This is a genomic window from Kineosphaera limosa NBRC 100340, assembly GCF_000298215.1.
Classification (GTDB): domain Bacteria; phylum Actinomycetota; class Actinomycetes; order Actinomycetales; family Dermatophilaceae; genus Kineosphaera; species Kineosphaera limosa.
The window spans coordinates 1-55,932 of sequence record NZ_BAHD01000021.1 but is presented as its reverse complement, the minus strand read 5'-3'; the positions used below and the strand labels follow the sequence as shown (position 1 = coordinate 55,932).

Here is a 55,932-nt window from a genome sequence, read left to right as displayed (position 1 = left end):
GCCCAGTCGGTGTCGTCGTGGCGGGCGGTGACGGCGCGCATGGCACTCATCGACTCGGCGGTCGCGACGGGGGAGCGCGCCGCGATCTCGTGGGCCAGCCGCAGGCCGACCGGGAGCGCCTCGCCGTCGGGGGCCAGCCGATTGACCAGCCCGAGCGCGTAGGCACGTTCCGCGCTCAGCGAAGCGCCGGTCAGCAGCAACTCGGTACCGACGTTGCGCGGCAGCGCGGTCAGCGCCCGGAACAGCCCGCCGCATTCGGCGACCAGCCCGAGTCCCGTTTCTGGCAAGGAGAATGTCGCCGACTGCCCGGCGACGACGAGCGTGCATGCCAACACGATCTCCATCCCGCCGCCGGCCGCCACACCCTCGACCGCCGCGATGACCGGCTTGGTCAGCGTGCGCCCCGCGATGCCGTACGGGCCGCCCCGCGGCGTCGGGTCGCCGGCCCACTGAGCCAGGTCCGTGCCCGCGCAGAACCCCTGGCCAGCGCCAGTCAGCACCGCGCAGCGCAGCGAGGCCTCGTCCTCCAACAGGTTCAGCGCTGCGTCGAGGCCCGCGGTCATCTGGGCGTTCATCGCGTTGCGCTTATCCGGCCGGTCCAGCGTCACCACCAGGATCGGGCCGTCTCGCCGTGTCGTCACCGGCATCGTGTCCTCCTGACTCGCTGGCCGCGCAACCGCGGTCTCGCAGCGCCAGGTTGGCGCTGCCGGGGCCACGACGGCCGCCTCGCGAACTGCAAGCCTGACCACCGGGAGCCGAGCGCGACGCCATCTGGGCCAAAGATAGTGTTCGCTTTTGCTCACCGGACCGCGCAAAAGCGAACACTATCTTTTCCAGGTAGCCCGCTCTCCACGCTGACCCCCGGGTCCGGCACCGGCAGCAACCCACGGGGCCCCGAGAGCCGCAGCGGAAACCAGCCGGGACCCACGGCAGAGCGCGTTACCGATGCGGGGCCAGGAGCACTCCGGTCAGGGCGTCGACGAGTGCCTCACCCACCGGCTCCCAATCCACGGGCCGGCCCAAGGCGTCCGCGTCGGCCTCCTGCTCGGCGCACGTGTGCACGACGAGCAGCCGCATCATCTGCAGCCGGAGCGTGACGACCGGTCCGGGTAGCGGCGGAGCGAACGACCACATGGCCGTGCCGCCCTCCGCGTGGGCCGCAACGATTCCTTCATGCCAGCCGACGGTCGGGCCGTGCACCGGGTCTGCCAGTACTTGCGCGATGAACCGGGCCGCCCAACACGGGCTGCCCAGTGCGGCCAGGTGGCGCGTGTAGGGCAGCACGAGCGCCGCCACGTGGTCGCGCGCGTGCCGCGAGTCGCGTGCGGCCGCGACGAGCTCGACCGTGCCGGCGGACACCGCCTCGGCGTGCCCACGGCAGATCGTGCGCACAAGGTCGTCCTTGCTGCCGACGTGATAGGCCACCGCCGAGTTGTTCGCCTGCCCCGCCTCCTGGGCGACCAGCCGGTTCGACACGTGCGCCAAACCGCGCTGGGCGTAGAGCCGTTCGGCCGTCGTCAACAGCAACTCGCGCGTCGACTCCGCGCGCGCGGCCCCCGACCGCGCCGGCCTCACCACGGCACCGGCCTCAGCATCGCACCGGCCTCACCATCGCACCGGCACCGACTCCAGTCCGCCGACCAGCAGCCCCTCGCGCCGACGCAACTCGTCGGCGGGCACCGCGAGCGCCAGCGTCGGCAGCCGCTCCAGCAGCACCGACAGGACGGTCTGCAACTCCACGCGCGCCAGCGTTTGCCCCAGGCACGAGTGCGCGCCGACCCCGAACGAGATGTGCGGATTGGGAGAGCGGTCGAGCACCATCTCGTCGGCCCGCTCGAAGACCTGCTCGTCGCGGTTGGCCGACGCCATGACGGACCACACGATCGTGTCGGCCGGGACGGGCGTGCCCGCCACGTCGATCGGCTCGTCGACCTGCCGCGACAAGGCGAACCCCAGGTTGGCGTCGAACCGCAGCGACTCCTCTACCGCGGTGCGCACCAGGCTCGGGTCGGCCACCAGGGCCTCCCACCGGGAGCGGTCCGCCAGCAGCATCGAGACCATCTTGCCGATCATGTTGGCCGTCGTCTCGTGCCCCGCGATGAGCAACGCCATGCCGGTCATGACCAGCTCGAACTCGGTCATCTCCCCCTCCGGGCTGTCGGCGCCCTGCACCAATGCGGTCAGCAGGTCGTCGCCGGGGTTCTCTCGCCGGTCCCGCACGTGCCCCTCGATGTAGGCGTACAGCTCCATGCCCGCGCCGAGCATCTCGTCGCGGCTGTACAGCGAGACGTTCAGGATGCGGTCGCTCCAGCCCGAGAACCGGTCCCGATCCGCCGCCGGCACCCCGAGCAGGTCGCAGATGACGAACACCGGCAGCGGAAACCCCAGCGCCGGGGTCAGATTCGCGGTTTCACCGGCGGGTGTCGTGGCCACCATGGCGTCGATGAGTTCGTGGGTCGTGCGCTCGATGCCCGGCTGCAATGCCCGCACTCGCTTGACCGTGAACGTGCGCCCCAGAATGCGTCGCCAGTGCAGGTGCCGCTCGCCACCGGCGAACATGTCGCTCCCGGCCGCGAGCAGGGTGTCGTCCCCGCCCGCGCCGGCCGGGTCGCCGGTCATCGAGCCTCGTTCGAACCGCGGATCCGCGAGCATCGCCTTGACGTCCGCATAGCGGGTCAGCGCCACGCCCTCCGCTCCGTTGGCGGCCCGCACATGCGCCACCGGGCAGCCGGACCGCAACTGCGCCCACTGCTGCGGGGCCCCCAGCGCGCTCGGCGGCTCGAACGGAAAGTCCAGGGGTGTGTCGGAGCGAGTGTCTGGGCTGGTCGTCGGTGCGTCGGTCATGCGGATCGTTCCTCCCGTTGCCGATGGCTGGCTTGGGAGTAACGTTAAGTCACGTGACTGAAGATGCAACCGGAGGCAGTGTCGTGCGTATCGAAGCGAACCCAGCTGTGTGCATCGGGGCCGGTCAGTGCGTGATGACCGCCCCTGACGTCTTCGATCAGCGCGACGAGGACGCGGTCGTCGTCGTCCGGCAGCCCCGGCCCGGGCCCGCGGACGAAGCAGCGGCCAGGGAGGCCGTCGGCCTCTGCCCATCGGGTGCGCTCAGCCTGCGGGAGGAGTGAGCCGGTGAGATGAGGTCGCCGTCGCGCCGGCGTGGTGACGGACGCTCCGACCTGGGCTGCCGCGCCTCCCCTCGATTCGCCCGGCCCGATCAGGCAGGATTGCCGACATGTCACTAGCGCCAGACCGTGTGATGCGCTCCCGGCAGATCTTCGTGACGATCGCCGCGGTCTTCTGCGCCGTCGGCACTCTCGTCGGCTTCGGCGTCATCGGCACGCGGGTCGAGGAGTCGGCCGGCGGCAACCTCGCCGCCGACGCCACGCTCATCGCCCCCGCTGGCACCGCCTTCTCCATCTGGAGCGTCATCTACCTCGGGCTGCTCGCCTACACGCTGCGGCAATGGTGGACGCCCGCGGCCGACACCCCCCGGCATCGCGTGACCGCCGGGCTCGCGGCCATCTCGATGGTGCTCAACGCGCTCTGGCTGCTGGTCACCCAGGCCGGCTGGCTCGAAGTCAGCGTCGTCGTCATCGTCGCGCTGCTGCTCGTGCTCGGGCTCCTGCTCGGGCGGCTGCACGACCGTCCCGGAGACGGGTGGGTCGAGTGGGTCGTCGTCGACGGCACCTTCGGTCTGTACCTGGGTTGGGTGTGCGTCGCCGTGTGCGCCAATATCGCCGCTGCTCTCGTGGCGCGTGGCGTGCCCGCGACCGGCTGGCCGTCGGTGGCCGCGACCCTCATCGTGCTGCTCGTGGTCATCGGCGTCGGGGCGCTGGTCACGGACGCCTACCCCGGCAACTACTTCGTCGGAGTCGGCATCACCTGGGGTCTGGTCTGGGTGGGCGTCGGCCGAATGACCGACGAGCCGCGCTCCCTCATCGTCGGCGTCGTTGCCCTCTTCGCGGCCGCCACCGTGCTCGCCATGACCTGGCGCTCGGCCCGGCCGGCCAAGCGACCCATCCCGGTACCCGAGTGAGTGTCCGCGAGTAATACGAGCGCGACGCCCGCGAACCGTGGGGCGCCCGGGACTGAGGCCAGCGCGCGCGCGATGGCGGCGGTCGAGTCGTCAGTTTGGGGTGCCAGTGGTCAGTTCCTGCCAGCCGAGTCGTCACTTTGGGGCCCGAGTCGTCAGTTCACCGTGACGTTTCGCCCGCGCAAGTGACGACTGGTCCGCGCGGGCGGTGCGCGTGGGCAGGAAACCAGCAAGTGGCGCACCGACGGGAGACACGCACCGCGGGCGCGGGGAGGCTAGGCGCCGAACAGGGTGCGCAGGGCCAGCACGATCATGGCACCCAGGGCGGAGTAGATGGTGGCCCAGATCAGGGACCCGACGATGACGCCCGGAACATAGCGCCGCAGCGGCATGCGCATGGCCCCGGCGGTCGCGTTGATCGCGGTCTGCAACCCGATCGTGGCGAACGACAGCGCGACCGCACCGGCTCCCCAGCGGGCGACGAGTCGCTCCGCGCGGGCCATCAGCTGCCCGTCCAGCCGCAACCGCGCGCTGCCCGACCGGGCGGCTCCGGCGCGCAACCCGCGACCGATCCAGAACGTGGCGTTGCCGCGGATCATCGCGATGACGAACAGGGTCGCGAAGGCGGCAGCCAGCGGCAGCTGGTTGATCCGCTCCATCACCGCTGCTGCGGCGCGGACGTCGACACCCTCCCGCTCACCGATTCACCTCCCCACGTCTGGTTAGGCAAGCCTAAAGCGCCGATCTGAGTGTCACCTGGCGCGCGCGGTGCGGCAGACTCGGGGCCATGCGAGCCGTAGAGATCGACCGCTTCGGCGGCGTCGAAGAACTGCACATCGTCGAGGATCGGCAGCAGCCGAGCCCAGCAGAGGGCGAGGTTCTGGTCGAGGTGACCGGCGCGGGGGTCAATCCCATCGACTACAAGATCCGCGACGGCTCCTCGGGGGTCGCCCAGAAGCTCACCGAGGCCGACTTCCCGCTGGTGCTCGGCCGCGAGGGAGCTGGTGTGGTGGCCGAACTGGGTCCCGGCGTCACCGACCTGGAGGTCGGCCAGCGGGTGTTCGGGATGGCGCCGATGGGGCACCCGGGCGGCTGGTACGCGCAGTACGTGGTGCAGCCCGCGAGCGCGCTGGCCCCCTCGCCCGAGGGTGTCGCCGACGAGATCCTCGCCGGCAGCGCTCTCGCCGGCATCACCGCCTGGACCGCCGTGCACGATCTGGGCCAGGTGCGCGCCGACGACATCGTGCTCGTCCACGGCGCCGGAGGCGGAGTCGGCCAGTTCGTCGTGCAGCTGTGCCTGGCCGCCGGCGCAGGCGTGTACGCCGTCGCCTCCCCGCGCCACCGCGAGCGTCTCGAGAGCTACGGCGCCCACTACGTCGACTACACCAGTGAGGACTTCACGCAGGTCACGCCCTCGCCGACGCTGATCGTCGACGGCGTCTACTTCGGCACCTACGAGCCGTCGATGGACCATCTGGCGCCGGGTGGGCGCATCGTCATGCTGCCGACCCTGGCCGACCTGACCCCGGCCAAGGAGCGCGGCATCGAGATCAGCGTCCCCGCCATCGCGCCGGACCGCGAGCGGCTCTGCGCCCTGGCCCAGCAGATCGCCGACGGTGCCCTGCATGTGCTCATCTCCGAGGTCGTTCCGCTGGCGCAGGTGGCCCGCGCCCACGAGATCGTCGAGACCGGGCACACCCAGGGCAAGGTCGTGCTCGACGTGGATCTGGAGTCCTGAGGCGCCCCGACCCGTACGCCTCGCCCGCCGGCCGGGCGCGGCGTGCGTTCGAGCAACCTTGTCGTGCAGGTCGACTCGCGAATCAGCGGCACTCGATCGAGACTGGAGGCGCAGCCCGGATGGCACCCCCTGATGACACCCCGACTGAAAGCAGGAACCTCGTGAAGCGCGTTCTGACGACCCTGGCCGCATGCACGTTCGCCGTGGCGACGCTCGCCGGCTGCGGCAGCGACGACGGGCAGGAGGCGGCGGCCAGCCCCACGACACCGGCCGCCACGGCCACGACACCCGCGCAGACCGACGGCGCGCACACCGACGACGCGCAGACCGAAGGGTCCCAGAGCTTCACGATGGCCCAGGTCGCCGAGCACAACACCGCCTCATCGTGCTGGACGGCGATCGAGGGCGAGGTCTACGACGTCACCAACTGGATCTCGCAGCATCCGGGCGGACCCGACAAGATCCAGGGCCTGTGTGGCACCGACGGCACAGCCACCTTCCAGGGCCAGCACAGCGACGCGCCCAACCCCAACGAGCGGCTGGCCACCTTCAAGATCGGCACGCTGGAAGGCTGACGCCCCGCGCCGACCCCCACCGTTGCGCCTGCTGCCGACGGGCGCGGTTGCAACCTCACCCGTCGGCAGCAAGCGCGACCGTCGTCGGCCCGGGAGGGGGCGGCAGCCAGGGCTGTCGGCCGGGAGGGGGCGGCAGCCAGGGGCGCCGCGCTCAGCCCAGGCGCCCCTTGAGCCGCGCCCGCCACTCGTGCAGCAGCGGCTCGGTGTACCCCGACGGCTGGTTGGTGCCGTCGAAGGCCAGCGCCCGGGCGGCGGTGAAGGCCTCCCCGTCGAAGCCGGGCGCCATCGGCAAATATGAGGGGTCGCCGGCGTTCTGCTCGTCGACCTTGAGCGCCATTGCGCGGAAGGCGTCCTCGACCAGGTAGGGGCTGACGACCCCGTGGTGCAGCCAGTTGGCGATGTGCTGGCTGGAGATGCGGCAGGTCGCGCGGTCTTCCATGAGCGCAGTGCCGTGGATGTCGGGCACCTTGGAGCAGCCGACGCCGGCGTTGACCCAGCGCACGACGTAGCCGAGGATGCCCTGCGCGTTGTTCTCGACCTCGTCGCGGCGGTCCGCCTCGCTGCAGCCGGCGGGGTCGCCGACGGGGATCGTCAGTAGTTGCCGCAGCGTCGAGCGCCGCACCCCGCCGCCGGCCTGCAACGCCCGCTGCACCTCGAAGACGTCGACCTGGTGGTAGTGCAGCGCGTGCAGGGTCGCGGCGGTCGGAGAGGGCACCCACGCCGTGTTGGCCCCGGACTTCGGATGGCCGATCTTCGTCTTGAGCATCGCCGCCATCTCGTCCGGAGCCGCCCACATGCCCTTGCCGATCTGCGCCTTGCCGGGCAGGCCGCACTCCAGGCCGATGTCGACGTTCTGGTCCTCGTAGGCGGTGATCCAGTCCGAGCTCTTCATGTCGCCCTTGCGGACCATCGGGCCGGCGAGCATCGAGGTGTGCATCTCGTCGCCGGTGCGGTCCAGAAAGCCGGTGTTGATGAAGACCAGTCGCCGCGCCGCCTCCGCGATGCACGCCTTGAGGTTGGCCGACGTGCGCCGCTCCTCGTCCATGATGCCGACCTTGATGGTGTCCGGCTCCAGGCCCAGCACCTGCTCGACCCGGCCGAACAGCTGGACCGTCAGCGCGACCTCCTGCGGGCCGTGCTGTTTGGGCTTGACGACGTAGATGGAGCCGGTGCGCGAGTTGCCGCCGGCGCGCTCGCCGCGCACGTCGTGCACGCTGCCCAGGCCCGCGACCAGCGCGTCGAGGAAGCCCTCGGAGACGGGGTTGCCGTCGGCGTCGAGCACCGCGTCGGTGTCCATGAGGTGGCCCACCTGGCGGATGAAGAGCATCGCCCGACCCGGCAGCGTCAGGGTCGAGCCGTCGGGCGCGGTGTACGTGCGGTCCTGGTTGAGCGCCCGCGTGAACGTCGTGCCGCCCTTGCTGACCTGCGTCGACAGGGTGCCTTGCATGAGTTGCAGCCAGTTGCGGTAACCGGCGGTCTTGTCGGCGGCGTCGACCGCGGCCACCGAATCCTCCATGTCCATGATCGTCGTCGTGGCCGACTCCAGCACGATGTCTTGCACCCCGGCGTTGTCGCCGCGCCCGGTCGCGCCCTCGCGGTCGATGACCAGCTCGACGTGCAGGCCGTGGTGCACGAGCAGGATCGCGGTGGGCGCGTCGGGCGCACCGGTGTACCCGGCGAACAGTGACGGGTCGGCCAGGCGCGCGACATCCGATCCGTGCGCGATCACCAGCCCGTCGCCGTCGACCGCGTACCCGGTGGCCTCGGCATGCGTCCCGGAGGTGAGAGGGAAGTGCGCGTCGAGCAGCTCGCGGCCGCGCCGGATCACCTCGGCCCCGCGAGCCTTGTTGTAGCCCTCACCGAGAGTCAACTCGCCCTCCATGCTGATGGCGTCGGTGCCGTAGAGCGCGTCGTAGAGCGAGCCCCAGCGGGCGTTAGCGGCGTTGGTGGCGAAGCGCGCGTTGCTGATCGGCACGACGAGCTGCGGCCCCGGCTGGGCGGCGATCTCGGTGTCGACGTTCTGCGTGGTGACGGTCACCGACTCCGGCTCGGGCACCAGGTAGCCGATCTCGCGCAGGAAGCCCTCGTAGGCGGCCTGGTCCCAGCCCTGATCGGCCGGGCCGCCGTTGGTGCGGTGGTAGTCGTCGATGCGCTCCTGCAGCTCGTCGCGGTGGGCCAGCAGGTCGCGGCGGCGCGGGCCGAGGTCGGCGAAGATCGACTGGGCGCCGGCCCAGAAGGCCTCCTCCTCGACGCCGCTGCCGGGCAGCGCCTCGTCGCGGACAAAGTCGTATAGCTCCTGGGCGACACTGAGGTCGCCGACCTGCACCCGTGACGTCATGGACTCGCATCTCCCATCCGGCGCCGACACAGCACCTCAACTTCCACATTACGGAAGTAAAAGTCTACCCTACGGAAGCGGTTGCTGTCGCGGGGGCGACGGTCGATCGCGAGAAGCCCCGGCGTGGCGGAGACGGTGGTCTCGGTTGGGTAACAGGCACGTCCCTTTCGTCGGGTCCGGGTAGTTGTCGGTGGCAGTCTCCGGGCACACGCACCGGAGCGAGCCGATCCGTTCGGCGGTTCCGGGGTGGTCGACGTCCGGGCCCTGACCGGAGGACTCGTCGGCTGCCGCGCAACACCTAAGGGGATCCGGTGGTGAGTCGATGGCGAACGAACCCACGCGCTCCTGACCCGCTCGCGTCGAGTGGCTGGGGCGGCGGGCGCAGGGCGCAGGGCCCGGACCTGAGCTGGGCCAACCCCGACCTGACCCGACGGCAGGCGCTGCGCCTCGGCGCGGTGGGCGTGGCGGGCCTGGCTGGGCTCACAGCCATGAGCGGCTGCGCGGCGGTGCCCGCTCCGGCTCCGGTCGACGCTCCGAAGGTGCGGGGCGGCGTCTACAGCCACGGCGCCACGGGCGGCGGTCTGCGCGACACCCTCGACCCGCACTTTCCGGTGACCAACCCCGACATCGCCCGCGTCTTCCAGCTTTACGAGCCGCTGCTGCGCTGGAACAACGAGTACGTCGTCGAGCCGTCGCTGGCCGAGAGCGTCGAGCACAGCGACGACGCGCTGACCTGGACCGTGCGGCTGCGCCAGGGCGTGGAGTTCCACAACGGCAAGACGGTGACCGCGCAGGACGTGCTGCACACCCTCGCGGTCGTCACCGATCCGGAGAAGACCTCCCCGGGTGGCACGCAGCTGGCCGAGGTGCTCGACCTGGGCAACTCCGCGATCGTGGATCCGCGCACCATCCGGCTCCAGCTCAAGACGCCCTACGCGATCCTCGATCAGCTGCTCGCCGAGTACACCGTCGGAGTGATCCCCACCGACTTCGACCTGGCCCATCCGGTCGGCACCGGCCCCTTCCGCGTACAGCGGTTCGTGCCGGGGCAGCTCTCGCACTTCGAGCGCTTCGACAACTACTGGGAGCAGCCCGCCTACGTCGACGAGCTGTTCATCTACAACTTCGCCGACGACGCCGCGAAGGTCAACGCGCTGCTCGCGGGGCAGGTGCAGAGCATCGACAACCTGCCGACCTACCTGGCCGAAGGCATCGGGCAGCAGGGCGCGACCGCGTTGATCGCCGAGTCGGGAGCCTGGACGCCGTTCACGATGCGGGTCGACGTCGCTCCGTTCAACGACGTGCGGGTGCGTCAGGCCATGCGCCTCATCGTCGACCGCCAGCAGATGATCGACCAGGCCCTCAACGGCTACGGCACCCTCGGCAACGACCTCTACGCGCCGTTCGACCCCGGCTACGCCCACGACCTGCCGCAGCGAACCCGCGACGTCGACCAGGCCCGCTCCCTGCTGCGCGCCGCCGGCCACGAGAACCTGCAGGTCGAGCTCACGACTTCCAGCGGCATCGGTGGCGGCGCCGTCGAATCGGCCAACCTGTTCGTCGAGCAGGCCCGCGGTGCCGGGGTGCAGGTGCGGCTGAGCCGGGTCGACCCCAACACCTTCTACGGCGACCAGTACCTGTCGTGGGTCTTCGCTCAGGACTTCTGGAACACCCGCAACTACCTGCCGCAGACCGCCAACTCCTCCTTGCCCACGGCGCCGTACAACGAGACCCACTTCGACGATCCGGAGTTCAACGACCTCATCCGGCGCGCGGGCGCGGAGACCGACGAGACCCGCCGCAACGAGCTGCAACGCCAGGCGCAGCAGATCGAGTTCGACCGCGGCGGCTTCATCATCTGGGGCTTCCGCAACCAGGTCGACGCCTACTCCAACCTGACCACCGGCCTGAAGCCGCACCGCTACATGGCGTGCGACGCGTTCGGCTTCAAACACGTCTCCTTCGTCTCGTGAGGCAGCGATGAGCGACACCTCGACCGCCGCGATGGCGACCCTGCCCGACCCGAACGAGCGGCGCCGGCCCACTGCCGCCAACTGGGCCCTGTGGCTCGCGCGGCGCCTGGTGCTGGCGCTGGGCACCCTGTGGCTGTGCTCCCTCGTCGTCTACCTGGCCACCGCGGCCCTCGGCGACCCGGTGCGCGCCATCCTCGGCCGCGACTACGAGACGAGCCCGGAGCGGGTGGCGGCGATCGAGGCCCAGCTGCGCCTCGATGAGCCGGTCCTGACGCGCTACTTCGCCTGGCTCGGTGACCTGCTCACCGGCAACCTCGGGCTTTCCGTCGTCAACCAGACCCCCGTCGGCGAGCTCATCGGCGACCGGGTGCTCAACTCCGCCGTGCTGGTGCTGCTGGCCGCCGCCGTCATGATTCCGCTGGCCATCATCATCGCGATGATCTCCGCCAACTACCGCGGCCGCCGCGCGGACAGCGTCATCCAGATCATCCTGCTCACCCTGGCCGGGCTGCCCGAGTTCGTCGTCGGCATCCTGCTCGTCGCGTTGTTCTCCACGACCGTGCTGCACGTGCTGCCCGCGGTGACGATCGCCGGAGGCGGTGCGCCCCCCTGGAGCAATCCGGCCTCGATGATCCTGCCGGTGCTCACCCTGGTCATCGCCGTCGCGCCGTACGTCTCGCGGATCGTGCGCGCCTCCCTGCTCGAGGTGCTCGACTCCGACTACGTCGAGTTGGCCAGGCTCAAGGGCGTGCCGGAGGCGATCGTCATGCGCCGGCATGCGCTGCGCAACGCGATCGTGCCCGGCATCCAGGTCATCGCGTTGCAGTTCGCGTGGCTGGCCGGCGGCATCGTCATCGTGGAGTACCTGTTTGCCTATCCGGGCATCGGCGCCAGCCTCGTCGACGCGGTGCGCAACAGCGACTTCCCGGTCGTCCAGGCGCTGGCGATGGTCATCGCCGCCGTCTACGTCGGGGTGAACCTCATCGCCGACGTGCTCTCGATCCTGTTCAACCCGCGCGCGAGGACGGCGATCTCCGGATGAGTGCATACCTTCGCTCCGGCCGGCTCGTCGTCGGGCTGGCGATCACGCTGGCGGTCACGCTGCTGGCGATCGTCGGGCCGTGGCTCGCGCCGCACGGCGAATACGACATCGTCGGGCGGCCGTTCACCGACCCGACCCTCTTCGGCACCGACTACCTCGGGCAGGACGTGCTCTCCCGGGTGCTCGCCGGGGGCCGATCGATTCTGCTCATCTCGCTGCTGGCGACCGTGCTCGGGATGGGGATCGGCATCCTCATCGGCGTCGTCTGCGCCTACGCCGGCGGCTGGCTCGACGAGGTGCTCATGCGCCTCAACGACGTGGCGCTGGCGTTCCCGCAGATCCTGCTGGCGCTGCTCGTGCTCTCGGCCGTCGACCAACCGGCGGCCTGGATGATCGTGTTGATCGTCGGCCTGAGCCACGCCCCGCGCGTGGCCCGGGTGGCCCGCGGGGTCGCCTTGAGCATCGTGCCGCGCGACTTCGTGACCTCGGCCGAGGCGCTGGGGGAGTCGCGGCTGCGGGTCGTCCTTTTCGAGGTGCTGCCGAACATGGGCGCGCCGTTGCTCGCGGAGGCCGGCCTGCGCCTGACGTACTCCATCGGGATGGTCGCCGGCATCGGCTTCCTCGGTTTCTCCACCAACCCCGGTGCTGCCGACTGGGGGCAGATGATCAACGAGAACCGGCTGGCGCTGCTCGTGCAGCCGTGGGCCGTGCTGCTGCCGGTCATCATCATCGGCATCTTCACGATCGGCACCAACCTGCTCGCCGACGGCGTCACGCAGGTCGCCGCGAAGGGAGGCCAGTGATGGCCGCAGAGGCAGTCCCGCAGACTCCGGACGGCTCGGACAGCCCGGACGGCGGTGTCGTCGTCACCGGCCTGCGGGTCGCGCTGACCGGCCGCGAGACGCGCGGCATCGACGTGGTCGACAACATCGATCTGGTGTTACGCCCCGGCGAGATCGTCGGGCTGGTCGGCGAATCCGGCTCCGGTAAGACGACCATCGGCACGGCGCTGCTGGCCTACGCGCGGGCCGGGGCCGTCATCGACGGCGGCACGGTCGTGCTCGGGGGCCGCGACATCCTGGCCTTGGATGTGCGCGGGGTGCGGGCGATGCGCGGGCACGAGGTCGCCTACATGCCGCAGGATCCGGCGTCGGCGCTGAATCCGGCGATCCGCATCGGCCGTCAGCTCGTGGAGTACCTGGAGTTGCGCGGCGAGGGGACGGCTGCGGAGCGGCTCGACCGCGCGCGGGCCGGGCTGCGGGAGGTCGGGCTGCCCGACGACGACGAGTTTCTCGCCCGCTATCCCCACCAACTCTCCGGCGGTCAGGTGCAGCGGGTGGCGCTGGCCATGGCGTTCCTGCCCCGCCCCAAGGTGCTCGTGCTGGACGAGCCGACGACCGGCCTCGACGTCACGACTCAGGGCTTGGTGCTGCGCACCGTCAAAGACTTGTGTGCGACCTACGGGGTGGCGGCGCTGTACGTGACGCACGACCTCGCAGTGGTCGCCAACCTCGCCGACCGCGTGGCCGTCATGTACGCCGGGCAGATCGCCGAGATCGGCACGGGCGACGAGATCTTCCGGGACCCCCGGCATCCGTACACGCGGGCGCTGCTCGACGCGATCCCGCACCTCAGCTCGGCGCGGGCGCTGCGGGGCATTCCCGGCAGCACCCCGGGGCCGGGCCGCCGCCCCGCGGGCTGCCGCTTTCACACGCGCTGCGCGTTCGCCGACGCCACATGTGAAGAGCGGGACTGGGGTTCGGTCGAGGTGGCGCCGGGGCACTGGGTGCGCTGCATCCACCTGGACCGCATGCCGAGCTGGAGCATCGATTCCGGCGACATCGCCGACACCGACCCGGAGCACGCCCGCGAGATCATCCTGTCCGTCGAACACCTCGACGTGTTCTACGGGCGCAAGCAGGTGGTTTTCGACGTCAACTTCGACCTCGCCCGCAGTGAGGTGCTGGCGTTCGTCGGTGAGTCCGGCTCCGGCAAGACGACCTCGTCGCGGGCAATCGCCGGGCTGACCAAGGAGTGGAAGGGCACCGTGCTGCTCGACGGTGAGCGGTTGAAGCGGGGGGCCCGGCAGCGCAGCGCGACAGACCGCAAGCGGATCCAGTACATCTTCCAGAACCCGTACCTGTCGCTGAACCCGCGGTTGACGATCGAGCAGATCGTCAAACGCCCGATGGAGCTGTTCGGCCTGGCCAAGGGCCGCGCGGCGACGGACCGGGTCGTAGAACTCCTGGAGGCGGTCGCGCTCGGCCCGACCGTGCTGCAGTACCGCACGAGCCGCCTTTCCGGAGGCGAGCGCCAACGTGTCGCCATCGCCCGCGCCCTGGCCGCTGAGCCCGAGGTGCTGGTGTGCGACGAGATCACCTCGGCGCTGGACGTCTCGGTGCAGGGCTCGATCGTCGACATGCTGGGCCGCCTCAAGAACGAACGCGGCATCTCCATGCTGTTCGTCACCCACAACCTGGCGCTCGTGCGCTCCATCGCCGACCGCGTTCAGGTGCTGCAACGCGGCCGAGTCGTCGAACAGGGCTTCGTCGTCGATGTCATGGAGAACCCCCAGCAGGAGTACACCCGCACCCTCCTGACCAACACCCCGACTCTGCGCTGACCGACACGCCGCCCCACCCCACCTCCACCCGCCGATAGTCATTCTTTGCGGCCAGCTGCAGAGATATGGCTCTGCCTGTCGCCCCGTTCCGTGCATGTCGGGAGCGTAAGTCGCGGGATCAGCGGCCCGCAGGACGCTCCGGTCGAATCTCCGGAAGCAGCGTGAATGCATCGATGTGGCGTGGCCGCACGACCGTGAAGTGACGCCGGTCGAGAGTAGCGACTTCGCGCAGTCCGAGACGCTCCGCTAAGGCGATGATCGAGGCGTCGGTGGTTCCCAGAGGAAGGTCCGCGTACTGGTCCACCAGCTCGGCGATTCGCTCATAGTCCTCGTCGTCAAATTGACCTCCGACGAAGTCGCGACGTGCCAGGGCACGGATGAACGCGGATTCGGCGCGAACTCCGCCGTTCTTCTCCAGCAGGAAGCCAGTCTCCGCGACCACGGTGGGTGGCACGATCATGGTGCGACCGGCCAGGCGAAGGCTGGTGAAGAGGTCGACACACTCTCGGTGTTCCGGCTGGTTCGTTATTGCGGCCGCGACGAGCGCGCCCGTGTCGACCAAGATCACCGCGAGTCGCGGCCGAACCCGTAGGCGGCGAGGTGCTGATCTGGATCCTGAGCTAGATCTTCGGGGAGGTCGTCATTCTGGATGACGCCGAAGAACTCCGGAGGCCAGCGGTCGGAGGCGGCGGGAGTGACCAGCCGTCGTCGCACGTCAGCGATGACCAGTGCCACCTGTTCATCGGGCAACTCGTCAACCAGATCGTGCAACGTGTGCCGGTCGGCGCTCATGAAGTCGATGTTAACGTCCCCGCCTCACCCCGCCGATAGTCATAGGTTGCGGCGAGCTGCAGAGAAATTGCTCTGCATGTCGCCTCGGTTCTGTGCCTGTCGGCGGGGCAAGAGGGGCCGGCGTCAGTGGCTGTGGCCGGCGTGGTCGTCGGCGCCTTCAGCGGCACCGGTAACGACAGCCATCTCGACGGCGGGTGAGTCGAGGGTGTGCCGGGCGACGACCTCGCGCTTCTCCAGGTCGACGACGACAAGTTGCTTGTGCTGCGCGTCTGTGACATAGGCGCGGTCGCCGGCGACCTTGAGGATCGGGCCGGGCTCCTGCCACTTGTCCTTCTCCTGCCATTCGCCGATCGCCGGGATGCGGGCCGCCACGGTGGCCTTGTCCTGGTCGAGGACCGTGAGGTTGCCGTCGTAGGTCAGCACCAGCCCCTCGCCGTGCGGGCCGCGGCCCAGCGACCGGAACCAGTACGACGATCCGAGCTCCACGGTCCGCAAAGAATCCTTGTGGGTGTCGACGAGCGCGACTCGGGTCGGCCGCTCGGGCTTGGCCTCCTTGTCGGTTTTGTAGTCGGTGAGGACGACCGGGGAGGTTGGTGAGCCGGCGGCGTTACCGGTGCGCGCGTACGCCTCCTTGACCGCGATCTTGTGGAATGCCATGTCGCGGAAGACGACCGGCCCGTCCTCGCAGCCGAAGAAGACGACCGGAGCGCCGTTCGCAGGCTTGGCGGTCGCCTCCCCGTGCACTCCGGCGCAGTCGTCGGTCTTGGCGGCGACCCGGTCGCCGGCCTTGAGCTCGATGGTCTTGCGTGCATCGGCTGCGCCCTGGGTCGTCAGCAGCCCCTGGCCGCCGAGCCACACCGCAACTCCGTGGTGCGGGGCATCGGCCGTCCGTCGCTCCACGTTGGCGCCGGGCTTGGCGATCTCGTCGGTGGCGACCAGCTGGATCGACCCGTCACCGTCGCCGAACAGCGCGGTCTGGCCGGAGTGAGGCACGACGTGGCCGGCCTTCTTCGCCGCATACGTCACCTCCGTCAGACCCGGGTTGTAGGTGTACGCCTGGTCGTGATCCCCGTGCGCCTTGAGTTCGATTCCGGCGTCGTACACCCGGAACACGTCCCCGTCCGCGACCACGACGTGGCGCCCGTCGCCGGCGTCGGACAGTCGCAGGAAATCGGTCGAGGCGTGGGTGTGCACGGTGTCGCCGCTCTCCGCGTCGAGCAGGCGCAGGCCGGAGGCGTCCGCGAGCAGCACCCGCGGGGTGACGCTGGGCACCTCCTTCTCCCCGGAGCCCGCCGGCGGCGTGCTCGTGGCCGGCGCCTCCGGACTGGAGGCCGAGGAGTCGGGCGCCTGGCCGCAGGCGGCGATCAGGGACAGGGAGGCGAGCGAGATCGCGGGAAGCAGGAGTGGGGATCGCAGGCGTGAGGTGTTCATGGCCGTCATCTAATCATAATGATTCTGATTCTCACTCGCAGGTTGATCGACGCGAAGCCGCCACCAGCGCGCCGGCCCTCGGCTGACATCCCCTCGCCGACCTGCAGAGAACGCGGCGACCTGCCGAGCGGCAACTCTGAAGGTCCCCAGAGAGTGCGACTTTCGGCGGGAGGGAGAGGGGCTAGCCTTCGCGAATGAGCGCAGAGCCAGGTCACCACCACGGGCACGCACACGGGTGCTCGGCCGACCATCACACTGGCGAGTACACGGCCCAGCAGCGAGCGGACCTCGACCTGGTGCTTGCGTTCAACCACCGCCTGGCCGACGCGATCAACGCGTGCATCGACACCGCGCCGACGGTGGCCAGCCTCGACCCGGATCCCTTGCGGTACATGTGGGTCGACGAGGGTGCCGGGCTCATCCCGGCCCAGATCGCGCTCGCCGAGCGGGTTCTGGAGCAGGCGCAACCGCTGCCCGGCCACACCCGCACGGCCGCGGCCCCCGTGCCGAGCGGCCACGCAGCCCGACCGAGCATCGCCACCGGCCGCAGCCGGACGGTCTTGGCCTGGATCGAATGGGTGGAGGGCGAGGGAGACCGGCTCGTCGCCCGACTCGACGACCAGGCCCCGGAGCCGGTGATCCCGGACATCGCGGACGTCTTCCGCCCCACGGCTGCCGTCGCCGGTGACGGCACCGCATGGGTCTTCTTCGGCCGCCGCGACGGCCTGGAGGTCGCCGTCTGGGCGTCCGCGCACGACGGCGCGGCGTGGGGCCGGCCGCAACAGATCAGCACCAGCGACGGGCCGTCGTTCAACCAGGAGGTCGTCACCCACCCCGACGGCTCCCTGGAGGTCGTGTGGCAGGGGCGGCAGCCCGGCGCGGCCGACGGCCGGTTCGGCATCTTTTCCCGGCGGCTCGGCGAGTCCGGCTGGAGTGAAACCGTGCTGGTCAGCGAGGGCGCCGAGGGCAACGTGTGGGATCCGGCCGTCACGCCGACCGCCGACGGGTCGGCCTACGCCTGGGCCCAATACGTGCAGGGTCGCTACGCCGTTTCGCTGCGCCGCCGCAGTGGTTCAGGTGCCGGCCGGCTCGGCCCCGTGCACGTTTTGACCGGCGGCACCGACTACGCGCTGCACCCCAGCCTGGCCGCGACCGCCGACGGTCGGCTGTGGTGCGCATTTGACGTCATCACGGTCACGGGTCACGGAGCCAGCGGCCCCACTCGACTCAAGCGGCGACCCGACGCGGCCGCCGACCCCACCGCATCCCAAGACGGCATGCGCGCACCGGGCGCCTCCGTCCCGCCGGAGCTGTTGCCCGAGGTCAGCGCCACCTTCCGTGTCGTCGCGGTGGACGAGACCGAACACGGGGTGCAGTTGCGAGAGGCGCCGGGCGAGCTCGCTCCGAGCGTGAATGTCGTGCCCTCGGCGATGCCGCGGCTGGTCGCGACCCCCGACGGCGGACTCGTCGTCGGCTATCGCGTGCACCGGCAACTGCCGCTCATGACCTACTACTGGGAGGCCGCGGCGCAAGTGCTCGGCCCGGCCGGCTGGGAGCCGCCGGTCACGATCGGCGGCACCGACGCGACGCTGGAGGAGCCCTCGCTGGCCGTGGCCGCGGACGGCTCGGTACTGCTGGCCACCCAGGGCGACGGCCGCCTCGACCGGGCGCTGCACTGGACCGAGGGCTTCGGCGGGCGCGAGTGCCCCTACCTGGCCGATCACCACGGCTCCGTCATCTGGCACGGAGTGCACGGGGCCGGGCAGGTCATGCTCGCCCAGGTCTCGACCAGCGGTCCCGCGTGCGACGTCGCCAGCACCGTCGTCACCGGCGGGGAGGTCGTCTCGGCCGGCCGCGTCGAGTCGCGCCGCTGGTTTGGCGCCGACCGCTCCGTCGAGCGCTACACGGCAGGTGATTACACACTGTTCTGGGGAGATCTGCATCGGCATTCGCTGGTCAGCCGCTGCACGTCCGGCGACGAGCCGTCGCTCGAGGACTTCTACCGGTACGCCTGGGACGTCTGCGAATACGACTTCTGGGCGGTCACCGACCACGCCGAGAACTCGACGGCCTACCAGTGGTGGAGCATCCAGAAGATCGCCGACCTGTTGCACGTGCCGGGCCGGTTCGTGCCGCTCTACGGCTTCGAGTGGACCTCGGCCGCGCGCGGGCACCAGAACGTCATCTACGGCGACGTCGCCCGCGGCGCCCCGATCTTCTCTGCGTTCGCCGACGGCACCGACGACCCGGCGGGCCTGTGGGCGGGACTGGCCGAACATCCGAACTTCCCGGCCATCACCATCCCGCACCACCCCGGCTCCGCGATGGTGCACAACGACTGGGACTTCCACGACCCCCGCTTCAGCCGGCTCGTCGAGGTCTTCCAGGCGTGCCGCGGCAACTACGAGTCGATCAACTGCTTCCGCCAGTACAGCGACGGCACCGCCGCCGGCACCTTCACCCTCGACGGGCTGATGCGGGGCCACCGCTTCGGCCTCATCGCCTCCTCCGACCACGGCCACGGCGCCAGCTACGTCGGCGTCTTCGCCCGGAGCCTGAGCCGCGCCGACATCTTCGACGCCCTCTGGCAGCGGCGAACGTTCGCCGCGACGACGCGCGACGTGGTGCTCGACCTACGTCTGACCGGTCGGGGGGAGCGGCCGGCGCAGCTCATGGGCTCGGAGGTGCGGCTCGCCGCGGGTGAGCCGCGCACCTACGCCGCGCACGGGCAGGCCTACGCGCCGATAGCCCGCGTCGACCTCATCCGCGACGGCGTTGTCGTGCACAGCGTGCGCGCGCCCCGCGACCTGCCGCCGGGTTGGGTGCGCGCGGACTTCCGCATCGAGTGGGGCGAGGCGGACGTGACGACGACCTGGGACGGCTCGCTGACGGTGACCGCCGACGCGGGGATCGTCGTGCCGGAGTTCGTCGGCCCGGAGGTCACCCATATCTCACGGAACAGTGTGCGATGGGAGCATCAGACGTTCAGCTTCGGGGAGCCGTACGGTGCCCAGCGCGGCTGCGTCGAGGTCAGCATCGTCGGCCCACGATCGGGGGGAGTGCGAGTGCGCACGAACGGCCGCGACGTGCGCCTGACCCTGGGTGCCATCGTCGACAGCCTCGCCGCCGGCGGCCAGAGCCTTGACCCGGCCGACGCCGACCACGAGACCCTTGGCACCCTGCGCCTGCAGCCCAGCATCGGCGCGCTGGAGTCCCTCGAGCGCACCGAGCTAGACCTCACCTGGACCGACGAGACTCCCCTCGACCGCCCGTCCTTCACCTACGCCCGACTCATCCTCGAAGACGGCGAGATGGCCTGGACCTCCCCCATCTGGGTCGACCCCGCCGGCATAGACCCCGACCTGCCACCCGCCCCGCCCGACCAGCCCACCGACGCCGTCGGCGACGCCATCACCTACGACATCTAGCGCCCACATTCATCGCTCGGCAACGCCCTCACCGGCCATCCGCGGCATCCAGGAGCCGCCGACTGACGGCCCGGAGGGTGTCGGCGAAGGCGGCGGGGGTGACCTCGGTCAGGTCGGCGTCGAAGGTGACGAAGAGCCCGGCGACGCCGGCCCACGACCAGCCGCCGATGGTCAGCCGACAGTGTTCGCGGTCCAGCGGCGCGACGACGGATCCGCCCGGGGCCCAGCGGGCGACGACGTCGGCGGGCAGGTTGATGATGGCGGTGCCCACGCAGGGCCACTGGCCGGCCGTGTCCCCACGGTCGGGGTTCTGGATGACGAGCCGCGTGAGGTCGTCCTCGGTGAGGGGTTGCGCGGTGAAGGCGACCCCGGGACTCGACTTGGGGCGGATGCGATCGACGCGGTACGTGGCCCACGTGCGCTGCTGGCGGTCGCGGGCGATGAGGTACCAGCGGCCCGCCCACACGACGAGGTGGTGCGGTTCGACATCCTGCGGCGGGTGAAAGCCGGGCTCGCCGGGCGTCGGGACGTACCCCTCCGGCGTGGCGTGGTCGAACCTCAGGGTGTGGCTCGTGCGGATCGCGGAGCCGACGATTTGGAGGGTGGTGACGTCGACCGGCGGGGCGGAGAGCTCCCAGTAATTGCGCAGGCTGGTCACCTCGAACGCGTCGCTGGCGGCGCGCAGCCTGGCGGGCATCACGTGGCGCAGGGTGGTCAGTGCCCGGGCGACGGCGTCGTCGATGCCGGTGACGGTCGCCGGCGCCGTCTGCAGGGCCAGCGCGATCGCGATGGCCTGGGCATCGTCGAGCACAAGCGGCGGCAACTTCCCACCGGCTCCGAGGCGGTAACACCCGCCCGGCCCCTTGGTCGCGTGCACCGGATACCCCAGCTCGCGCAGCGTCTGCACATCTCGACGCAACGTGCGGGCCGACACCTCCAGCCGCTGCGCCAACTCGCCCCCGGGCCATTCGACCCGGGCGCTCAGCAGGGACAGCAGCCGCAGGATCCGCTCCGAGGTATCCGCCATGGCCCCACCATCACACCAATAGCGGTCATTCGATGTCCGCCACATCGGTCACGGTGACGCCATGAGCTCACACACTCCGGCCGCCGCGCCGCTCGAGACATCCGCAGAACCCCAGGTCGCGGGCCGTGCCGCAACCCTGTCGCTCCTCGTCGTGCTGTTTGCCTCCTTCATGGACCTGCTCGACGTCACGATCATCACCGTCGCGGCTCCCGACATCGCCGCCACCCTGGGCGCCTCGCAGGCGCAGCTGCAATGGATGCTCGCCGCGTACGTCCTCGCGCTCGGGTCCGGTCTCATCACCGGAGGTCGGATGGGCGACGCGTTCGGTCGCCGCCGCATCTTCCTGCTGTCGCTGACCGGGTTCGCCCTGGCGTCGGCGGCCTGCGCCCTGGCGCCGTCGGCCGGGATGCTCATCGCGCTTCGGGCCGTGCAGGGCCTGGCCGGCGGGTTCATGGTGCCGCAGGTGTTCGGCATCATCCGCTCGTCCTTCGCCCCCGCCGCGATGGCCGCGGCCTTCGGCGCCTACGGCGCAGTCCAGGGGTTGGCGTCGGTGGCCGGGCCGCTGCTCGGCGGGGCGCTCGTCGATGCCGACCTGTGGGGTCTGGGGTGGCGCGCCATCTTCTGGATCAACGTCCCCGTCGCCGCGGTGGCGCTCGCGCTCGGACTGCGGTTCCTACCCGAGTCCCGCGCCCCGGGCACCACCCGCCTCGACGTCACCGGCGCGCTGCTGGCCGCCGGGGGTGTCTTCCTCCTGCTGCTGCCGCTGGTCCAGGGCCGCGACTGGGGCTGGCCGCTGTGGGGCTGGGCCCTCCTGGCGCTGGGCCTGCTCGTGCTCGTCCTTTTCCTCGCCTACGAGCGGCACGTCGCGCGCCGCGGTGGCCACCCCGTTCTCGACCCCGCCTTGCTTGCGATTCGCCCGTTCAGCGCGGGCCTGGTCGCCGCGGTGTTCTTCTTCGGTGGGCTCGGGTCGTTCTTCCTCGTCCTGTCCCTCTACCTCCAACTCGGCACCGGCCGCACCGCCTGGGAGACCGGGCTGGTGATCCTGCCCTACGCGATCGGCTCGATCATCACCTCCGGAGCCGGAGTGGCCCTGGCCGCGAAGGCAGGTCGCACCCTGCTGGTCACCGGATCGCTGACGCTGGCCGCGTCCCAAGGCCTGCTGTGGTGGCTGGTGCGCGATGGCGCCACCCCCGGCTACTGGTCGCTGGCGGGCGTCATGTTCCTCGGCGGGCTCGGCCTTGGGCTGGGCGCCCCCATCCTGGTCAACGTCGTGCTGGCCGGCGTCCCCGCACGGCAAGCCGGTGCGGCGGGCGGAGTCCTGTCCACGGTCAACCAGATCGGGGGCGCGATCGGGATCGCGATCCTGGCCACCGTCTTCTTCAACGCCCTGCCTGTCGCGCCGGCCGACGCCGCCGGATCGCAGGCCCAGGTGTTCGGGCGGGCGTTGGCGCACGTCATGCCGTGGCAGGTGGCCGCCTACCTGCTGGCGGCCGTGGCCATGCTCGCCTTGCCCAAGACTGCCGCTCCCCACCAGGGCTGAGCCGGGCCGAAGCGCGTCAGCGAACGACAGCGACCTGGAGCGATTCCTTCCGACGATGGCCATGCCGGGTCCATGGGCCCGGGAGAGCCGCCCGCGGCGGCCTGCCGGTGGCGAACGAAGTACATGTCGCCACCCGCCGCGTGGGCCCAACGCTGTGACCTGCGGCGATGAAAAGGGCTAGAGCCCCTGGAAGGGGACATGTACTTCGTTCGCCACCAGAGTCCTCTCTCGGGCCGTCGCAGCCGCCGGAACCGGGCGGCTGCGGCGCCGCCCACACCCGCGCGGCTAGTGGGTCAGCAGGTCGTCGGCGTCGGGCTGGTCCGGGGGCTCGGCGGGCAGCGCGCGATCGACGCCGGCCAGCGAGGCGATGTGCACCAGGGCGTCGCCGCGGTTGACCAGGGGCGCGTTGCTCTGGCCGATGACGATGCCGTCGCGGTCTGCGCGCACGAGGTGCACGCGGCGGCCGAAGGAGTCCGAGAGGCTGCCCAGCCGGTCGCCCTCCGCAACGGCCGCGCCGAGAGCGACGTCCAGGTGCACGATGCCGGTGTGCCGGGCGCGCACCCACCCGCTGGCCCGCGACTCGACCGGCGGCGACGCCATCGGCTCAGCGGCCGACTCCTCGATCATCCCCAGGGCCGCCATGACCCGGCGTACCCCGGCCACGCCGGCCTCGATGGCCCACTCGTCGAAGCGCCACGCCTCGCCGCCCTCGTAGAGCAGCACGGTGGAGCCGCGCTCGCGGGCGGCCTGCCGCAGCGAGCCGTCTCGCAGTCGGGCGTGCAGCATGACGGGTGCGCCGAACGCCTGCGCCAGCGCTCGGGTGCGTTCGTCGTCGAGGTCCGCGCGGATCTGCGGCAGGTTGGTGCGCGCGTACGCCCCGGTGTGCAGGTCGATGCCGACCTCGCAGGGCTCCACCACCTGGCTCATCAGCAGGTGCGCCAGGCGCGATCCGAGGGAGCCGCGGGCCGACCCGGGAAAGCAACGGTTGAGGTCGCGGCGGTCCGGCAGGTAGCGATCCCCGGCCATGAAGCCCAGCACGTTGACGATCGGCACCGCTACCAGCGTGCCCCGCAGGGTCCTGGCGTTCAGTGTCGCCAGCACCCGGCGGATCACCTCGACCCCGACGACCTCGTCGCCGTGCGTCGCCGCCACCACCCACATCCGGGGGCCGTCGAACTTGCCGTGCACCACCCGCACCGGCAGCGCGACATCCGCGCCGGTGACCAGGCGGGTGATCGGCAACTCGACCTCCCGGGAAGCCCCCGCCCGCACCCGAAACGACCCGATCGGAAACGACTCGCGCACCATCACACCCCCCGATTACGACGCCGGGTCGTCCGCCGCGGCCGCCCCCCCAGATACGAGCGGGACGGGTCGACGAGAAAACCCTGCCGCAGCGCCTCCCGGCCGATCAGCATCCGAAAACCCATCTCGTCGCGCCGACTCAGGGTCACCTCCGCGCGCACCGTGCGCCCCGCCAGCCGAATGTCCATCGGGACGACCGGTCGCTCGTCCACGTGCCCGGTCGAGGAGCGCACGAGCCGCCGCTCGACGACCGGCAACTCCACCTGCACGGAGTCCGCGACGCTGCGCTGCCACGGGTGCACCCAGAACCGCACCCACTCCGCGCCGTCCTGCACGAACCCCTCGGGGTCGAACGCGTGCAGCGCCGACGTGCGGGCGCCGGTGTCGAGTTTCGCCTTCACCCAGGGCACGCCCAGAGCTGGCAGACTCACCCACTCTCGCCACCCCGCCGTGGTCGCAGGCGGGGTGCTTGAATGGCTCACTGTTGGCACCGGCACATCCTCGCAGGTGCCCACCCGGCACGGACCTAGGCGATGGAAATGAAACTCGCGATCCTCTCGCGCGCCCCGCGCGCCTACAGCACCCGACGGCTGCGGGCGGCCGCCGTCGACCGCGGTCACACCGTCAAGGTGCTCGACACCCTGCGTTTCGGTATCGACCTCTCCGGTGATGCTCCCGATCTGTTGTTCCGCGGCAAGCAGTTGAGCGAATACGACGCGATCTTGCCGCGCATCGGCAACTCGATCACGTACTTCGGCACCGCGGTCGTGCGGCAGTTCGAGCAGATGGACGTCTACACCCCGAACACCTCGTACGGCATCACCAACGCCCGCGACAAGCTGCGCGCCACCCAGATCCTGTCCCGCCACGAGATCGCCATGCCCGCAACGACCTTCGTGCGGGACCGCGCCGATGTGCTGCCCGCCATCGAACGCGTCGGCGGCGCCCCGGTCGTCATCAAGTTGCTGGAGGGGACGCAGGGCATCGGCGTCATCCTCGCCCCGGAGCTCAAGGTCGCCGAGGCCATTATCGAGACCCTGCACTCCACGCGGCAGAACGTACTTATCCAGCGGTTCGTCGCCGAATCCAAGGGGCGCGACATCCGCGCCCTCGTCGTCGGAGACCGAGTGATCGCCGCGATGCGTCGCGTCGCCCAGGGTGATGAGTTCCGCTCCAATGTGCACCGCGGCGGCTCGGTCGAGCCGGTGGCGCTCGAGCCGGCGTACGAGGAGGCCGCGGTCCGCTCCGCGCAGATCATGGGCCTGCGGGTCGCGGGCGTCGACATGCTGGAGGGTGAGCACGGGCCGCTGGTGATGGAGGTCAACTCCTCGCCGGGGCTGGAGGGCATCGAGCGCGCCACCCGCCTGGACGTCGCCGGCGCGATCGTCGACTACATCGACAACCAGGTGGCCTTCCCCGAGATCGACGTGCGCCAGCGACTGACCGTCTCGACCGGATACGGCGTGGCCGAGCTCGTCGTGCACCGCGGCGCCGAGATGGTCGGCAAGCGCCTGGGCGACTCCGGCCTGCGGGAGCGCGACATCACGGTGCTGACGCTGCATCGCGGCACGCACGTCGTGCCCAACCCCCGGTCCAGCCAGGTGCTGGAGGCCGAGGACCGCCTCCTGTGCTTCGGCAAGCTGGAGGAGATGCGCTCGATGATCCCCACGCGCCGCCGCCGCACCCGAATCCGCAAGCTCCCCAAGAAGACCTGGGACCAGCCAGTCTGAGGCGCTGGCCGCGCCAGTCCGCCGAGCCCGCCGCCCCATCCGCCGACCGTTGCGCTGGCTGCCTGCCCCACCCGCCGACAGTTGCGCTGGCTGCCGAGGGCTGCGGTTGCAACAGCGACCCTCGGCAGGGACCGCAACCGTCGGCGGCGGGGGGCGGCCAACCCTGGACTGGGCGCGGTGGGGCCGGCGCTCTAGGGTGCGGGGGCCTGCCCCAACTCCTCTGGCCGACCGTTGCGCTGGCTGCCGAGGGCTGCGGTCGCAACCGCGCCCGTCGGCAGGGACCGCAACCCTCGGCTGGGGGTGGGGCAGGGACCACGACCGTCGGCGAGGGGGAGTGAGTGGCGGCCAGCGGCGGCCAGCCTCAGGCCTCGCCGCGGACGGTGAAGGAGCGGAGGCGGTCGCCGGCCCACCAGAGGCCGCCGACGGTGACGACGAGCGCGGCACCGAAGGCGTAGGCCAGCGGCAGGTCGGGCGCGACGATGAAGCGGTCGACGTTCTCGGCGATGCGAGCACCCCACTGCCGCACCGAAACCCAGGCGATGCCGCCGAGCAGCCCGCCGAGGGCGCCCTCCCACAGCAGCACGAACAGCAGCCCGAAGACCACCGCGTACCGGGTCACCGCGGCCAGCGCCAGGAAGAGCGCGCAGTAGGCGGTGGCCGCCACGACCCCGCCGATGGCCCACGCCTGGGTGCCGCGAGTCAGCATCCCGTCGACGATGTACCCGGCGATCGGCAGCGGCAGCACCCCGGCCAGCAGGGTCGCCACCCACGCGACGACGAACTTGCTGAACGCCACGACATAGCGGTTCACCGGCTTGGCCAGCAGGTACACGATGGAGCCGTCGTCGACCTCCGGGCCGAGCACCGACGAGGTGGCCAGCAGCGCAACGAGCGGCAGCAGCACCGGATAGGCGAGCCCGGAGATGAGCTCGGCGCTCGTGCTGCCCTGCGCGAACGTGCGCATGGCGAAGGCGATGACCAGCAGAAAGACCGGGAAGGCCAGCAACGCCCACACCCGTTTGGCTCCGAGCAGGGCGTACACGGCGAGCCGCGCGATCGTCGGATTCATCGCTCCTCCAGCGTGACTTCGAACAGCGGCGGGACGGCCAGCGGCGCGACGGCTACGGGCGTGGCGGCCAGCAGTGCGTGCCTCACGACGCCACCAGGTAGGCGAAGACCGACTCCAGCGACTCGTCGGTGGGGATGAGTTCGCGGATCGTGATGCCCTCGGCGCGGGTCCACGCGGGCAGCCCGGCGGCGAACGCGCCCAGGTCGCTGACCTGCACTTCCAGCGCTCCGACGGGCGTCACCTGCACCCCGGTCACGCTCTCGCGGGTCATCAGCAGCCCCGCCAGGCGCCGGTTGTCGCTGGACTCCAGCCGGTAGTGCACCGGCCGGTCGGTCATGAGCCGCCGGATGGCGGTGTAGTCCCCGGAGGCGGCGTGCCGCCCGGCGACGAGCACCTCGATGTGCCGCGCGACCTGCTCCACCTCCTCCAGGATGTGCGAGCTGAAGAGCACGATCCGCCCGTCCTCGCCCATCCGGCGCAGCAGCCGCATGAGGTGGGCGCGTTGGCGCGGGTCGACGCCGTTGAACGGCTCGTCGAGCAGCAGCACCTGCGGGTCGTGGACCAGCGCGGCGGCCAGTTTGATGCGTTGGCGCATGCCCTTGGAGTAGGTGCTGATGCGTCGGCCGGCGGGCTCGGTCATCTCCACGGTTTCGAGCACCTTGTCGGTGGCGCCGCGCGGATCGGGCAGCTTCTGCAGCTCGGCGTTGGCCTGCACGAACTGCCGCCCGGTGAGGTAGCCGAAGCTGATCTCGCGTTCGGGCACGAGGCCGATGCGCTGGTAGATGCCGGTGTTGCGCCACACCGGCTCCCCGTCGAGGCGCACGGTGCCCGAGCTGGGTGGCAAGAAGCCGGACATCATCGCCAGCAGCGTCGTCTTGCCGGCCCCGTTGGGGCCGAGCAGGCCGGTGACGCCCGGGCCGATCGTCATCGACACGTCGTTGACGGCGACGACATTGCCGAACCAGCGGGAGGTCTTCTCCAGGACCAGGGCGCTCATCGCGATCCCACCTTCGCGAAGCGGCGCATGAGAAACAGCAGCCCGAGGGCGGGGAGGCCGAGGGCGACGAGCACGTAGAGCACCCCGAGGCCGGTCGACAGGTCGCCGGGGGCGATACCCACCGTGTTGTCGAGCAGGTGCGCGATGCCGCTGTAGACGGTGAACGGTGAGGCGAGTCCCACGTAGGCGGCGATATCGGCTCCGTCGCGGGCGATCGCCAGCTCTTGGGCGATGGCGACGACGCCGGAACCGACGATGAGCAGCGCGATCGAGATGACGACCGGCAGGCCGCGGCGGGTGGACAGCGAGGAGACGATGCCGGTGATCGTGGCGAGCATGGCCGACAGCAGCAGGATCGCCAGCACCGCCTTGCCGAATGCTGCGCTCTGGTCGGCCACGTCGTGGTCGGTGAGCAGGGCCCCGAGGTACAGCACCAGCACGGGCGCGAGGGTGAACATCGCGATGGCCGTGGTCAGCGAGAGCCAGCGGACGGTGGCGAACAGGGCGGACCCCAGCGGCCGCGCCAGATACAGCACGATCGAGCCGAACTGCAGGTCCCGCGAGAACAGCACCGGAGCCTGCGCGGCCGCGTACACGGCGATGAGTACCTGCACGTTGCCCGGGTAGCCGGCGTAGTTCACGGGTATGTCGAACTGCGGCACCATCGCCATGATCCCGACCATCACGGCCGCCGGCACCATCGCGGCGCCGAGCAGCAGGAACGGCAGCACCCGGGAGCGCCCGGAGCGCCCCAACCCCCAGGCGTGCCGCAGACCCGTGACGAACAGGGCGCGGGCCATGCCCGGCAAACCCAGCCGCGGGCCGTCGTACCCGCGATAGCCCAGGTCATGGATGACGCTCTCGGGCGGGCGCGTACTCACGGCTGCTCCTGGTGGCGGGGTGCGGGCTGATCGCGTGCATCGGAGGGATCGGAGCCGGTGTCCGGCCGGTCGGCGAAGACGTCCTCCAGGCGGCGGTGGTCGGCCTGTATCCGCACCAGGCCCAGATCGAGGGAGGCGGCGGTGTCGCGGATCAGGTCGTGCACCGGGAATCCCTGCGGTGCCGGGTCCAGGCCGATCATGGCGCCGCGCGGCTGGCAGGTCAGGCCGGCGGCGCTGAGCGCGCCGACCATGGCGTCGCGGTCCTCGAGGCCGCCGAGCACCTCGATGAGCAGCCCCCCGGTGCCTTCGAGGAACTCGCTGGTGGCGCTGGCCCGCAGCAGCCGCCCGCCGTCGAGCACGATGACGTGATCGCTGACGCGCTCCAGCTCGCCGAGCAGGTGCGAGGTGACGACGACGGCGATGCCGAAGTCGTGGCCGATGCGGCGCACCAGCCGCAGCATGTCGTCGCGGGCGGCGGGGTCGAGGCCGTTGGTCGGCTCGTCGAGAAACACCAACCGCGGATCATGCACGAGGGCTTGAGCGAGTTTGGCCCGCTGCTTCATGCCGGTCGAGTAGCCGCCCATCGGTCGGTAGCGCTCCTCGGCCAGCCCGACGTGCCGCAGCACATCCGCGGCCCGCTCGCGGGCTACCGCCGCCGGCAGCCCCGACATCCGGCCCAGGTGCACGACGAAGTCGCTGGCGCTGACATCCGGTGGGAGGCAGTCGTGTTCGGGCATGTACCCGACGAGCCGGCGGATCTGCGCGGACTCTGAGGCGATGTCGAAGCCGAGCACCGTCGCGGTGCCGGAGGTGGGTTTGAGCAGCCCGAGCAGGATCTTGATGAGGGTCGATTTTCCGGCGCCGTTGGCGCCGACGAGGCCGGTCACCCCGCCGCCGATGCGCACGTCGAGATCGAGCAACGCGACGACGCGCCCGAAGTCCATGGTCAATGACTGTGTCTGCACGATCGGCGAGCCGGCGGAGATGACGTGATGCGCCTCCGAAGCGGGCTCGCCGCCCATGTGCTGTCCCCTTGGCACTCGGCCAGGGTAACCCCGTCCCTCAGCCGTTCGTCGGCACGACCTCCAAGCGGATGTCGCGCACGGCGTAGCCGCTGATCAGCTCGTCCCACTCGAGCCGGGGCGTCGAGGTCAGGCGGAGCGGCAGCGCGAGCAGCCGGGTCAGGAAGATGTCGCTCTCCTGGATGGCGATGGCGTTGCCGGGGCAGCGGTGGGCGCCGTCGCCGAACGACAATGCCTCCCCGCGAACTCCGGGGCCCAGCTCGCGTTGCGGGCACAGGGTCAACGGCTGCGACCCCACGGCACTCTCGTCGGCGTTGGCGGCGCGCAGGTACAGGTCGACGAGCGCGCCGGCGGGCAGGTGCGTGCCGTCGGAGAGGTCGAGGGCCTCGGTAGTGCGGCGGTAGAGGTGCCCGACGACCGGCTCCAGGCGCAGGATCTCGTGCAGGATGCGGAAGCGACCCGGCTCGTCGGCGCTCAGATACTGCGTGCGCAGGGCCTCGTCGCCGAGCAGGTGCCAGGTGGCCATGGAGATGAACTCGCGGGTGGTGACCATGCCGGCCGCGCCGTAGGTGAGGCACTCCATGAGGATTTCCTCGTCCGTGTAACCGGACTCGATGAGGTGGGAGATGACGTCGGCCTGCGGGTTCGCGCGGCGGGCGGCGATGGCGGGCGCGACGTCGCGGCGGTTGAAGCGCATCATCGGGGCCATCAGGCGGGTGCCGCGCAGCATCGTGATCAGCCGCGCGAAGCGGCTCTGGTCGCCGGTGTCGACGGCCATCGGTGGGGTGCCCTCGAAGAAGGCCGACAGCCGCTTGGCCATGGCGTCGGTGTCGGAGTTGGTGAGCCCCACGACCTGTGCGGCGACCTCTACGGCGTAGCGCATCGTCACTGCGGCCAGGTCGGCCCGGCCCTGCGCAGCGATCTGGGCCACCATCGCGTCGGCCCGCGTCTGCATCAGCTCGCGGTACCGCTTGTCGACGGTCGCGGGCGCGAAAAAGCGCGCGATCTTGCGGCGTTGAGTGCGATGTTCCTCACCATCGGCAAAGAGCACCGGCTTGCGGGCGTTCGGGCGGTTCTTCTGCACGGTCTCCGAGGCGAAGCCGGCCTGCAGCGCGCCGGTGCGCAGCACCTCGCGCACCTGGTCGTGACCGCGCACATGCCATGTGGTGCCGACGAGTTCAACTGCGGGAGTAGCGTCGTCGTCGCCACGAGAGGTCTTGCGGGTGCCGTGCGGCACGGGGCAGCGCGTCGGCTGGGTCATCACCGTCTCCTTCATCGGCTTCTTGCACGATAAACGCCCTGCTCGGCTGCGTTCGGGCCGTGGGTGCCGGTCACCTGCGGGGTCGCGCGGCACACATCCCCCCGGCCTTCGCCCACCAACGTTTCATGATGTGTCACTCACACACCTAGAATGGAGAGCATGACGCAGGTGCCCTGGCTCGATGATCACCAGCAGCGCGTCTGGCGAGCCTGGTTGCAGGTCAACGGGCGCCTGACCGCCCAGATGCAGCGCAACATGCAGGCCGACGCGGGCCTGTCCCTGCCGGATTTCGAGGTGCTGGTCATGCTCACCGACGTGGAGTCGGGGTCGGTGCGGGTCAGCGATCTGGCGCGCGGTCTGCAGTGGGAGCGCAGCCGGCTCTCGCATCACCTGACGCGGATGGAGAAGCGGGGGCTGGTCGCCCGCGCGGAGTGCGTCGAGGACGGGCGTGGCGCGATCGTGCTGCTCACCCCGCAGGGACGGACCGCCATAGAGGCCGCGGCACCCGCTCATGTGCGCACCGTTCGGCAGCTGTTCATCGACCGGCTCGACGAGGCCGATCTGGCGGCCCTGAATCGCATCACCGACAAGCTGCTCGAAGGGTTGCCGCCGCAGGGTTGATCGACCGGAGGTTGACCGGCCACAGGTTGACCGGCCGGCGGACCGAGAAGAGCGCCCGCCTCAGGCGGGGCGCACCTCGAAGACCGGATACCGGTCGGCGACCGCCGCGAACTCCGCCAGGGGCGCGTCGGGCTCGACCGGAATGTGCGGACGCCCGCCGGGCACCGTGTTCAGGTAGCGCTGCAGGATCGGGGCGCGTTGGGCGACCGGCACCTCGACGAGGCGCACGGGGCGTCGCCGCTTGCGAATCAGCGTGGCCGCCCCGTCGGCCGCGCGCACGTTACGCACCCAGGCGCACTCACCGAGCATCGACACCAGGTACCAGCGACCGTGCAGGTCGGCCATGCCGAGCGGAAACAGCCGCGGCTGCCCGGAGCGCCGCCCAGTCACCTCCAAGGTGACCCAGCGGCGCCCCGCCCAGCCGCGGGCGAACGTCCACGACCACAGGTGCGACAGCCGCCGGGCCAGGGGGGTGCCGCGGCCGCCGGGGTACATCGCCCGCAGCGTGCGCGCCGTGCGACTGTCGAGCCGGGACTTGGTGGCCATGGCGACTCCTGACACGAATGATTGAGACACGATGTCTCACCTGAGACACTACGTCTCATGTCGACCTCACGTCAACGGTCCACCACTGCGACGGCGAGCACGCCCCGGCAACGGCTGGTCGACGTCGCGGTCGCTCGGATCCTGCGCGAGGGGATGAGCGTGAGCCTGGAGCACCTGAGCCTGGAGAAGGTCATCGCGGAGTCGGGCGTCAGCCGGGCGACCGCCTACCGGCAGTGGCCGAACAAGGCGGACTTTCTGCGTGAGGTGCTCGTCAGTGCGGTCCGCGGTACCCGCCTGGTCGCCGAATCCCCCCGCGAACTCGGTCAACTCGCCGACCTGCTGCGCGTCAGCGGCGAAGCCCTGAGCACCCCGCAGGGGCGACGCGACCTCGTCGTCGAGGCGCTGCGGGTGAGCGCCCAGGCCGACTTCGAGCGCATCCACGCCTCGCCGCACTGGCAGACCTACCTGGCGATCACCGCCACCTGTCGCGGCTTGCCAGCCGGGACGCTGCGCGACGACGTGCAGGCCGCGCTCGCGCAGACCGAGGCGAGCTTTCTGGACCATCGCGCCGCCGTCTACGCCCGGCTGCCGGCGCTGCTCGGCTACCGGCTCGTGCCCCCGCTGGCCGAGCCCGAGGGCTTCCGCGTCATGGCCGGTGCGGCGGGCGCCATGATGACCGGGCTCATCGTCAACGCGACGGCCGCGGCGCCGAAAGGGCGAGGTGGCGGCGGAACGATCCGGCTGGCGCCGTTCGGTTCGACCAAAGAGGCGCACTGGTCGCTGCCGGCGTTGCACCTGGTCACCGTGTTCTTCGCCTACCTCGAGCCCGATCCCGACGCGGTCTGGAGCCGGGAGCGCATCCGCGCCGCCGCGGCGCAGCTCGACGAGCTCATCTTGGCGCTTGCGGTCCCGGCGAAAAGATAGTGTTCGTTTTTGCACCGTCAGCCGTGCAAAAGCGAACACTATCTTTTCGGTGCACGCAGGCCCGGGGAGGCGCCGGAAGGGTGCTAAGCGGTGATGTTCTCCTGGTGCGGCCCCGACAGGGTCAGGATGCACTTCTCGATGAGGTCGTACCTGTTGATCTGCGCCTCCAAGGCTTCGAGCCTTGCCGCCAGCACCGACTCCCGGTCGTCGTCGGAGAGGTCGACGGCGGCGACCATGAACAGCTTGGAGGGTCCGACCCACTCCAGGTGCAGGAAGGTCACGCGATCGACCTCGGGGTGCTCCAGCAGGGCCCGCAGCGCTTCGGCGCGCAGCGACGGGCGTGCCGCCTGCCCGATGAGAAACTGCCCGTTGCGCACGATGAGCAGGATCGCGACGACACCCAGCAGCACCCCGACGAGGATCGAGCCGATCGCGTCGTAGATCGGGTCGCCGGTGATCTCGTGGGCCAGGATGCCGCCGGCGGCCAGGAGGATGCCCAGCAGCGCGGCGGCGTCCTCGAAGAAGACCGACCGCAGCGTGGTCTGCGAGGTCGTCAGCACGAACCGCATCGGCCGCAACCCGAAGCGTCGCGCCTGAGTGCGGGTCTGGCGCACGGCCTGGCTGAAGGAGATGCCCTCGAGCACGAAGGCGATGGCCAGCACGATGTATGCCAGCAGGTAGTTCGTTTCCTCCTCCGGTGCGCCCAGCTGCCCGATGCCGTGACTGATCGACAGGATCGAGCCCGCGGTGAACAGTCCGAACGCGGCCACCATCGCCCACACATAGGCCGCGCGACCGTAGCCGAACGGATGCGCGGCGTCGCTGGGTTGTTCGCTGCGCCGCTCGGCGATGAGCAAGAAGACCTCGTTGCCGGTGTCCGCCCAGGAGTGCGCCGCCTCCGCCACCATCGACGCGGAGCCGGTGATGACCGCCGCGACGGTCTTCGCCCCGGCGATGAGGGCGTTGGCCGCAAGGGCGACGAGTACGGTCAGGAGGCTCTCGCTGCCCTTGTCTGGTGGCGCGGTGGTCGTCAGCGGGCCCTGGGTGTCGGTCTGGCGGCGTGTCGAACTGCCGCCGTGGTCATCGCTCACGAGTCGGGATCGTAGTGCGATGGGCGCAGCGGTGAGAAGGGCCCGGGTGGTCGGGTCCGGTCGGGCTCAGGGCTTGCGCTGGCGGGCGTCCACGGCGTTCAGCAGGCCGACCGCATGCCGCATGACCTGCCCGGCGGTGGCCTCGTCGTAGTCCGGCAGGCTGTCGTCGGCGAACAGGTGCCGGGCGCCGGGGTAGAGAAACAGCTTGGCATCGGTCGAGTCGGCCACCAGCGTGCGGGCCGCCTGCAGGTCGGCGTCGATGAACCAGGGGTCCTCCTCCATCGCATGCACCTGGACCGGCACGCTGCCCGGCCAGGCACCGCCGAATGCGTCGATCGGGAGGCAGGAGTGCAGCAGCAGCGCGGCCGTCGCGCTCTTGTGGTTCTGCGCCAGGTGCTGCGCCGGGACGACGCCGAGCGAGAAGCCAGCGAACACCAGTTGCGGGCCGAGCGACTCGACGGCCGCAGCGCCGCGCTCGACGATCGTGGCCATGCCCAGGCTCTGGGCGTACTCCACACCCTCGGCCAAGTCGTCGAACACTCGGCCGTCGTACAGATCGGGCGTGTGCACGGTGTGCCCGGCCTGGCGCAGCGTGTCGGCGAACCTGTGGACACCCTCCGTCAGCCCATGCGCGTGATGGAACAGCACTACTTCTGCCATGAGAGGGTCCCTTCCCCGTCGGCTTGTTGCGACAGGCATGCTCGTCTACTCTCTCGCGCAAAAGCCCACAGGGCCAGGCCCTAGACCGATTCTGCGGCGGTTAAACGCTCACAGTCGCCCAACGGTCATTGCAAAGAACTGTTTGCGGAGTGTCCGGACGGTTCAGGCAGAGACGAGGGCGGCCAGGGTCCCGCCCAACTCGTAGGCGGCTTCCCGGTGTTCGCCGGTGAGGTCACCGAGCACCTCCAAGACGTCGAAGCCCTGTCGCCAGGGCAGTGCCGCCGTGATGGCCTGCACTGAGCGCACCGCCCCGGTGGTGTCGTAGCGGCCGTGCACGTACAGGCCGAACGGCATCTGCTGCCGACCCCCGCCGGAGTCAGCGGCGACAGAGCCCCCGGGGGCGTCCCCCGACGACCCACCGGCCGAGCCGTCGTCGGCCAGAGCCCCACCGATCCGCAGAAACGTGGAGTCGAAGAAGTGTTTGAGCGCTCCGGACATGTAGCCGAAGTTGGCCGGGGTGCCCAGCACGATGGCGTCGGCGGCGAGTACGTCGTCGGCGTCGGCCGCCAACGCCGGCCGCAACACGACCTCCACTCCCTCGATGAGGTCGTCGCGAGCCCCCGCCTCGACCCGCTCGGTGAGCGCCCGCATCGACGCGGTCGGCGAGTGGTGCACTATCAGCAACCGGCTCATCGACACAGGCTAGGGGAGCCGCGGGCGCCTCGCACCGTGGAACGGGCCGTCGCGAGTCGACGGCTTGGGCGAGGATTGGGCTCGTGAGGACGTGGCTTGCGGGGGTTCTGGCGATCGCGCTCGCCGTGGCGATCGCTGCTGGGGGCTGGTGGGTCTCAGGCAGATTCGCCGAACGGGTGGCGCAGGCTGTCGGTGCCGGGGAGCAGGTCGCGACGGCCCTGGCCGCCGGATCGGTGCCGCCCGGCGCCCGTGCCGGAGTGGCCGACCCGCCAGCCGATCTGGCCGCGGTGCTCGGCAACCTGGCCGGCCTCCCGCACGAGGTGAGCGTCGCGGGAGTGGACCTGAGCGACGGCGGCGACGGCGCGCAGGTCGATCTGCGACACTCCTGGCGCATCCAGCCCGATGCCGAGCCGTGGGTCTACACGACGAATGCGACGCTGCGCTGGGGCGAGCAGGGCTGGCACCTGGCGTGGGACCCGGCGGTGCTGGCCCCGGGTCTGCGACCGGAGGAACGGTTGGAGACCAAGCGGATGCTGCCCGAGCGCGGCAGTCTCGTCGGCACCCAGGGCACCGCGTTCGATCCCCAGGAGTCGTTGGCCCGACCGGTGCTGGGCATCGTCGGCGCCGCCGGGCAGGAGCAGGCCGATGCCTCCGGAGGGCGCGTCGAGGTCGGCGACCCGGTCGGCCTCAGCGGGGTGCAGGCCGCCCAGGAGGCCACCCTGGCCGGGACTCCCGGCTATGTCGTGCACCGCGTCGACATCTCCCCGGGCAGCACCGAGAGGCATGAGTTGACCAGCGTGGAGCCGGTCGCGGGCAACGACGTGCGCGTGAGCCTGGACGCCGCGGTGCAGCGCGCCGCCGAGCAGACCTTGGCCGCCGTGGGTCCACCGTCGGCGATCGTGGCGGTCCGGCCCAGCGACGGACATCTGCTCGCTGTAGCGAGCGGCCCCGGCTCCCAGGGCTATTCGACGGCGACGTTGGGTCGGTACGCGCCGGGGTCGACGTTCAAGGTGGTGACCGCGGAGGCGCTGCTGTCGGCGGGCCTGACTCCCGATTCTGTGGTGCAGTGCACGGCGACGACGAGTGCGGGCGGCTGGCCGTTCCGCAACTACAGCGATTACCCCGCCGCCGCCCTGGGCGACATCCCCCTACGCACGGCCATCGCGCAGTCGTGCAACACGGCCCTCATCAACGCGCGCGACCTGGCGACGCCGCAGGCTCTGCATGACGCGGCCGGCGCCCTCGGCCTGCTGGCCGAACCGAGGATCGGCGCGCCTGCCTACCTGGGGCAGGTGCCGACCGACGGCAACGAGACGCAGCACGGGGCCGGACTGATCGGCCAAGGCCTGGTGCTGGCCTCTCCGCTGGGTATGGCCACAGTCGCCGCGTCCATCGGCGGCGGGCACACCGTGGCGCCGCAGCTTGTGCTCCCGGAGCAGACGCCGGACGCTGCCGAGCCGGAGCAGCCCTCGGGCGCCCCTACGGCCGGGGCCGACGCAACCTCCCAGGTCGACGCCGCGACGGGCCCGCCGGCCTGGCCTCCCGTGCCGCACGCACAGGCGTTGCAGCAAATGATGCGGGGCGTGGTCGACGGCGGTACCGCGGCGTTCCTGGCGGACGTGCCGGGTGAGCCGGTGCTGGCCAAGACCGGGACGGCCGAGTACGGCACCCAGACCCCGCCGCGCACCCACGCCTGGATGATCGCGGTGCAGGGCGACTTGGCCGTCGCCGTCTTCGTGGAGGACGGCGTCAGCGGCTCCAGCACCGCCGGCCCCTTGCTCGAGACCTTCCTGCGCGCCGTCCCCTGAAACGAAGGGTTGGTCAGGCGGCGAGGAAGGCCGAGAGGGCGGCGGTGTCGACGTCGCCGAGGGGGTCGACGCGGCCGCGGCTGACGAGTTGGGTCACCGTTCCGTCGACGGCCGCCTGCGCCCATGCCGCCCGGTGGTCGAGCCCCAGGTGCGGTAGGCCGGGCAGGAAGACGCAGCCGGAGGCGGTGGCGAACTCCGGATCGGAGGGGATCGTGTGCGACGGCGGGTGCAGCACGACCACGCCGTGCGGCCGCGGCTCGGCCAGGGAGCCCGGTCGCAGGGCGTCCTTGCCGACGACGTGACCGGCGACCGTGATGATGCCGACGGCCTGCGGGTGCGGCTTCTCGGTCATGTCGTCGTGCACGGCGTAGACAGTGCTCGCCGGCAGCAGCCCGGGGACCGCCGCCATGCGCACCGCCAGCACCAGAAACTTGGCCCACTCGACCGTGTTGGTCGGCCATCGCCCGAGCAACAGAAAGCCGCAGAGCGTGCCGCCGGACTCCAGCGGCGCGATCTCGACGTCGTGACGGGGGGATTCTTCGTTCATGACCGCCTCCTTCACCAAGCTGCCTGTTAGTGCTTGCCGTGCTGCTGCCTATTGCTGCCTTCCGTGCCTACGTCTTGCGTGCTGTTCCCAGTGAACCGCCAGCATCGCCCCCTGCGGCGTTGCCGACAAGGCGAGTAACCGATCTGTGATGTCGCTCTTATCGTCCGCGGCGGCGGCGCGACCTGCGGTTCAACAGTTACGAGCTGGTCTCGACGCGGTCGCGTGCGGGGCGCCGATTAGCCGCCGCGAGCGCTGTGCCGACACCACAGGTGGTTACGGGCGGTGCCGTGGATGTCGTAGTTTGCGCGTCATGAGACGTCCAGTTGTCCTGCTCTCCGCGCTCGCCCTGGCCGCCGCCGTCGCCGGATGTGGCGGCGGGAACGATGCGCCGGCGGAGTCGCCCAGCCCCGCCGTCACCATGAGCCCGCAGCAGTCTCCCGAGCAGACGGCGGCGCAGTCGCCTGCGCAGAGCCCGGCCGCGAGTCCGACGAAGAGCCCGGCCGCACCGACCGGCGGCACGTTCACCGGCGGCAACTGCACGATGACGGTCGGCGCCGCGCAGGTCGACAAGGACGTCGTCGTGCCCGACGGCGCGCAGTGCACGCTCGAGGGCACCCGCATCGACGGCAACATCAAGATCGGCTCGGGCGCCCACCTCATGGCGACGAACGCGCGCATCGACGGCAACATCGAGGCGCAGTGGTACGGCTCGCTGACGCTCTATGGCGGCGAGGTCGACGGCAACATCCAGCTGACCAATGGCGGCGAGGCCACGATCGACGGGGTGCGCCTCGACGGCAATCTGGAGGCGACGAACAACACCGGCGCGCTCACCATCACAGGCAACACCGTCGACGGCAACATCAAGTGCACGGGCAACACCCCGGCGCCCAGCGGCTCCGGAAACCGCGTCGACGGCAACAAGGAAGGCCAGTGCGCCGGCCTGTGATCCCGCCCCTCTGACCCGGCCACCCGATCCGGGCCATCTGTTGGCAGCCTGTCCACAGCCAGAAGTTGGACACTCGACCCACATCGGCAAGCGAGCGCTGTTCAGATGACCTACTTTGTGGCGCAACGTGATCGGAGGTGTGCTGTGAACAAGACGGATCTTGTGGATGAGCTGGCACTACGCCTGGGCAGTAAGCGGCAGGCGGAGTTGGCGGTGGAGACGGTCACGGACCTGATCATCCGCTGGGTGGCCGACGGCAAGGATGTTCGTGTCCACGGCTTCGGGGTGTTCGAGCGGGCGAACCGTTCGGCGCGCCGCGGCCGCAATCCGCGAACCAATGCGGACGTGCCGATCCCCCCGGTAGTCGTTCCACGATTCCGGCCGAGCGACACGTTCCGTCACTACGTGGCGGAGCCGGAGTCGCTGCCGCGGGGGCGCCCCGCGGCGCGCCGTAAGCCGTCGGGTGCCATGACGGAGAGCGCCTGACAAAAGAATCGCCCCGGTCTGACGAATTTCTTAGTGGTTCAAGCAATCCCACTAATAGAAAGGACGTCGAGACCGGGGCGTTGTCAGGTCCGGATGCGGCGCGGTCGCAGGTTGTCGGTGCCCGGTGCTCCCGGGTCGTTGCGGGGGCGGGTCGGGTGGGCGCTGTCGGCGAAAGGGCTTGGGGCCCTCGCGCCGGTGGCGGCCCGGCGGCGGTGACGCAGGGGCGGCCGGCCGGGCGTCCGGCGGCCGGCCGCTGACTTCGAACCGGAGGCGGGTGACCCGTCGGCCGGTTGTTGGGCCGGCCGTCCGGGGCCGGCCTGGACTCTTGCCGGCAAGCATCCGAGGGTCTGGTCGCGGTGGCGACATGGCCGCGGGAGGCGCGCAGTGGGTGCTGCGATGTCGCCTTCGGGTTCGGGCGCAGGGCTCCGGAAGTGAGCTGAGGCGCATCGACTTTCGGAAAATCTTGCATGTTGGACGCCCGTCTTGGACGAATATGGTCACAATTCGGTAACGGCCCGCTGGCGACTGACTCCGGGTAGACTCCGCGGTGTCGAGTGACGTGTCACCATCTGAGGAGTTGACGAGTAGTGAAGATCGGCATCATCGAAGGTTCGATCCGCGAAGGCCGCAGCGGCGCCTCCGTGGCCAAGTGGGTGGCGCAGCAGGCGCAGGGCCGCGACGCGGAGTACGTCCTCCTGGTGTTGGCGGACTTCGACGTGCCGCTGCTGACCTCGCCGGTCGTTCCCGGAGCCGCGAAGAAGCAGTACGACTCGCCGCAGGTGCAGGCGTGGAGCGATGCGATCGACTCCTGTGACGGCTTCGTCTTTGTGACCCCCGAGTACAACCACAGCGTGCCCGGCGCCTTCAAGAACGCGTTCGACTCCCTCGGCAACGAGTGGTCGAACAAGTCCGTCGGATTCGTCTCCTACGGTGCCGAGTGCGGAGTGCGGGCCGTCGAGCACTGGCGCCAGATCGTCGCGAACTTCAACATGATCGGCGTGCGCACGCAGGTTTCGCTGAGCACCTTCGCCGAGTTCGACGATGCCCAGTGCACGCCGAACGAGCGCCGCCCAAAGGAGCTGAGCAACCTCTTCAAGGCCGTCGAGGGTCGCGCCGGTCTGCTGGCGCAGGCCCGTCGTCCCAACGGGTGATGTCGCCTGTGTGCAGGCCGAAGGAGCCGCGGCGGTAGTCCGCGACCCACGCCGCCAAGGCGGCGCGCACGGTGCGGAAAGCCAGCTCGTCCCACGGAATCTCGTCGATCGTCACGAGCTGGTTCTCGACGGTCTCCGGGCCCGGCGCCAGGTCGAGATCGAGCAGCCGCGCCCGGTAGAACAGGTGAAGCTGGCCGGCGTGGACGACATCGAACGCCGCGAACAGGTCGCCGATCTCGACGCGCGCCCCCGCCTCCTCCAAGGTCTCGCGGGCGGCGCCGTCGGCCGTCGTCTCGCCGTACTCCAAGAACCCCGCCGGCAGCGTCCAGTAGCCCTTGCGCGGCTCGATATTGCGCAGGCACAACAGGATTCGCGGCTCACCGTCCTCGTGCGCCCAGATCGGGACGGTGCCCACGACGTTGACCGGGTTGATGTAGTCGACGTAGCCGCAGGCCGGGCACACCGCGCGTAGCCGATCCTCCATCGGGGGGATCTGCTGCTGCGTCGCGGTGCCGCACAGACGGCAGAAGCGGATGTCGGGGTACGGCATGGTTCCACTGTGTCACCCAGGCTCGCGTGCGGGTGCGCAGCCCTACGCTGGGCCGATGGCGCACCCCGTGATGTTCGACGATGCCGACCCCGTGCTGGAGCGGGTGCGGCGGCTCGCCCTGGCGCTGCCCGGAGCCGGCGAGAAGGTCAGCCACGGGCGGCCCGCGTTCTTCACGACCAAGGTCTTCGCCTACTACGGCGGATCCGTCAAGGTCGACGGCGAGTACGTGCAGCACCCGCACTGCGTCGTCGTGAAGCCCGAACCCAGCGAGCGCGAGGCCCTGACGCAGGACGATCGCTGCTATGTCCCCGCCTACCTGGGGGCCTCGGGCTGGATCGGTGTCGACCTGACCGACGACACCGACTGGTCGGAGGTCGCCGAGCTGCTCGACGACTCCTACCGGCAGACCGCCCCCGCCCGCCTCGTCGCCGAACTCGACCGCCGCTGATCCCGGTCGAGGCAGGGCGCCGGTCAGCGGTGACGCAGCAGGGCGCGAACACCGAGCCCCGCGGCGATGACGGCCAGGCCGGCGACGACCGAGGCCGCCGGCAGGGTCGCCACGAGCACGACGCAGGCGATCAGCCCGATCGCCTGCACGAGGCGCGGCCAACGACGGTGCGCGTCGTCCTGGGTCCACGCGGCGGCGTTGGCGACCGCGTAGTAGAGCAGCACCCCGACCGAGGAGAACCCGATGGCGTGCCGCAGGTCCGCGACGAGCGTGAGGGCTATGGCCGCCACGGCCACCGCGAGCTGGGCCGTCGCGGGCACGTCGTGCCGCGGGTCGAGCCGCGACAGTCGCGACGGCAGATCGTGGCGGCGGGCCATCGCCAGCATCGTCCGCGAGACCCCGGCGAGCAGCCCGAGCAGGGCCCCCAGGCACGCCACGACGGCGCCGACCCGCACGAGCACCGCCACCGGGCCCAGCCCATGCGCGGTCGCAGCATCTGCCAGCGGCAGCGCGGAGGTCGCCAGCGCCGTCGGCCCGACCGCGACCAGCAGCCCGACGGCCAACACCGCGTACAGCAACACGACCAGTGCCAACGCCCGCGTGATGGCCGCCGGGATGACCCGAGCCGGGTCGCGCACCTCCTCTCCGAGCGTCGCCAACCGCGCGTACCCGGCGAATGCGAAGAACAGCAGCCCCGCCGCCTGCAACACCCCGTAGACCGGTCCGCCGACCAAGCCGCCTGCCGGGTCCACACCAGCGCCCAGGGGGTCGGTCGCCAGCGGCGAGGCGACCAGCACCGCCGCCAACCCGCCGAGCAGGATCGTCAGGGTCACCGCCAGCAGCACCCGGGTCAGCTGCGCGGTCTTGGTGATGCCGCGCAGCAGCACCCAGGTGAGCCCGAGCAGCGCGATCGCCGAGACCACCCGCAGCCACGGGCTCCCCTCCCCGAGCGCGTACACGGCCGCCGTCGTGGCCATCGCCGCGCACGAGGCCGTCTTACCGACGATGAAGCACCATCCGGCCGCGAATCCCCAGCGCTCGCCCAGGCGCTCCCGGCCGTACACGTAGGCGCCGCCGGAGTCGGGGTACTGCGCCGCCAGTTGCGCCGAACTCGTCGCATTGCACCAGGCGACGAGCGCTGCGATGGACAGGGCCGCGAGCAAGCCCGCACCCGACCCGGCGGCCGCCGCGGCCGGGCCGAAGGCGGCGAACACCCCCGCGCCGACCATCGAGCCGAGGCCGAGCACGATCGCATCGCGCAGGCCCAGCCGACGCTGCATCCGTTCGGTCGAGGGGGTATCCATGCTGTCCATCCTTCAAGGAGGAGTGCGGCGAGGCGGCGCCGGCTCAGGCGATCGCGCCCTCGTTCACCGCGTCTTCGGCTACCGTTCCCGGGCCGTTCGTCACCGGCCACGGGCCGGCCACGGCCCGGCTGCGGCCCGGCTGCGGCCCGGCTGCTGTCCGGCGTGGGTCGACCGGCGGGGGCGCTCTCGGCGATGATGCCGAGCATGCTGCCCCGTACGAGCCCCGCGGCCGCCGGTCTGGAGGCCGACCGCTTCGCTGCCGGCCTCGCCGCCCTCGTCGATGCCGCCGCGGCGACCCGCCTCGAACTACACAGCCTCATGGTCGTGCGGCGCGGCCATGTCGTGGCGCAGGGCTGGTGGGAGCCCTACCGGCCGGACGGCATCGCCCTGGTCTACTCCCTCTCCAAGGCGTTGACGACGACCGGCGTCGGCATCGCCGTCGGCGAAGGCCTGCTCGACGTCGACGCCCCGCTGAGCGAGGTGCTGGGCGACCTCATGCCGACGCGCGCCGCGGCCTGGGCGCGCACCGCCCGCGTGCGCGATCTCCTGACGATGGCCTCGGGCCACGCCGTCGATGCGATCGAGGTCATGGCGCGCGCCGCCGACGCGGGCCGCGATCCGCTGCGGGCCTTTCTCGAACTGCCCGCCGAGCACTCGCCCGGCACGCTTTTCACGTACAACCAGGGCTGCACACTGACGCTCGCCGCGGCGCTCGCCCGCGTCACGGGGCAGCGGCTCGTCGACTGGCTGCGTCCGCGCCTGCTGGAACCCCTGGGCATCGAGCACATCGACTGGACCCTGATGGGCGGCGTGCCCGGACCCACGGGTGCTGGGCTGGAGATGGGGTACTCCGGAGCCCATCTGGGCACCGAGGCGATCGCCGCGCTGGGCGAACTGTGGCGCTGCGAGGGCCGCTGGGGTGGGCGGCAGCTGCTGCCCGCCGAGTACGTCGCCGCGGCGAGCGGCGTGCGCATCGCAACCGCGGGGGAGATCGGGGTCGGGATGGACGGGGCCGCGGATTGGGAGCGCGGCTACGGCTACCAGCTGTGGGCCAGCCGCCACGGCTACCGCGGCGACGGCGCCTTCGGGCAGTTCTGCCTCGTGCTGCCGCAGCAGGAGGCGGTCGTGGTGCTCACCGCCCAAACCACCCGCATGCAGGACGAGATCGACCTGGTCTGGCGCCACCTCATCCCCGTCCTCGCCGACCGCCCCCACGACGCCTCCGCGGCCGCCGACGGGGCAACCGTGGCCGACGGGGCAGCGGTGGAGTTGACCGGGTTGCGGTTGCCGCCGCCCGCCGGCGGGTTCACCCCGGGAGCGGGGCTGCTCGACACCGCGCATCCCGTGGGCACCCCGGAGCAGCTGCGGCACGTGCACTCGGTACGACTGACGCGCGGCGGCGGGGTGCTGCTGATGACGTGGCGCGCCGACGGGGCCGACCACAGCACCCGCGTCGGCGTGGGGGAGTGGGTGCGCGGCGAGCTGCCGCACCCGCCCTCGCTGCGCCCGGCGGTGGCGACCGCGGCCGTCGCCGACGCCGACTCCGTGACCGTGAGTGTGATCTACGTCGAGTCCCCGCACTCGCTGACCTTGACGATCACCCGCGACGGCGCGCGAATGCGCTGGCGCACGGCGCCGCTGCGGTGGATTGGCGCGGGCAACCCCGGCGCTGAGCACGGATGCGCGCCGATCACCGATCGGATGCGCCGACCGATCCGCGTAGTCGCCGCCTCCGCCTCCGGGCCGGCTCGGCTGCCATGATGACGCCATGAGCGACGCGTCCAACGAGGCGAACAGCAGCCCGGGCGGCACCGACGAGCAGCGGGTGGTGTTCGCGGAGCGGGTGGTGGCGGCCCCGGCAGCAGCGGTGTTCGAGTTGATCGCCGACCCGGCCCGCCAGCCCGAGTGGGACGGTAACGACAACCTCGCGATCGCGGACGCCGGCCAGCGGGTGCGGGCGGTCGGCGACGTGTTCACGGTGACGCTGACCCACGACGCCGGGCCGCGCGAGAACCACGTCGCGGAGTTCGCCGAGGGCCGGCTCATCGCTTGGCGCCCCAGCCCGGTGGGGGCACCCAAGCCGGGCCACCTGTGGCGTTGGGAGCTCGACCCCGTCGACGAGGGCCACACCCGAGTGCGGCACACCTACGACTGGACCGAGCTCACCGACGAGACCCGGCTGCCCCGGGCCCGCCGCACCGGCGCCGACCAGCTGCTGGCCTCCATCGACCGGCTCGCCGCGCTCGCCGAGGGGACACCCGCTCCGTAGCCCTGCCGACGGGGCTCACCCGCGGGTAGGTTGGCGCCATGACGGGGCAGCGCAACGTGATTGGTGGCCCGCTGGAGCAGTGCGGCACCGATCCGGTGACCGGCTTCTACCGCGACGGCTCCTGCACCTGGGGTCCGGAGGACTACGGCCTGCACACGATCTGCGTCGTGGCGACCGCGGACTTTCTCGAGCATCAGTACGCCCTCGGCAACGACCTGGTGACCCCGCGCCCCCAATGGCACTTTCCCGGCCTGCAGCCCGGGGATCGGTGGTGCGTCGTCGCGGCCCGGTGGCTGCAGTCCCACGAGGCCGGGCGCGCGGCGCCGGTCGTATTGAGTGCCACCAACGAGGCCAGCCTGCAGCTCGTCCCGCTCGAGGTGCTGCGGCACTACGCGGTCGACGTCGCGGATGACGTGAGCGGCCTGGCCCCCTGACGGCCACGACGGCCCGGCTCGGGGCAGGATGGGGCGATGGACTGGGCCGAACACGCGATCTGCTGGCACGTTTATCCGCTGGGCTTTCTCGGCGCGCCGATCCACGACATCCCCGCCGACTTCGCGCCGCAGCGACGGTTGCGCGACCTCGTTCCCTGGCTGGACGACGCGATCGAACTGGGCGCCAGCGCGCTGCTCCTGGGCCCGATCTTCGCCTCGGCGAGCCACGGCTACGACACCGTCGACTACTTCCGCATCGACCCGCGCCTGGGTGACGAGCAGGACTTCGACATTCTCGTCCGCGAGTGCCACCAACGGGGGCTGCGGGTGATCCTCGACGGCGTCTTCAACCACGTCGGTTCGGACCACCCGCGGTACCGGCAGGCGCTCGAGCAGGGCCCGCACAGCGACGCGGCGAGCTGGTTTCGCATCGACTTCAACGCCCCGGGCGGCCCGGCGGCGGAGGTGTTCGAGGGGCATGGCGCGCTGATCAATCTCGACCACGACTCCCCGGCGGTCGTCGAGCTGGTCGCCGACGTGATGAACCACTGGTGCGAGCGCGGCGCCGACGGCTGGCGGCTCGACGCGGCCTATGCGGTGCGGCCGGAGTTCTGGGCGCAGGTGCTGCCGGGCGTTCGCGAGGCGCACCCCGAGATCTTCGTCTTCGGTGAGGTGATCCACGGCGACTACGTCGAGCTCGTGGAGCGCAGCGGGTGGGATTCGCTGACCCAGTACGAGCTGTGGAAGGCGATCTGGTCGAGTCTCAAGGACGTCAACTTCTTCGAGCTGGCGCACGCGCTGCGCCGCCACCAGGAGTTCTGCGCGCAGTTCGCGCCGGTCACCTTCATCGGCAATCACGACGTGACGCGCATCGCGGCGCAGGTGGGGCCGGAGCGGGCCGTGCTGGCCGCGGTGATCCTCATGACGGTGCCGGGCACCCCGTGCGTGTACTACGGCGACGAGTACGCGGCGACGGCGGTCAAGGAGGAGCGGGCCGGGGGTGACGACGCCGTGCGCCCGGAGTTCCCGTCTACGCCAGGGGAACTCGACAACGTGACGTGGCTGGCCGACGGACGCTGGATGCTCGACGTGCACCGCGCCTTGATCTCCGTTCGCCGTCGGCACCCGTGGCTGCACCGCGGGGTCGTGCAGATCGGTGACCTGACCAACGAGGGGCTCAGCTACGAGGTGAGCCCGCCGGAAGGCTCCGACGCCGACGGGGCGCGGCTGCGCGTCACCCTCGACAACGAGGCACCGAGCGCGCGGATCGTTGCGGTCACCGGCGACGGCGACGAGTTGCTCTTCGAGTACCACGGCTGAACGGGGCGACGTGAGGCGCGACGATATTTTGGCGAGCGAGATGGGCCAGACGAGATGACCGAGGTGGAGGCCGCGCCCGCCCTGGCGGCGGTGCGGGCCGTACTCGAGCGGCACGGGTTGGTGGACCGGGTGCGGGTGTTCGACGTCGAATTGCCGACGGCGGCGGCCGCGGCGCAGCACCTGGGCTGTGAGGTGGGTGCGATCGCCAACAGCCTCGTCTTTCGCGCCGGGGACGAGCCGGTGCTCGTGCTGGCCAGCGGCGCGCATCGCGTCGACGTGGCGCGCGCCGGCGCCCTGTTCGGGGTGGAGCGGCTGCGGCGGGCGGACGCCGACCTCGTGCTGGCGGCCACCGGCCAGCAGGTCGGTGGCTGCGCCCCGGTGGGTCACCCGGCGCCGCTGCGGACCGTCATCGACGCGGATCTGGCCGGCCACGAGCGGCTGTGGGCCGGCGCCGGCATCAAGCCGGCCATGTTCTGGGCCACGTTCGACGAGTTGGTGGCCCTCACCGGGGCTCCCGTCGCCGCCATCGCCTGAGCTGGCGAAACCTGAGCCCGGATTACAGTGTTCGCTTTTGCACGGTCAGGGATGCAAAAGCGAACACTGTAATCAGCAGACCGTGTCACACGAGGGTCAGATGAGCATCAGATGAGGGCCGTGGGGCCGCGGGCGTCGAGGTAGCCGCGGTACATCTGCTCGGAGTTGTAGGCCAGCACGACGTCGCCGGCGGGGGTCACGCTGATCGCGCCGCCGTCGGCCCCGCGGGCGGCGATGAGCTCGGTCAGCGCGGCCGCGAGGGCCTCGTCCAGGGGCCACCCGCCGTAGCGCATCCGGGCGAAGACGTCGTGCGCGAAGGCGCCCCGCACGAAGAACTCACCGGTGCCCGTGGCGGAGATGGCGAGCGTCGCGTCGTCGGCGAAGGTCCCCGCGCCGGGCAGCGGGCTGTCGCCGATGCGCCCGACCAGCTGGCCGGTCAGGCCGCCCGTCGAGGTGGCCGCCGCGACCCGCCCATCCCGATCGCGGGCGACCGCGCCGACGGTCCCGTGCGCCTCGCTCTCCGATCCCCTGGGTTCCCGCGATCCCGCGCGGTCGGCCAACGCGGTGAGCGCCCGCTGCGTGACGAACTCAGCCGGGTCGGCCACGGCGCAGCCCCACTCACGCAGCCGCCGCGGGTCGGGGTCGGCGAGCAGCACGTGCCGGGTGTGCGCCATGACGGCGCGGGCCGCCAGGATCGGGTTGCGCGCGTACCTGGCGACGGCGACAGCGCCGGCGCAGCCGTCTCCGGTCATGAGGCAGGCGTCGAGTTCGGCGGTGCCGGCCTGGGTCAGCGCGGCTCCGACTCCGGCGTTGAACAGCTCGCAGTCCTCGAGCTGCACGACGGCGGCGCACACGGCGTCGGCCGCGCTCCCGCCGGCCTGCAGCACCTCTTCTCCGGCGGACAGCGACCGCTTCAGCCCGGCTTCGTGTTCGCTGCGGTCCGGCTCGTCCGTGTGTCGGCCCCGCGGCCCGGCGCCGCCGTGCACGGCCAGCGCATACGGTCCCCATGCGGGCACCCGCAGCAACACCGGCTCCCGCCCGCGTCGGCCCCCGTCTCGCCCCAGCGGTGTCGGATCGGTCATGCGCCACTCCTCCTCATGTCGCTGTTGCCTTCACCCCACCACATCGCCGGGACGGCGGCACGCCGGTGAGCCCCTGGCGGACCGGTGCCACGCGTTGGCCGGGACGCCGCGTCGCTCGGGCGAGTCGGCTGTCGGGCAGAGGGTCAGGCTTCGACGGCCGGCTCCCACGGGCGCGGCCCGGCATGGTCGAAGCGGGCCAGCGCGTCTTCGGTGAAGACCGAGAGCCCGAGATTCGGCCGGTAACCGTGGATCTCGTGCACGTCGAGGCCGATGAGAAAGTCGACGATCTCGGCGGAGAGCACCTGCCCGGGGACGAGCACCGGGAAGCCCGGCGGGTATGGAACGACGAAGGTGGCCGACACGAGCCGGCGCCCGTCGCGGATCCGCAGGGCGGCCTCGGACAGCGGCACGTACTCGCGGTCGGTCTCGGAGTAGCCGGCGTAGAACGCGCGGCGGATGTCGCCGTCGCGGGCACCCTTGCGGGGCTGGAACGCGGGGTCGAAGGCGCTGAAGTCGGGCAGGGCGGGCAGATTGTGGGTGAGCCGTTCGACGCGGCGCTCCATGAGCACGAGTTCGGCGCGGCTGGCGGCCTGCTGGTCGCGTTCGAGCTCCTCGCAGATGCGACGCAGCGCGTCGAGCAGGAAGTGCACGCTGGACCAGGTGACCCCGATCGTGAAGATCAGCAGCACGGAGTTGATCGAGGTTTTGTTGATCTGGATGCCGAACCGGCCCATCAGTACCGACTCGCGGAAGTCGTAGCCGTTGAGGCCGGTGCGCCCGATGTCGAGGGTCACGCGGGTGGGGTCGAGCACGAACTCGTCGTGTTGCAGCGCCTCGTTCCAGCGGCCGATCTGGTTGGCGTGGCGTTGCCGGCCGCCCTGCATCGAGGCGCGAAACTCGCTCGGCACGAGCGAGCTTTCGGTGACGATGCCGAACCACTTGCTGATGAGCGGGTCGGCGGTGACTCGCTGGCGGAACGCCAGCGCCATCTTGTAGGCGCGGCGCACCATGAGGAAGCCCTCGATGTCGACCTGCCGGCGGGCCAGGTCGAGGGAGGCGAGCAGCTGCTGGTTGGGCGAGGTCGAGGTGTGCGTCAGGAAGGCCTCGCCGAACGGCTCGGCGGCCAGCCGGTTGTAGTCCTCGTCGCGGATGTGGATCATCGACGCCTGCCGCAGCGCCGACAAAGACTTGTGTGTGGAATGGGTGGCGTACACCCGCACCCGGGCGGCGTCGGGGTCGGGCAGCAGCCGGTGATTCACCCACTCCTCGCGGGGGATGTCGGCCATCGCCTCCCGCCACAGCCGGTACTCCCGCCGGTAGCCAGCGGAATGGAGTCGTTCGGAGAGCTTCTGGGCGGCGACCATGGCGGTGCGCTGCCGCATCCACGGCACGGCGACGGCGTAGGCGAACCAGGCCTCGTCCCACAGGAAGCAGATGTCCGGCTTGATCGCCAACACCTCCTCCATGACGCGCAGGGGGTTGTAGACGACCCCGTCGAAGGTGCAGTTGGTCAGCAGCACCATCCGCACCTTGTCGAGGCGACCCTCGGCCTCCAGGTCGAGCAGGGCCTGTTTGATCTTGGCCAGCGGCACCGCGCCGTAGATGGCGTAGTCGGGCAGCGGGTAGGCGTCGAGGTAGACCGGTTGGGCGCCGGCGAGCACGAGCCCGTAGTGGTGGCTCTTGTGGCAGTTGCGGTCGATGAGCACGATGTCGCCGGGCCGGGTCAGGGACTGCACGACGATCTTGTTGGCGGTCGAGGTGCCGTTGGTCACGAAGAACGTGGCGTCGGAGTTCCACGTTTCGGAGGCCTTGTCCATCGCCTCCTTGAGGGTGCCGTGCGGGGCGAGCAGCGAATCCAGGCCCCCGGAGGTCGAGGAGGTCTCGGCCATGAAGATGTTGCGGCCGTAGAACTGGCCCATGTCGCGCAGGGTGCGGGAGTTGAAGATGCTCGCGCCGCGCGCCACGGGCAGGGCGTGGAACTGGCCGACGGGGGATTTGGCGTAGGCGCGCAGGGCGTCGAAGAACGGTGCTCGGTAGCGCTCGAGGATGCCGGCGAGCACGGTGGAGTTCAGGTCGGTGACGTCGTTGAGCCGGTAGAAGGTGCGGTCGTAGAGGTCGGTGGCCTCCTGGTCGCTGACGACGAACGACTCGTCGGTCAGCAGGTACAGGTCGATGCGGGGCCGCAGCTCGCGGATCCACTGGCCGCACTCGATCCAGTCGTAGGTGCGGTCGGTGCGGACCTTCATCGACTCGACGCCGAGCAGGGTGGTCATGATCGGCAGGCGGTCGCGAGAGCGCAGCGGCAGGTCGTGCCGGATGATCGCGGCCTGAATCTCCCCGTTGAGGGCAACGGCGGTGATCGCGTCTTCGACGCTGGGCACGACGAGGATCTCGTACAGCGTGGCGTCCTCGGGGCGGCGCAGCTTGCGCAGCGCCCCGGCCAGACCCTCGGGGGCGGTGACGGGGGAGTCGTCGGCGAGCAGCACGGTGAAGAACTGCTGGTTGGCGGCGCGGGCGACGAGCTCCTGCTCCTCGAGGTTGCCGTCGGTGTCGAACAGGGCTGCGCGGTCACCGTATTCGGCGAGGAGGCGCACGGCCAGGGAGGTCTTGGCCGACAGCCAGGCGGTGTCCATGGTGCGCAGCAGGGCGCGCAACTCGGACAGGCCCTTGGTGCCGGGGTAGAGCCAAAAGCGTTCGTAGGCGGCGAGGCGGTCCATGAGCCGCGTGACGCGGGCCTTCTCCGTGGTGACGTCGAGCCCGGCGCGGTGCACGGCGGCGAGCTGCTGGGTGGCGTCGTCGAGCAGGTGCCAGTTGTCGAGGCGCTGGGAGGAGGGGTTGGCCATGGCAGCCAGTGCGGAGACCCGCATTCGGCGCGGACGGTCGGGGTGGATGGCAATCGTTTGGTCCTCTCGCCGGGGTCCGCATGCGGTGGTTGTCCGACCTTAGCGACCACATCGCGCCTGGCCGTGGGTGCGCGATGGTCCAGAAACCCAGGTTTTACACGCACGGGCGTGGCGGCAAACCGTTCGAAGCGGGGACGCCGAGGGTGTGAGGATGGGGGCATGAGCCTCAAGGAGACGATCCAAGCCGACCTGCACACCTCCATGCGCGAGCGCGAGCAGGTACGTTCGGCGACCCTGCGGATGGTGCTGGCGGCGATCCAGACGGCGCAGGTGGCGGGCAAGACGGCGCACGAGCTCAGCGACGAGGAGGTGCTCAAGGTGCTGGCCAAAGAGGCCAAGAAGCGCAAGGAGTCGGCGGCCACCTACACCGATGCCGGCCGCCAAGAGCTGGCCGACCGGGAGAATGCGGAGCTGGTGTTCATCGAGGCCTACCTGCCGGCGCAGCTCACCGACGAGGAGCTGGCGCAGATCGTCGCCGACGCCGTCGCCGAGACCGGCGCGACCAGCATGAAGCAGATGGGTCAGGTCGTGAAGGCCGCCCAGGTCACCGTGGCCGGCCGAGCCGAGGGGGGCCGCGTAGCCGCGGCGGTCAAGGCGGCCCTGACGAACTGAGCGGGTACAGCCGCGCATGGCATCTAGGCGCTTGTCCATCAGCCGGACCCGTCGGTCCTCATCGTGTTCGCGCTGCTCTGTTCACGGCGACCGGATGCCCAGCGGGGTCACCCACGTCCGCCGGGTGTGGGTGGTGCCGTCGCCGGTGTTCCGTCCCCGACAGGCGAGGGCTCCGCTGTCCAGAACGACGCAGCCGTCCGAGGTGGCCACCACGCGACCGGGCCCCGCGGCACGGCGATGCTCGAGCGCTCCAACCATGTCTAGACAGGTTTGCGTGCCGTCCGGATGAAGGGCGCATCCCTCGCCCTCGGTGAGTCCTTCGGCGTTCGTGGCCCAGGGCGCCGACGCCGGTCGGGACGTCGCGAAGGGGGACTCGGCGACACTGAGGACCTCACCGGCGGAGGTGCGCACAGTGAGTCGGTCGTCCCCGCCGAGACTGATGTCGGTAACGTCCGCGGGCAGGCCGGCGATCGTGGTCGGCGCGTGCACGGTGAGCCCGGCGCCGGGATCCGGGGGGAGCTCAGCGCCCCAACACGTGACGACTCCGGCGCGACTGAGGGCGCACGCCGCGCGCAGGCTCATCGTGATCTTCACGGCGTCGCCCACCGCGGGGACGAGGGTGGGCGCTTGCTTGCGGCCGTCATTCGGCTCCCTGGTGCCGGTGCCGAGCTGACCGGCCCCGTTGCTGCCCCAGCACCACACGCGACCGTGAGCAGTGACCGCACAGGCGGTGTCGAAGGCGATGGCCACATCGACAACATCGGCGAGGCCTGGGACGGGTGTGAAGGCGCCTGGTCGATCGTTGACGGGCGCCGGGAGGCACTCCAGAGCGCGTGCGTGCGTGATCCCGCAGACTGACATGGTTGAGGACGTCGACCTGCCTGTGCTTGTCAGCGACACGAACCGCCCGCGCACGGAGGGCACGTCGCGGGGGGCCAGGATCAGCCGGTTGGCGCCGGGTACGCCCTCGCCCCAGCACAGGACTGCGCCGTCGTCCGCGAGCGCACACGAGGTGAAGGCCGACGTTGCGATGTCCGATACCGCCACCGTCGGCCGTGTCGTCGTGCCGGCGCGTGCCTGCTGCAGTATCTGGTCGCAGACGAGCCGATCGGAGCCGAGCGCGACGATGCGGTCCGGTTGCAGGCGAGTGATCTCCGTTGCGACTTCGCGGGGCAGCGCGCAGGGCGGAACCAGCAGGACCGGTCCGTCGGTCAGTCCGGTGGCGGCCGCTGCGTCCGGCCCGGCGTCGCCGCCGGCGAGGTAGACGGTGGCGGCCCCGTCGGAGAACGCCCGGCGGGACAGGAGCGCGGATGTGGCGTACCGATCGGCCCCGGCGATCCGATCGGGCTGCGCGGCGACCGGCGCGCCCAGGAGTCGGGCGAAGGAGGCGACTCGTGCATCGGATAGTGCACCCGGCCCACCGATGACGGCTGGGGCCGTGTGGAATCGGTAGCGCTGGCACGCGTCGGAGGACGTGGGGCGGGGCATTCGTCCGGTCGGCGGGAGCAGCACGGCCGGGGCCACCATGGGAGCGGCCGTGGCGGCCTGAAGCGCGACGGCCGCCGCGGTTACCGGGGTCGACGGGGTGACGGTCAGCCCATGGACCTCGTAGCCGGTGCAGTCGTCGCCAGTGCCGGAGGATGCCGCCATGGCGGCGCGATCGAAACTGAGCTGCACCGGGTCGTCGACGCCCTCTCGCGAGAAGCTGCCGCTGCCGATGAGTTGGCGCACGCGGGCGGTCGGCAGCGCGCGGGTCGAGCCGACGACCTTGGCGTACGGCATCGACAGACTCTGGAAGGCCGCACGGACATCCTCGGGCACGGGGCCGCTCGGCGGCAGGTAGAGCACCGGCGTCGCGTCCCCGGCGGTCGCGACGGCGTCCAGCGGCCGGTCGCCCCGGACGATGCGCACTTGCGTCGGCGCCATTCGCCCCGCCCGCGTCGCGATGGCCGCCGCGGTCTCGTACCGCGACGCGCCGGCGAGGCGTTCCGTGGCCGGTCGATTGTCGGCAGCAGCCGGCTCTGCTCTGCCCTCGGCAGGCGCGAGCACCGCCAGCGAGCCCACCAGCAGAGCAGTGACGAGTGTCGCGAATCCCTTGCGTCCCATTGTTCTTCCCTCTGCGCATCCCCACCTCCAGTGGATCACGGAGGTTGCCGGGAAGCGATCATTGACGCCTTCGCTCACACCCCGTACCTGTCAGTTATCGACAGAACGTCTCGCCCGAGTGGCTCACGGGATTCGTTCCGAGTCGGGTGCCGCGTGGGCGGGCAACTAGCATGTGGCGCGCTGCGAGGTGAATGTCGCCAGCGGCACCCGTGCGGCCGAACCCACTCACGTGCCTTGCGGCGCGGTCCGACTTTAGGAGAAGCCCGTGATCCTCATCATCGTCAAGTTCCCGATCCGCTCCGACCGCATGGAGCAGTGGCGCGAACTGTCCGACTACTACGCGACGTCCGTCAACGCCGAGCCCGGATGTGAGTTCTTCGAGTTCTCCGAGAGTGTCCTGGAGCCCGGCACGTTCGTGTGCATCGAAGGCTTCCGCGACGACGCTGCCGGCAAGGAGCACATGGCCCAGCAGCACGTCGAGCGCTTCATGAGCGAGATGCCTGACATCGTCGCGGCCCAGCCGCAGATCATCTACGTCGACGCCGAGGAGGTCACCGGCTTCGCCCCGATGGGCGAGATCCAGCCGCGGACCAGCTAGTACGTGTCTCCTTGTTCCTGCTTGCCGGAGTCTTGGCAGGTGGGGCCGGCCGCGGTGAGGATGCGGCCGGGGACGCCGCTGAGGGATGTCGCTGAGGGATGTCGCTGAGGGGCGTCGCTGTGGAGGATGCCGTCGGCAGGCGCTCGCGAGGCGCGGGGCGCCCTGGGTGTTCGCCGCGCTCGCTACTGGGTGGTGATGGTGCGTCGGGCGCTGTTCAGCCTCTTGCGTTCGGGCGGCTGGGCCTGGGTGCGGCCTTCGCCCCCAAGCTGGAGGGACGGCCCGTCCGTCGTCGTGGCCGTGGCAGCCGTCGTCGACCCTGTCGTGGTTGGCGAGGTGTCGTTGTGGCGTGGGTGGTTGCCGATGGGGGTGCCGTCGGCGCGCGTCCAGACGACCCCGTTGGGGGTGACCTTTCCGATGTGGCCGTGGCGATGGATGACGGTGTGGTGTGAACGGCAAACGCAGGCCATGTTCCAGTCCGTCGTCGGTCCGCCGTTGGCCCAGTGGATGAGGTGGTGTTTGTCGGTCCAGGCCGCCGGTATTCGACACCCCGGGTATGTGCAGGTTTTGTCGCGCAGCTCAAGTGCGGTCACGAGCCCCGGTTTGGCGAGCCGGTGGGCGTGGCCGAGGTCGAGGAGTTCGCTGCGGGTGCCGAGGACGGCCGGGATGATCTGTGCGTCGCAGGCCAGCATCCGTACGTCGGCGGGCGAGAGGACCTGCCCGAACCGGGTGGTGCCACAGCCGGCGACGCTGGAGCGGATGGTGTGGTGCCCGATTGCGCCGGCGTCGAGCACGCCGTCGCTGGAGCGGATGGCGTGGTGTCCGAGGTCGCCGGAGCTGAGCACGCCGACGCTGCGGGCGGCCCGCGTGCCTTGGTCGCAGCACTGATCGTGGCCGTTAGTACCGGCGTGACCGCTAGTACCGGCGGGGCCGTTGCCTCTGTCGCAGGTGGCGGGCGTGTCGCTGTCGGTGGCTGTCGCGGCGAAGGCGCCGGCGTGGGGGCCGGCCGTGGCCTCCGCCTCGGCCGGGAACAACCCGAGCTGTTCGGCCAGACTCGTCCTGCGCAGGCCCCCGACCAGGTCGGCAAGGGGGATGGTCACGATGATGCGGGCGGCGGAGCCGGACCCGCGGACGGTCTTGTCCGGGTTCGTGGCGTGCGTGGCCATCGTCACCAGCGCATCCAGGCGCCGAGTGCCGGGCGTGCGGGGGTCGTGCTCGCCGGTGTCCGGATCGACGTGCGGCTTGGACAGGGCGTGGAGGGCGGCGCTGAACACGGCCTCGTTGACGGGGTCCATGACGATCTTGGACTCGTACATCCCGGTCTTGGAGTTCAAGCTCAGCGCGGACATGGTCCGGTTGGCGCGTTTCTGTTCGTGCTCGTCCTCGAGGGTGGTTTGGGTGCCGTATTGGGAGAGCAGCACGTCCTCGAACTCCGCAATGTTCTTCCGGGTGGCGCCCTCGCCGAGCCAGCCGATGAGCTGGTCAAGGACGGTG

Annotated in this window: 52 protein-coding genes (1 of these 52 only partly in view); 25 read left to right on the top strand and 27 right to left on the bottom strand. The window is 70.9% G+C overall.

What is annotated here, in order from left to right:
• From KILIM_RS07465 to KILIM_RS07455, 3 genes are all read right to left on the bottom strand, one after another.
• Positions 1-647 carry the 5' portion of an enoyl-CoA hydratase/isomerase family protein gene (locus tag KILIM_RS07465; protein WP_006592045.1) on the bottom strand. 124 nt of this gene lie to the left of the window's left edge, so only the first 647 of its 771 coding nucleotides appear in the window; its start codon is at positions 645-647; its stop codon lies beyond the left edge, outside the window.
• 292 nt (positions 648-939) lie between these two features.
• Positions 940-1,575, bottom strand: coding sequence for a TetR/AcrR family transcriptional regulator (locus KILIM_RS07460; RefSeq protein ID WP_051988688.1), 636 nt, complete (start codon positions 1,573-1,575; stop codon positions 940-942).
• Between the two features lie 30 nt (positions 1,576-1,605).
• Positions 1,606-2,844 (bottom strand): cytochrome P450, encoded by a 1,239-nt coding sequence (locus KILIM_RS07455; protein WP_006592043.1) that lies wholly within the window; start codon positions 2,842-2,844, stop codon positions 1,606-1,608.
• Between the two features lie 23 nt (positions 2,845-2,867).
• Between KILIM_RS07455 and KILIM_RS07450 the strand changes: the two genes are divergently transcribed.
• Both KILIM_RS07450 and KILIM_RS07445 read left to right on the top strand, forming a co-directional pair.
• Complete coding sequence (locus KILIM_RS07450) at positions 2,868-3,125, top strand: ferredoxin (protein ID WP_157551577.1); 258 nt, start codon at positions 2,868-2,870, stop codon at positions 3,123-3,125.
• A 107-nt stretch (positions 3,126-3,232) separates the two neighbouring features.
• The gene (locus KILIM_RS07445) at positions 3,233-4,036 is read left to right on the top strand and encodes a TspO-related membrane protein (protein ID WP_006592041.1); all 804 of its coding nucleotides are present in this window, start codon (positions 3,233-3,235) and stop codon (positions 4,034-4,036) included.
• Between the two features lie 272 nt (positions 4,037-4,308).
• Here KILIM_RS07445 and KILIM_RS07440 read toward each other — a convergent pair whose 3' ends face one another.
• Complete coding sequence (locus KILIM_RS07440) at positions 4,309-4,692, bottom strand: DedA family protein (protein ID WP_006592040.1); 384 nt, start codon at positions 4,690-4,692, stop codon at positions 4,309-4,311.
• A 128-nt stretch (positions 4,693-4,820) separates the two neighbouring features.
• On the opposite strand from KILIM_RS07440, the gene KILIM_RS07435 reads away from it, so the two are divergent.
• Positions 4,821-5,771, top strand: coding sequence for an NADP-dependent oxidoreductase (locus KILIM_RS07435; RefSeq protein ID WP_006592039.1), 951 nt, complete (start codon positions 4,821-4,823; stop codon positions 5,769-5,771).
• Between the two features lie 161 nt (positions 5,772-5,932).
• On the top strand, positions 5,933-6,346 hold the full coding sequence (locus KILIM_RS07430) for a cytochrome b5 domain-containing protein (protein ID WP_040562573.1): 414 nt from the start codon (positions 5,933-5,935) through the stop codon (positions 6,344-6,346).
• A 151-nt stretch (positions 6,347-6,497) separates the two neighbouring features.
• Here the strand turns inward: KILIM_RS07430 and KILIM_RS07425 are convergent, their stop codons facing one another.
• Positions 6,498-8,684, bottom strand: a complete 2,187-nt coding sequence (locus tag KILIM_RS07425) for a malate synthase G (RefSeq protein ID WP_006592037.1) — start codon at positions 8,682-8,684, stop codon at positions 6,498-6,500.
• Between the two features lie 314 nt (positions 8,685-8,998).
• On the opposite strand from KILIM_RS07425, the gene KILIM_RS07420 reads away from it, so the two are divergent.
• Genes KILIM_RS07420 through KILIM_RS07405 form a run of 4 tightly spaced genes read left to right on the top strand, consistent with a single transcriptional unit; the run spans position 8,999 to position 14,322 of the window.
• Complete coding sequence (locus tag KILIM_RS07420; protein WP_255247622.1) at positions 8,999-10,657, top strand: ABC transporter substrate-binding protein; 1,659 nt, start codon at positions 8,999-9,001, stop codon at positions 10,655-10,657.
• Between the two features lie 7 nt (positions 10,658-10,664).
• Complete coding sequence (locus KILIM_RS07415) at positions 10,665-11,699, top strand: ABC transporter permease (protein ID WP_006592035.1); 1,035 nt, start codon at positions 10,665-10,667, stop codon at positions 11,697-11,699.
• Entirely contained in the window at positions 11,696-12,502 is an 807-nt protein-coding gene (locus KILIM_RS07410; RefSeq protein WP_006592034.1) for an ABC transporter permease, read from the top strand. The genes KILIM_RS07415 and KILIM_RS07410 overlap by 4 nt, the downstream gene beginning before the upstream one ends.
• Positions 12,502-14,322, top strand: coding sequence for an ABC transporter ATP-binding protein (locus KILIM_RS07405; protein WP_006592033.1), 1,821 nt, complete (start codon positions 12,502-12,504; stop codon positions 14,320-14,322). The genes KILIM_RS07410 and KILIM_RS07405 overlap by 1 nt, the downstream gene beginning before the upstream one ends.
• Positions 14,323-14,440: 118 nt before the next feature.
• Here KILIM_RS07405 and KILIM_RS07400 read toward each other — a convergent pair whose 3' ends face one another.
• From KILIM_RS07400 to KILIM_RS07390, 3 genes are all read right to left on the bottom strand, one after another.
• Entirely contained in the window at positions 14,441-14,890 is a 450-nt protein-coding gene (locus tag KILIM_RS07400; RefSeq protein WP_006592032.1) for a type II toxin-antitoxin system VapC family toxin, read from the bottom strand.
• Positions 14,887-15,114: a hypothetical protein gene (locus tag KILIM_RS07395; protein WP_006592031.1), complete on the bottom strand. Its 228-nt coding sequence runs from the start codon at positions 15,112-15,114 to the stop codon at positions 14,887-14,889. Before KILIM_RS07395 ends, KILIM_RS07400 begins: the two co-directional genes overlap by 4 nt.
• 123 nt (positions 15,115-15,237) lie before the next feature.
• A complete protein-coding gene (locus tag KILIM_RS07390; RefSeq protein ID WP_085955993.1) occupies positions 15,238-16,545 on the bottom strand; it encodes a hypothetical protein in 1,308 nt (435 codons plus the stop codon).
• A gap of 194 nt (positions 16,546-16,739) precedes the next feature.
• On the opposite strand from KILIM_RS07390, the gene KILIM_RS07385 reads away from it, so the two are divergent.
• The gene (locus tag KILIM_RS07385) at positions 16,740-19,973 is read left to right on the top strand and encodes a DUF3604 domain-containing protein (RefSeq protein WP_040562571.1); all 3,234 of its coding nucleotides are present in this window, start codon (positions 16,740-16,742) and stop codon (positions 19,971-19,973) included.
• Between the two features lie 28 nt (positions 19,974-20,001).
• Here the strand turns inward: KILIM_RS07385 and KILIM_RS07380 are convergent, their stop codons facing one another.
• Positions 20,002-21,000, bottom strand: a complete 999-nt coding sequence (locus KILIM_RS07380; protein WP_006592027.1) for a helix-turn-helix transcriptional regulator — start codon at positions 20,998-21,000, stop codon at positions 20,002-20,004.
• A 61-nt stretch (positions 21,001-21,061) separates the two neighbouring features.
• Between KILIM_RS07380 and KILIM_RS07375 the strand changes: the two genes are divergently transcribed.
• Entirely contained in the window at positions 21,062-22,540 is a 1,479-nt protein-coding gene (locus tag KILIM_RS07375; RefSeq protein WP_006592026.1) for an MFS transporter, read from the top strand.
• A gap of 285 nt (positions 22,541-22,825) precedes the next feature.
• Here the strand turns inward: KILIM_RS07375 and KILIM_RS07370 are convergent, their stop codons facing one another.
• The gene (locus KILIM_RS07370) at positions 22,826-23,848 is read right to left on the bottom strand and encodes a succinylglutamate desuccinylase/aspartoacylase family protein (protein WP_006592025.1); all 1,023 of its coding nucleotides are present in this window, start codon (positions 23,846-23,848) and stop codon (positions 22,826-22,828) included.
• Positions 23,848-24,336, bottom strand: a complete 489-nt coding sequence (locus KILIM_RS07365; protein WP_373280985.1) for an ATP-dependent zinc protease family protein — start codon at positions 24,334-24,336, stop codon at positions 23,848-23,850. Before KILIM_RS07365 ends, KILIM_RS07370 begins: the two co-directional genes overlap by 1 nt.
• A gap of 48 nt (positions 24,337-24,384) precedes the next feature.
• Here KILIM_RS07365 and KILIM_RS07360 point away from each other — a divergent pair, with 48 nt between their 5' ends.
• Positions 24,385-25,575: a RimK family alpha-L-glutamate ligase gene (locus tag KILIM_RS07360; RefSeq protein ID WP_040562570.1), complete on the top strand. Its 1,191-nt coding sequence runs from the start codon at positions 24,385-24,387 to the stop codon at positions 25,573-25,575.
• 361 nt (positions 25,576-25,936) lie between these two features.
• On the opposite strand, the gene KILIM_RS07355 is transcribed toward KILIM_RS07360, so the two are convergent.
• The 5 genes from KILIM_RS07355 to KILIM_RS07335 all read right to left on the bottom strand — a co-directional run bounded on the left by KILIM_RS07355 (position 25,937) and on the right by KILIM_RS07335 (position 30,805).
• Complete coding sequence (locus KILIM_RS07355) at positions 25,937-26,644, bottom strand: ABC transporter permease subunit (protein WP_006592022.1); 708 nt, start codon at positions 26,642-26,644, stop codon at positions 25,937-25,939.
• An 82-nt stretch (positions 26,645-26,726) separates the two neighbouring features.
• Complete coding sequence (locus tag KILIM_RS07350) at positions 26,727-27,641, bottom strand: ABC transporter ATP-binding protein (protein ID WP_006592021.1); 915 nt, start codon at positions 27,639-27,641, stop codon at positions 26,727-26,729.
• Positions 27,638-28,522: an ABC transporter permease gene (locus KILIM_RS07345; protein WP_006592020.1), complete on the bottom strand. Its 885-nt coding sequence runs from the start codon at positions 28,520-28,522 to the stop codon at positions 27,638-27,640. Before KILIM_RS07345 ends, KILIM_RS07350 begins: the two co-directional genes overlap by 4 nt.
• Positions 28,519-29,544, bottom strand: a complete 1,026-nt coding sequence (locus tag KILIM_RS07340) for an ABC transporter ATP-binding protein (RefSeq protein WP_006592019.1) — start codon at positions 29,542-29,544, stop codon at positions 28,519-28,521. The genes KILIM_RS07345 and KILIM_RS07340 overlap by 4 nt, the downstream gene beginning before the upstream one ends.
• 40 nt (positions 29,545-29,584) lie before the next feature.
• Positions 29,585-30,805, bottom strand: a complete 1,221-nt coding sequence (locus KILIM_RS07335) for a cytochrome P450 (protein WP_006592018.1) — start codon at positions 30,803-30,805, stop codon at positions 29,585-29,587.
• A 159-nt stretch (positions 30,806-30,964) separates the two neighbouring features.
• On the opposite strand from KILIM_RS07335, the gene KILIM_RS07330 reads away from it, so the two are divergent.
• Positions 30,965-31,426: a MarR family winged helix-turn-helix transcriptional regulator gene (locus KILIM_RS07330; protein WP_006592017.1), complete on the top strand. Its 462-nt coding sequence runs from the start codon at positions 30,965-30,967 to the stop codon at positions 31,424-31,426.
• Between the two features lie 60 nt (positions 31,427-31,486).
• Here the strand turns inward: KILIM_RS07330 and KILIM_RS07325 are convergent, their stop codons facing one another.
• Entirely contained in the window at positions 31,487-31,972 is a 486-nt protein-coding gene (locus KILIM_RS07325; protein ID WP_006592016.1) for a nitroreductase family deazaflavin-dependent oxidoreductase, read from the bottom strand.
• A gap of 57 nt (positions 31,973-32,029) precedes the next feature.
• Between KILIM_RS07325 and KILIM_RS07320 the strand changes: the two genes are divergently transcribed.
• Positions 32,030-32,896, top strand: coding sequence for a TetR/AcrR family transcriptional regulator (locus tag KILIM_RS07320; RefSeq protein ID WP_051988686.1), 867 nt, complete (start codon positions 32,030-32,032; stop codon positions 32,894-32,896).
• An 83-nt stretch (positions 32,897-32,979) separates the two neighbouring features.
• Here the strand turns inward: KILIM_RS07320 and KILIM_RS07315 are convergent, their stop codons facing one another.
• The 3 genes from KILIM_RS07315 to KILIM_RS07305 all read right to left on the bottom strand — a co-directional run bounded on the left by KILIM_RS07315 (position 32,980) and on the right by KILIM_RS07305 (position 35,340).
• Positions 32,980-33,987: a cation diffusion facilitator family transporter gene (locus KILIM_RS07315; RefSeq protein ID WP_006592014.1), complete on the bottom strand. Its 1,008-nt coding sequence runs from the start codon at positions 33,985-33,987 to the stop codon at positions 32,980-32,982.
• A 66-nt stretch (positions 33,988-34,053) separates the two neighbouring features.
• Entirely contained in the window at positions 34,054-34,647 is a 594-nt protein-coding gene (locus tag KILIM_RS07310; RefSeq protein WP_006592013.1) for a dienelactone hydrolase family protein, read from the bottom strand.
• Positions 34,648-34,809: 162 nt separating this feature from the next.
• A complete protein-coding gene (locus KILIM_RS07305) occupies positions 34,810-35,340 on the bottom strand; it encodes an NAD(P)H-dependent oxidoreductase (RefSeq protein WP_040562586.1) in 531 nt (176 codons plus the stop codon).
• An 83-nt stretch (positions 35,341-35,423) separates the two neighbouring features.
• Here KILIM_RS07305 and KILIM_RS07295 point away from each other — a divergent pair, with 83 nt between their 5' ends.
• Entirely contained in the window at positions 35,424-37,148 is a 1,725-nt protein-coding gene (locus tag KILIM_RS07295; RefSeq protein WP_006592011.1) for a penicillin-binding transpeptidase domain-containing protein, read from the top strand.
• A 13-nt stretch (positions 37,149-37,161) separates the two neighbouring features.
• Here KILIM_RS07295 and KILIM_RS07290 read toward each other — a convergent pair whose 3' ends face one another.
• Complete coding sequence (locus KILIM_RS07290) at positions 37,162-37,695, bottom strand: hypothetical protein (RefSeq protein ID WP_006592010.1); 534 nt, start codon at positions 37,693-37,695, stop codon at positions 37,162-37,164.
• A gap of 310 nt (positions 37,696-38,005) precedes the next feature.
• Here KILIM_RS07290 and KILIM_RS07285 point away from each other — a divergent pair, with 310 nt between their 5' ends.
• The 3 genes from KILIM_RS07285 to KILIM_RS07275 all read left to right on the top strand — a co-directional run bounded on the left by KILIM_RS07285 (position 38,006) and on the right by KILIM_RS07275 (position 40,281).
• Complete coding sequence (locus KILIM_RS07285; protein ID WP_006592009.1) at positions 38,006-38,644, top strand: bactofilin family protein; 639 nt, start codon at positions 38,006-38,008, stop codon at positions 38,642-38,644.
• A 144-nt stretch (positions 38,645-38,788) separates the two neighbouring features.
• Positions 38,789-39,130, top strand: a complete 342-nt coding sequence (locus tag KILIM_RS07280) for an HU family DNA-binding protein (RefSeq protein ID WP_006592008.1) — start codon at positions 38,789-38,791, stop codon at positions 39,128-39,130.
• 587 nt (positions 39,131-39,717) lie between these two features.
• Entirely contained in the window at positions 39,718-40,281 is a 564-nt protein-coding gene (locus KILIM_RS07275; protein ID WP_006592007.1) for an NADPH-dependent FMN reductase, read from the top strand.
• Here KILIM_RS07275 and KILIM_RS07270 read toward each other — a convergent pair.
• Positions 40,223-40,831: an NUDIX hydrolase gene (locus KILIM_RS07270; protein ID WP_006592006.1), complete on the bottom strand. Its 609-nt coding sequence runs from the start codon at positions 40,829-40,831 to the stop codon at positions 40,223-40,225. The two genes, KILIM_RS07275 and KILIM_RS07270, sit on opposite strands and share 59 nt — an antisense overlap.
• Before the next feature lie 55 nt (positions 40,832-40,886).
• Between KILIM_RS07270 and KILIM_RS07265 the strand changes: the two genes are divergently transcribed.
• Positions 40,887-41,279 (top strand): MmcQ/YjbR family DNA-binding protein, encoded by a 393-nt coding sequence (locus KILIM_RS07265; protein ID WP_040562565.1) that lies wholly within the window; start codon positions 40,887-40,889, stop codon positions 41,277-41,279.
• Positions 41,280-41,302: 23 nt separating this feature from the next.
• Here KILIM_RS07265 and KILIM_RS07260 read toward each other — a convergent pair whose 3' ends face one another.
• Positions 41,303-42,583, bottom strand: coding sequence for an APC family permease (locus KILIM_RS07260; protein WP_006592004.1), 1,281 nt, complete (start codon positions 42,581-42,583; stop codon positions 41,303-41,305).
• Between the two features lie 204 nt (positions 42,584-42,787).
• On the opposite strand from KILIM_RS07260, the gene KILIM_RS07255 reads away from it, so the two are divergent.
• The 5 genes from KILIM_RS07255 to KILIM_RS07235 are packed head-to-tail and all read left to right on the top strand — an operon-like array spanning position 42,788 to position 47,140.
• A complete protein-coding gene (locus KILIM_RS07255) occupies positions 42,788-44,344 on the top strand; it encodes a serine hydrolase domain-containing protein (protein WP_006592003.1) in 1,557 nt (518 codons plus the stop codon).
• 7 nt (positions 44,345-44,351) lie between these two features.
• Positions 44,352-44,852 carry an SRPBCC family protein gene (locus tag KILIM_RS07250; protein ID WP_006592002.1) on the top strand — a complete coding sequence of 167 codons (501 nt, stop codon included), beginning with the start codon at positions 44,352-44,354 and terminating at the stop codon, positions 44,850-44,852.
• Positions 44,853-44,890: 38 nt separating this feature from the next.
• Positions 44,891-45,286 (top strand): DUF2237 family protein, encoded by a 396-nt coding sequence (locus KILIM_RS07245; protein ID WP_006592001.1) that lies wholly within the window; start codon positions 44,891-44,893, stop codon positions 45,284-45,286.
• Between the two features lie 36 nt (positions 45,287-45,322).
• Positions 45,323-46,606, top strand: a complete 1,284-nt coding sequence (locus tag KILIM_RS07240) for an alpha-amylase family protein (protein WP_006592000.1) — start codon at positions 45,323-45,325, stop codon at positions 46,604-46,606.
• A gap of 54 nt (positions 46,607-46,660) precedes the next feature.
• Complete coding sequence (locus tag KILIM_RS07235; RefSeq protein ID WP_006591999.1) at positions 46,661-47,140, top strand: YbaK/EbsC family protein; 480 nt, start codon at positions 46,661-46,663, stop codon at positions 47,138-47,140.
• A 107-nt stretch (positions 47,141-47,247) separates the two neighbouring features.
• Here KILIM_RS07235 and KILIM_RS07230 read toward each other — a convergent pair whose 3' ends face one another.
• Together KILIM_RS07230 and KILIM_RS07225 are read right to left on the bottom strand one after the other, a co-directional pair.
• A complete protein-coding gene (locus KILIM_RS07230) occupies positions 47,248-48,222 on the bottom strand; it encodes an isoaspartyl peptidase/L-asparaginase family protein (RefSeq protein ID WP_006591998.1) in 975 nt (324 codons plus the stop codon).
• 143 nt (positions 48,223-48,365) lie between these two features.
• Positions 48,366-51,065 (bottom strand): aminotransferase class I/II-fold pyridoxal phosphate-dependent enzyme, encoded by a 2,700-nt coding sequence (locus tag KILIM_RS07225; RefSeq protein WP_217997072.1) that lies wholly within the window; start codon positions 51,063-51,065, stop codon positions 48,366-48,368.
• A gap of 219 nt (positions 51,066-51,284) precedes the next feature.
• Between KILIM_RS07225 and KILIM_RS07220 the strand changes: the two genes are divergently transcribed.
• Positions 51,285-51,737 (top strand): GatB/YqeY domain-containing protein, encoded by a 453-nt coding sequence (locus KILIM_RS07220; RefSeq protein WP_006591996.1) that lies wholly within the window; start codon positions 51,285-51,287, stop codon positions 51,735-51,737.
• A gap of 81 nt (positions 51,738-51,818) precedes the next feature.
• Here the strand turns inward: KILIM_RS07220 and KILIM_RS07215 are convergent, their stop codons facing one another.
• Entirely contained in the window at positions 51,819-53,843 is a 2,025-nt protein-coding gene (locus KILIM_RS07215) for a cell wall-binding repeat-containing protein (RefSeq protein WP_006591995.1), read from the bottom strand.
• 265 nt (positions 53,844-54,108) lie between these two features.
• Here KILIM_RS07215 and KILIM_RS07210 point away from each other — a divergent pair, with 265 nt between their 5' ends.
• Positions 54,109-54,441, top strand: coding sequence for a putative quinol monooxygenase (locus KILIM_RS07210; protein ID WP_006591994.1), 333 nt, complete (start codon positions 54,109-54,111; stop codon positions 54,439-54,441).
• A 182-nt stretch (positions 54,442-54,623) separates the two neighbouring features.
• Here KILIM_RS07210 and KILIM_RS07205 read toward each other — a convergent pair.
• On the bottom strand, positions 54,624-55,932 hold a 1,309-nt coding region (locus KILIM_RS07205; protein WP_006591993.1), incomplete at its 5' end, for an HNH endonuclease signature motif containing protein.

Bases quoted from the DNA above. Each gene is read 5' to 3' on its own strand.
- KILIM_RS07215 (WP_006591995.1), bottom strand. From the start codon at position 53,843: ATGGGACGCAAGGGATTCGCGACACTCGTCACTGCTCTGCTGGTGGGC.
- KILIM_RS07230 (WP_006591998.1), bottom strand. From the start codon at position 48,222: ATGACCGATCCGACACCGCTGGGGCGAGACGGGGGCCGACGCGGGCGG.
- KILIM_RS07415 (WP_006592035.1), top strand. From the start codon at position 10,665: ATGAGCGACACCTCGACCGCCGCGATGGCGACCCTGCCCGACCCGAAC.
- KILIM_RS07235 (WP_006591999.1), top strand. From the start codon at position 46,661: ATGACCGAGGTGGAGGCCGCGCCCGCCCTGGCGGCGGTGCGGGCCGTA.
- KILIM_RS07390 (WP_085955993.1), bottom strand. From the start codon at position 16,545: ATGAACACCTCACGCCTGCGATCCCCACTCCTGCTTCCCGCGATCTCG.
- KILIM_RS07450 (WP_157551577.1), top strand. From the start codon at position 2,868: ATGGCTGGCTTGGGAGTAACGTTAAGTCACGTGACTGAAGATGCAACC.
- KILIM_RS07255 (WP_006592003.1), top strand. From the start codon at position 42,788: ATGCTGCCCCGTACGAGCCCCGCGGCCGCCGGTCTGGAGGCCGACCGC.
- KILIM_RS07335 (WP_006592018.1), bottom strand. From the start codon at position 30,805: ATGACCCAGCCGACGCGCTGCCCCGTGCCGCACGGCACCCGCAAGACC.
- KILIM_RS07355 (WP_006592022.1), bottom strand. From the start codon at position 26,644: ATGAATCCGACGATCGCGCGGCTCGCCGTGTACGCCCTGCTCGGAGCC.
- KILIM_RS07245 (WP_006592001.1), top strand. From the start codon at position 44,891: ATGACGGGGCAGCGCAACGTGATTGGTGGCCCGCTGGAGCAGTGCGGC.
- KILIM_RS07305 (WP_040562586.1), bottom strand. From the start codon at position 35,340: ATGAGCCGGTTGCTGATAGTGCACCACTCGCCGACCGCGTCGATGCGG.
- KILIM_RS07220 (WP_006591996.1), top strand. From the start codon at position 51,285: ATGAGCCTCAAGGAGACGATCCAAGCCGACCTGCACACCTCCATGCGC.
- KILIM_RS07260 (WP_006592004.1), bottom strand. From the start codon at position 42,583: ATGGATACCCCCTCGACCGAACGGATGCAGCGTCGGCTGGGCCTGCGC.
- KILIM_RS07370 (WP_006592025.1), bottom strand. From the start codon at position 23,848: ATGGTGCGCGAGTCGTTTCCGATCGGGTCGTTTCGGGTGCGGGCGGGG.
- KILIM_RS07250 (WP_006592002.1), top strand. From the start codon at position 44,352: ATGAGCGACGCGTCCAACGAGGCGAACAGCAGCCCGGGCGGCACCGAC.
- KILIM_RS07270 (WP_006592006.1), bottom strand. From the start codon at position 40,831: ATGCCGTACCCCGACATCCGCTTCTGCCGTCTGTGCGGCACCGCGACG.
- KILIM_RS07385 (WP_040562571.1), top strand. From the start codon at position 16,740: ATGAGCGCAGAGCCAGGTCACCACCACGGGCACGCACACGGGTGCTCG.
- KILIM_RS07330 (WP_006592017.1), top strand. From the start codon at position 30,965: ATGACGCAGGTGCCCTGGCTCGATGATCACCAGCAGCGCGTCTGGCGA.
- KILIM_RS07445 (WP_006592041.1), top strand. From the start codon at position 3,233: ATGTCACTAGCGCCAGACCGTGTGATGCGCTCCCGGCAGATCTTCGTG.
- KILIM_RS07375 (WP_006592026.1), top strand. From the start codon at position 21,062: ATGAGCTCACACACTCCGGCCGCCGCGCCGCTCGAGACATCCGCAGAA.
- KILIM_RS07285 (WP_006592009.1), top strand. From the start codon at position 38,006: ATGAGACGTCCAGTTGTCCTGCTCTCCGCGCTCGCCCTGGCCGCCGCC.
- KILIM_RS07455 (WP_006592043.1), bottom strand. From the start codon at position 2,844: ATGACCGACGCACCGACGACCAGCCCAGACACTCGCTCCGACACACCC.
- KILIM_RS07340 (WP_006592019.1), bottom strand. From the start codon at position 29,544: ATGGGCGGCGAGCCCGCTTCGGAGGCGCATCACGTCATCTCCGCCGGC.
- KILIM_RS07360 (WP_040562570.1), top strand. From the start codon at position 24,385: ATGAAACTCGCGATCCTCTCGCGCGCCCCGCGCGCCTACAGCACCCGA.
- KILIM_RS07395 (WP_006592031.1), bottom strand. From the start codon at position 15,114: ATGAGCGCCGACCGGCACACGTTGCACGATCTGGTTGACGAGTTGCCC.
- KILIM_RS07240 (WP_006592000.1), top strand. From the start codon at position 45,323: ATGGACTGGGCCGAACACGCGATCTGCTGGCACGTTTATCCGCTGGGC.
- KILIM_RS07435 (WP_006592039.1), top strand. From the start codon at position 4,821: ATGCGAGCCGTAGAGATCGACCGCTTCGGCGGCGTCGAAGAACTGCAC.
- KILIM_RS07290 (WP_006592010.1), bottom strand. From the start codon at position 37,695: ATGAACGAAGAATCCCCCCGTCACGACGTCGAGATCGCGCCGCTGGAG.
- KILIM_RS07405 (WP_006592033.1), top strand. From the start codon at position 12,502: ATGGCCGCAGAGGCAGTCCCGCAGACTCCGGACGGCTCGGACAGCCCG.
- KILIM_RS07410 (WP_006592034.1), top strand. From the start codon at position 11,696: ATGAGTGCATACCTTCGCTCCGGCCGGCTCGTCGTCGGGCTGGCGATC.
- KILIM_RS07265 (WP_040562565.1), top strand. From the start codon at position 40,887: ATGGCGCACCCCGTGATGTTCGACGATGCCGACCCCGTGCTGGAGCGG.
- KILIM_RS07425 (WP_006592037.1), bottom strand. From the start codon at position 8,684: ATGACGTCACGGGTGCAGGTCGGCGACCTCAGTGTCGCCCAGGAGCTA.
- KILIM_RS07325 (WP_006592016.1), bottom strand. From the start codon at position 31,972: ATGGCCACCAAGTCCCGGCTCGACAGTCGCACGGCGCGCACGCTGCGG.
- KILIM_RS07225 (WP_217997072.1), bottom strand. From the start codon at position 51,065: ATGGCCAACCCCTCCTCCCAGCGCCTCGACAACTGGCACCTGCTCGAC.
- KILIM_RS07310 (WP_006592013.1), bottom strand. From the start codon at position 34,647: ATGGCAGAAGTAGTGCTGTTCCATCACGCGCATGGGCTGACGGAGGGT.
- KILIM_RS07350 (WP_006592021.1), bottom strand. From the start codon at position 27,641: ATGAGCGCCCTGGTCCTGGAGAAGACCTCCCGCTGGTTCGGCAATGTC.
- KILIM_RS07380 (WP_006592027.1), bottom strand. From the start codon at position 21,000: ATGGCGGATACCTCGGAGCGGATCCTGCGGCTGCTGTCCCTGCTGAGC.
- KILIM_RS07320 (WP_051988686.1), top strand. From the start codon at position 32,030: ATGTCGACCTCACGTCAACGGTCCACCACTGCGACGGCGAGCACGCCC.
- KILIM_RS07440 (WP_006592040.1), bottom strand. From the start codon at position 4,692: ATGGAGCGGATCAACCAGCTGCCGCTGGCTGCCGCCTTCGCGACCCTG.